Source organism: Streptomyces sp. NPDC049541, assembly GCF_044465725.1.
Classification (GTDB): Bacteria; Actinomycetota; Actinomycetes; order Streptomycetales; family Streptomycetaceae; genus Streptomyces.
In genome coordinates, this window is sequence record NZ_JBITLY010000006.1 from 113,663 (window position 1) to 169,904 (window position 56,242).

General features: G+C 70.1%; 47 protein-coding genes, 1 tRNA gene and 1 pseudogene (2 of these 49 cut by a window edge). 23 read left to right on the plus strand and 26 right to left on the minus strand.

Annotated elements, in window-relative coordinates:
- Window positions 1–1,068: the 5' portion of an N-6 DNA methylase gene (locus tag ACIBW9_RS23065; RefSeq protein WP_398957842.1), read on the minus strand. It extends 1,101 nt beyond the left edge of the window; the window shows 1,068 of its 2,169 coding nt (coding positions 1–1,068); it begins with the start codon at window positions 1,066–1,068; the stop codon falls past the left edge of the window.
- Window positions 1,069–1,281: 213 nt separating this feature from the next.
- On the opposite strand from ACIBW9_RS23065, the gene ACIBW9_RS23070 reads away from it, so the two are divergent.
- Together ACIBW9_RS23070 and ACIBW9_RS23075 are read left to right on the plus strand one after the other, a co-directional pair.
- Entirely contained in the window at window positions 1,282–1,959 is a 678-nt protein-coding gene (locus tag ACIBW9_RS23070) for a hypothetical protein (RefSeq protein ID WP_398957845.1), read from the plus strand.
- A gap of 178 nt (window positions 1,960–2,137) precedes the next feature.
- Window positions 2,138–2,860: a hypothetical protein gene (locus tag ACIBW9_RS23075; RefSeq protein WP_398957847.1), complete on the plus strand. Its 723-nt coding sequence runs from the start codon at window positions 2,138–2,140 to the stop codon at window positions 2,858–2,860.
- 22 nt (window positions 2,861–2,882) lie between these two features.
- Here the strand turns inward: ACIBW9_RS23075 and ACIBW9_RS23080 are convergent, their stop codons facing one another.
- A complete protein-coding gene (locus ACIBW9_RS23080) occupies window positions 2,883–3,563 on the minus strand; it encodes an HNH endonuclease family protein (protein ID WP_398958702.1) in 681 nt (226 codons plus the stop codon).
- A gap of 235 nt (window positions 3,564–3,798) precedes the next feature.
- Between ACIBW9_RS23080 and ACIBW9_RS23085 the strand changes: the two genes are divergently transcribed.
- Window positions 3,799–3,984 (plus strand): antitoxin, encoded by a 186-nt coding sequence (locus tag ACIBW9_RS23085; RefSeq protein WP_398957849.1) that lies wholly within the window; start codon window positions 3,799–3,801, stop codon window positions 3,982–3,984.
- 84 nt (window positions 3,985–4,068) lie between these two features.
- Here ACIBW9_RS23085 and mfd read toward each other — a convergent pair whose 3' ends face one another.
- The 3 genes from mfd to ACIBW9_RS23100 all read right to left on the minus strand — a co-directional run bounded on the left by mfd (window position 4,069) and on the right by ACIBW9_RS23100 (window position 11,353).
- Window positions 4,069–7,599, minus strand: coding sequence for a transcription-repair coupling factor (mfd, locus tag ACIBW9_RS23090; protein ID WP_398957851.1), 3,531 nt, complete (start codon window positions 7,597–7,599; stop codon window positions 4,069–4,071).
- Window positions 7,600–7,985: 386 nt separating this feature from the next.
- Window positions 7,986–10,568 carry an ABC transporter permease gene (locus ACIBW9_RS23095; RefSeq protein WP_398957853.1) on the minus strand — a complete coding sequence of 861 codons (2,583 nt, stop codon included), beginning with the start codon at window positions 10,566–10,568 and terminating at the stop codon, window positions 7,986–7,988.
- Window positions 10,565–11,353: an ABC transporter ATP-binding protein gene (locus ACIBW9_RS23100; protein ID WP_398957855.1), complete on the minus strand. Its 789-nt coding sequence runs from the start codon at window positions 11,351–11,353 to the stop codon at window positions 10,565–10,567. Before ACIBW9_RS23100 ends, ACIBW9_RS23095 begins: the two co-directional genes overlap by 4 nt.
- Before the next feature lie 424 nt (window positions 11,354–11,777).
- Here ACIBW9_RS23100 and ACIBW9_RS23105 point away from each other — a divergent pair, with 424 nt between their 5' ends.
- The 3 genes from ACIBW9_RS23105 to ACIBW9_RS23115 all read left to right on the plus strand — a co-directional run bounded on the left by ACIBW9_RS23105 (window position 11,778) and on the right by ACIBW9_RS23115 (window position 15,549).
- Window positions 11,778–13,277, plus strand: a complete 1,500-nt coding sequence (locus ACIBW9_RS23105) for an MFS transporter (protein ID WP_398957857.1) — start codon at window positions 11,778–11,780, stop codon at window positions 13,275–13,277.
- 218 nt (window positions 13,278–13,495) lie between these two features.
- Window positions 13,496–13,942: a DUF485 domain-containing protein gene (locus ACIBW9_RS23110; protein WP_398957859.1), complete on the plus strand. Its 447-nt coding sequence runs from the start codon at window positions 13,496–13,498 to the stop codon at window positions 13,940–13,942.
- The gene (locus tag ACIBW9_RS23115) at window positions 13,939–15,549 is read left to right on the plus strand and encodes a cation acetate symporter (protein ID WP_398957860.1); all 1,611 of its coding nucleotides are present in this window, start codon (window positions 13,939–13,941) and stop codon (window positions 15,547–15,549) included. Before ACIBW9_RS23110 ends, ACIBW9_RS23115 begins: the two co-directional genes overlap by 4 nt.
- A gap of 81 nt (window positions 15,550–15,630) precedes the next feature.
- On the opposite strand, the gene ACIBW9_RS23120 is transcribed toward ACIBW9_RS23115, so the two are convergent.
- The 3 genes from ACIBW9_RS23120 to ACIBW9_RS23130 form a co-directional block, all read right to left on the minus strand.
- The gene (locus ACIBW9_RS23120; RefSeq protein ID WP_398957862.1) at window positions 15,631–16,518 is read right to left on the minus strand and encodes a cellulose-binding protein; all 888 of its coding nucleotides are present in this window, start codon (window positions 16,516–16,518) and stop codon (window positions 15,631–15,633) included.
- Between the two features lie 204 nt (window positions 16,519–16,722).
- On the minus strand, window positions 16,723–19,863 hold the full coding sequence (locus tag ACIBW9_RS23125) for an SUKH-4 family immunity protein (protein ID WP_398958704.1): 3,141 nt from the start codon (window positions 19,861–19,863) through the stop codon (window positions 16,723–16,725).
- An 8-nt stretch (window positions 19,864–19,871) separates the two neighbouring features.
- On the minus strand, window positions 19,872–20,870 hold the full coding sequence (locus tag ACIBW9_RS23130) for an SMI1/KNR4 family protein (protein ID WP_398957864.1): 999 nt from the start codon (window positions 20,868–20,870) through the stop codon (window positions 19,872–19,874).
- 304 nt (window positions 20,871–21,174) lie between these two features.
- On the opposite strand from ACIBW9_RS23130, the gene ACIBW9_RS23135 reads away from it, so the two are divergent.
- Both ACIBW9_RS23135 and ACIBW9_RS23140 read left to right on the plus strand, forming a co-directional pair.
- Window positions 21,175–21,702, plus strand: coding sequence for a YwqJ-related putative deaminase (locus ACIBW9_RS23135; RefSeq protein ID WP_398957866.1), 528 nt, complete (start codon window positions 21,175–21,177; stop codon window positions 21,700–21,702).
- Window positions 21,703–21,774: 72 nt separating this feature from the next.
- A complete protein-coding gene (locus ACIBW9_RS23140) occupies window positions 21,775–22,269 on the plus strand; it encodes an SUKH-3 domain-containing protein (protein ID WP_344402180.1) in 495 nt (164 codons plus the stop codon).
- A 49-nt stretch (window positions 22,270–22,318) separates the two neighbouring features.
- On the opposite strand, the gene ACIBW9_RS23145 is transcribed toward ACIBW9_RS23140, so the two are convergent.
- Window positions 22,319–23,623, minus strand: a complete 1,305-nt coding sequence (locus tag ACIBW9_RS23145) for a sensor histidine kinase (protein ID WP_398957868.1) — start codon at window positions 23,621–23,623, stop codon at window positions 22,319–22,321.
- 167 nt (window positions 23,624–23,790) lie between these two features.
- On the opposite strand from ACIBW9_RS23145, the pseudogene ACIBW9_RS23150 reads away from it, so the two are divergent.
- The 8 genes and pseudogenes from ACIBW9_RS23150 (at window position 23,791) to ACIBW9_RS23185 (ending at window position 30,232) form a co-directional block, all read left to right on the plus strand.
- Window positions 23,791–24,664 (plus strand): annotated as a pseudogene (locus ACIBW9_RS23150) (hypothetical protein).
- A gap of 6 nt (window positions 24,665–24,670) precedes the next feature.
- Window positions 24,671–24,741: transfer RNA gene (locus tag ACIBW9_RS23155), tRNA-Gln, on the plus strand.
- A 122-nt stretch (window positions 24,742–24,863) separates the two neighbouring features.
- Complete coding sequence (glmU, locus tag ACIBW9_RS23160) at window positions 24,864–26,312, plus strand: bifunctional UDP-N-acetylglucosamine diphosphorylase/glucosamine-1-phosphate N-acetyltransferase GlmU (RefSeq protein WP_398957870.1); 1,449 nt, start codon at window positions 24,864–24,866, stop codon at window positions 26,310–26,312.
- A 75-nt stretch (window positions 26,313–26,387) separates the two neighbouring features.
- On the plus strand, window positions 26,388–27,368 hold the full coding sequence (locus tag ACIBW9_RS23165) for a ribose-phosphate diphosphokinase (protein WP_351473629.1): 981 nt from the start codon (window positions 26,388–26,390) through the stop codon (window positions 27,366–27,368).
- A gap of 214 nt (window positions 27,369–27,582) precedes the next feature.
- Window positions 27,583–28,179: a 50S ribosomal protein L25/general stress protein Ctc gene (locus ACIBW9_RS23170; protein WP_398957872.1), complete on the plus strand. Its 597-nt coding sequence runs from the start codon at window positions 27,583–27,585 to the stop codon at window positions 28,177–28,179.
- 67 nt (window positions 28,180–28,246) lie between these two features.
- Window positions 28,247–28,849 (plus strand): aminoacyl-tRNA hydrolase, encoded by a 603-nt coding sequence (gene pth / locus ACIBW9_RS23175; RefSeq protein ID WP_398957874.1) that lies wholly within the window; start codon window positions 28,247–28,249, stop codon window positions 28,847–28,849.
- Window positions 28,850–28,891: 42 nt separating this feature from the next.
- Complete coding sequence (locus ACIBW9_RS23180) at window positions 28,892–29,407, plus strand: hypothetical protein (RefSeq protein WP_398957876.1); 516 nt, start codon at window positions 28,892–28,894, stop codon at window positions 29,405–29,407.
- A 135-nt stretch (window positions 29,408–29,542) separates the two neighbouring features.
- The gene (locus tag ACIBW9_RS23185) at window positions 29,543–30,232 is read left to right on the plus strand and encodes an LPXTG cell wall anchor domain-containing protein (protein ID WP_398957878.1); all 690 of its coding nucleotides are present in this window, start codon (window positions 29,543–29,545) and stop codon (window positions 30,230–30,232) included.
- Window positions 30,233–30,298: 66 nt separating this feature from the next.
- On the opposite strand, the gene ppc is transcribed toward ACIBW9_RS23185, so the two are convergent.
- On the minus strand, window positions 30,299–33,028 hold the full coding sequence (gene ppc / locus ACIBW9_RS23190; RefSeq protein ID WP_398957880.1) for a phosphoenolpyruvate carboxylase: 2,730 nt from the start codon (window positions 33,026–33,028) through the stop codon (window positions 30,299–30,301).
- A 313-nt stretch (window positions 33,029–33,341) separates the two neighbouring features.
- Here ppc and ACIBW9_RS23195 point away from each other — a divergent pair, with 313 nt between their 5' ends.
- The gene (locus tag ACIBW9_RS23195) at window positions 33,342–34,349 is read left to right on the plus strand and encodes an acyl-CoA desaturase (protein WP_398957882.1); all 1,008 of its coding nucleotides are present in this window, start codon (window positions 33,342–33,344) and stop codon (window positions 34,347–34,349) included.
- Window positions 34,346–35,023, plus strand: a complete 678-nt coding sequence (locus ACIBW9_RS23200) for a TetR/AcrR family transcriptional regulator (RefSeq protein WP_030941872.1) — start codon at window positions 34,346–34,348, stop codon at window positions 35,021–35,023. Before ACIBW9_RS23195 ends, ACIBW9_RS23200 begins: the two co-directional genes overlap by 4 nt.
- Window positions 35,024–35,048: 25 nt before the next feature.
- On the opposite strand, the gene ACIBW9_RS23205 is transcribed toward ACIBW9_RS23200, so the two are convergent.
- The 3 genes from ACIBW9_RS23205 to ACIBW9_RS23215 form a co-directional block, all read right to left on the minus strand.
- Window positions 35,049–35,222, minus strand: a complete 174-nt coding sequence (locus ACIBW9_RS23205; RefSeq protein WP_398957884.1) for a CsbD family protein — start codon at window positions 35,220–35,222, stop codon at window positions 35,049–35,051.
- A gap of 63 nt (window positions 35,223–35,285) precedes the next feature.
- A complete protein-coding gene (locus ACIBW9_RS23210) occupies window positions 35,286–35,654 on the minus strand; it encodes a VOC family protein (RefSeq protein WP_398957886.1) in 369 nt (122 codons plus the stop codon).
- On the minus strand, window positions 35,651–36,466 hold the full coding sequence (locus ACIBW9_RS23215; RefSeq protein WP_398957888.1) for a trans-aconitate 2-methyltransferase: 816 nt from the start codon (window positions 36,464–36,466) through the stop codon (window positions 35,651–35,653). Before ACIBW9_RS23215 ends, ACIBW9_RS23210 begins: the two co-directional genes overlap by 4 nt.
- A 90-nt stretch (window positions 36,467–36,556) precedes the next feature.
- On the opposite strand from ACIBW9_RS23215, the gene tamR reads away from it, so the two are divergent.
- Window positions 36,557–37,054, plus strand: a complete 498-nt coding sequence (gene tamR / locus ACIBW9_RS23220; protein WP_398957890.1) for a MarR family transcriptional regulator TamR — start codon at window positions 36,557–36,559, stop codon at window positions 37,052–37,054.
- A 148-nt stretch (window positions 37,055–37,202) separates the two neighbouring features.
- On the opposite strand, the gene ACIBW9_RS23225 is transcribed toward tamR, so the two are convergent.
- Window positions 37,203–37,970 (minus strand): response regulator transcription factor, encoded by a 768-nt coding sequence (locus ACIBW9_RS23225; RefSeq protein ID WP_351473656.1) that lies wholly within the window; start codon window positions 37,968–37,970, stop codon window positions 37,203–37,205.
- A 301-nt stretch (window positions 37,971–38,271) separates the two neighbouring features.
- On the opposite strand from ACIBW9_RS23225, the gene ACIBW9_RS23230 reads away from it, so the two are divergent.
- Window positions 38,272–38,715 (plus strand): GNAT family N-acetyltransferase, encoded by a 444-nt coding sequence (locus ACIBW9_RS23230; RefSeq protein WP_398957892.1) that lies wholly within the window; start codon window positions 38,272–38,274, stop codon window positions 38,713–38,715.
- Here ACIBW9_RS23230 and galK read toward each other — a convergent pair.
- Genes galK through galT form a run of 3 tightly spaced genes read right to left on the minus strand, consistent with a single transcriptional unit; the run spans window position 38,708 to window position 41,900 of the window.
- Window positions 38,708–39,871 (minus strand): galactokinase, encoded by a 1,164-nt coding sequence (gene galK / locus ACIBW9_RS23235; protein ID WP_398957894.1) that lies wholly within the window; start codon window positions 39,869–39,871, stop codon window positions 38,708–38,710. The two genes, ACIBW9_RS23230 and galK, sit on opposite strands and share 8 nt — an antisense overlap.
- Window positions 39,871–40,842 carry a UDP-glucose 4-epimerase GalE gene (gene galE, locus ACIBW9_RS23240; protein WP_398957896.1) on the minus strand — a complete coding sequence of 324 codons (972 nt, stop codon included), beginning with the start codon at window positions 40,840–40,842 and terminating at the stop codon, window positions 39,871–39,873. The genes galK and galE overlap by 1 nt, the downstream gene beginning before the upstream one ends.
- On the minus strand, window positions 40,842–41,900 hold the full coding sequence (galT, locus tag ACIBW9_RS23245; protein WP_398957898.1) for a galactose-1-phosphate uridylyltransferase: 1,059 nt from the start codon (window positions 41,898–41,900) through the stop codon (window positions 40,842–40,844). Before galT ends, galE begins: the two co-directional genes overlap by 1 nt.
- A 179-nt stretch (window positions 41,901–42,079) precedes the next feature.
- Here galT and ACIBW9_RS23250 point away from each other — a divergent pair, with 179 nt between their 5' ends.
- Together ACIBW9_RS23250 and ACIBW9_RS23255 are read left to right on the plus strand one after the other, a co-directional pair.
- Window positions 42,080–43,771 (plus strand): sodium:solute symporter family protein, encoded by a 1,692-nt coding sequence (locus tag ACIBW9_RS23250; RefSeq protein ID WP_398957900.1) that lies wholly within the window; start codon window positions 42,080–42,082, stop codon window positions 43,769–43,771.
- 21 nt (window positions 43,772–43,792) lie between these two features.
- Window positions 43,793–44,104, plus strand: a complete 312-nt coding sequence (locus ACIBW9_RS23255) for a hypothetical protein (protein ID WP_398957902.1) — start codon at window positions 43,793–43,795, stop codon at window positions 44,102–44,104.
- A 90-nt stretch (window positions 44,105–44,194) separates the two neighbouring features.
- Here ACIBW9_RS23255 and ACIBW9_RS23260 read toward each other — a convergent pair whose 3' ends face one another.
- The 5 genes from ACIBW9_RS23260 to ACIBW9_RS23280 form a co-directional block, all read right to left on the minus strand.
- Window positions 44,195–44,887 (minus strand): LuxR C-terminal-related transcriptional regulator, encoded by a 693-nt coding sequence (locus ACIBW9_RS23260; RefSeq protein WP_398957904.1) that lies wholly within the window; start codon window positions 44,885–44,887, stop codon window positions 44,195–44,197.
- Between the two features lie 269 nt (window positions 44,888–45,156).
- Window positions 45,157–46,812, minus strand: a complete 1,656-nt coding sequence (locus ACIBW9_RS23265) for a PQQ-binding-like beta-propeller repeat protein (protein WP_398957906.1) — start codon at window positions 46,810–46,812, stop codon at window positions 45,157–45,159.
- 51 nt (window positions 46,813–46,863) lie between these two features.
- A complete protein-coding gene (locus ACIBW9_RS23270; RefSeq protein ID WP_398957908.1) occupies window positions 46,864–48,504 on the minus strand; it encodes a PQQ-binding-like beta-propeller repeat protein in 1,641 nt (546 codons plus the stop codon).
- A gap of 156 nt (window positions 48,505–48,660) precedes the next feature.
- Complete coding sequence (locus tag ACIBW9_RS23275) at window positions 48,661–50,463, minus strand: ABC-F family ATP-binding cassette domain-containing protein (RefSeq protein ID WP_398957910.1); 1,803 nt, start codon at window positions 50,461–50,463, stop codon at window positions 48,661–48,663.
- A gap of 110 nt (window positions 50,464–50,573) precedes the next feature.
- The gene (locus ACIBW9_RS23280; RefSeq protein WP_398957912.1) at window positions 50,574–51,623 is read right to left on the minus strand and encodes a peptidoglycan recognition family protein; all 1,050 of its coding nucleotides are present in this window, start codon (window positions 51,621–51,623) and stop codon (window positions 50,574–50,576) included.
- A 356-nt stretch (window positions 51,624–51,979) separates the two neighbouring features.
- Between ACIBW9_RS23280 and ACIBW9_RS23285 the strand changes: the two genes are divergently transcribed.
- The gene (locus ACIBW9_RS23285; RefSeq protein WP_398957914.1) at window positions 51,980–52,570 is read left to right on the plus strand and encodes a Uma2 family endonuclease; all 591 of its coding nucleotides are present in this window, start codon (window positions 51,980–51,982) and stop codon (window positions 52,568–52,570) included.
- Window positions 52,571–52,580: 10 nt separating this feature from the next.
- On the opposite strand, the gene ACIBW9_RS23290 is transcribed toward ACIBW9_RS23285, so the two are convergent.
- The 4 genes from ACIBW9_RS23290 to ACIBW9_RS23305 all read right to left on the minus strand — a co-directional run.
- On the minus strand, window positions 52,581–53,474 hold the full coding sequence (locus ACIBW9_RS23290; RefSeq protein WP_398957916.1) for a 4-(cytidine 5'-diphospho)-2-C-methyl-D-erythritol kinase: 894 nt from the start codon (window positions 53,472–53,474) through the stop codon (window positions 52,581–52,583).
- Window positions 53,471–54,343, minus strand: coding sequence for a 16S rRNA (adenine(1518)-N(6)/adenine(1519)-N(6))-dimethyltransferase RsmA (rsmA, locus tag ACIBW9_RS23295; RefSeq protein ID WP_398957919.1), 873 nt, complete (start codon window positions 54,341–54,343; stop codon window positions 53,471–53,473). The genes ACIBW9_RS23290 and rsmA overlap by 4 nt, the downstream gene beginning before the upstream one ends.
- A 167-nt stretch (window positions 54,344–54,510) precedes the next feature.
- Window positions 54,511–55,923: a ubiquitin-like domain-containing protein gene (locus ACIBW9_RS23300; RefSeq protein WP_398957921.1), complete on the minus strand. Its 1,413-nt coding sequence runs from the start codon at window positions 55,921–55,923 to the stop codon at window positions 54,511–54,513.
- 158 nt (window positions 55,924–56,081) lie between these two features.
- Window positions 56,082–56,242, minus strand: the end of a protein-coding gene (locus ACIBW9_RS23305; protein ID WP_398957923.1) for a TatD family hydrolase. The gene runs 742 nt beyond the window's last position; the window shows 161 of its 903 coding nt (coding positions 743–903); the start codon falls outside the window, past its right edge — the gene reads right to left on this strand; its stop codon occupies window positions 56,082–56,084.

Below are 56,242 nucleotides of genomic sequence, written 5' to 3' on the forward strand. Positions count from 1 at the left end.
CTGGGTCCAGGCCAGCTCGGATTCGTTGCGGGCCGGGAAGCCGTACTCCCAGCGGGGGTCGTAGGCGAGTTCGTCGTGGCCCCAGTTGCGTTCGTTGAACGGCGGGTGGCACAGGACGGCGTCGGCGCGCAGCCCGGGCCAGGCGTCGGCGCGCAGGGTGTCGCCCGCGGCGCCGCGCACGGTCGCCGGCGTGTGCAGGGCGAGGCGCAGGGCGGTGAGCGCGGCGAGGTCGGGGGCGCTGTCCTGGGCGTAGAGCTCCTGGTCGGGTCTGGGGGTGACGGCGCGCAGGAGGGCGCCGGTGCCACAGGCGGGGTCGAGGAGGGTGCGGGCGGTGCCGGCCAGGTCGGCCATGAGGCGGGCGAGTTCGGTGGGGGTGAGCGTGTACTGGCGGGGGTTGGCGTCGAGGTGGCGGCCGAGCAGGAACTCGAAGGTCTGGCGGGCGCCTGATGCGGCGGCGAGTTCGGCGACTCCGCGCAGGAGGGGGGCGGAGGTGAGGAGTTGGGGGCCGGAGGGGGCCTGCACGGCGGGTGGCGTGGGGGCGGAGGCCGGGGTGGGGGTGTTCACGGCGAGCGGGGAGTTCACAGGTAGCGGTGAATTCACAGGCAGTGGAGAGTTCACATCCGGCGCCGCACCTCCGGCCGATCCGCTGTGAACACCGCGCCCTCGGACCGGCGGACCGAAGCGCGGCACCAGGACGTCCTCCAGCGCCCCCGTCAACATCGCCGCCAGCCGCTCGTCCGACCCCGCGCTCGCTTCCAGCCAGACGGTGGGCCGGTCGTGGATGAGCAGCAGGGCGCAGCCGGCGTGGGTCAGTGCGGTGACGGGGCCCTCGGGGTGGCCGGCGAGCTGCTGCCAGACGCGTTCGCGGAGGGGCACCTCGGCGAGTTTGCCCTGCTTGCGCAGCCAGGCCTCGATTTCGGCGAGCGCGAAGGACGGGCTCGTCTCGGTGCCGCCGACGGGCTTGGGGAAGTCGGCGTGGCGGCGGCGCCAGTTGCTGACGGCGGCGCGGCCGACGCCGGCCAGCCGGGCGATCCCGGCGGCGGTCACCTCTGTCGCGTTGTCCTGCACCCGCCGGCTCCCCTCGTTTGTCGCAGTGTGACGCCGAGCATACCGATGCACGCAAGATCCATGCATTCACGGCCGTGTACACACTCGACTCCGTGAATCGTGTTGACTCGGTTCACAACCTCTGCTCTTATTGACCCAGCGAACACCGTGAACGGCAGCGGCCGGGCAACAGGCCTGTTCGCCACATCCGAACGTCCGAGGGGGGACATCGTCATGGGCATGAAGGGCAAGCTCGCGCTGGGCGCCGTGGTGGGGGTCGTGGTCATCGGCGCCGTATCGGCGAACGCCGGCGACAAGGGAAGCGGCTCCACCTCCGGCTCCGGCAAGAACTCCTCGGCCTCCGCGCAGCACGGCTCCGGCAGCGGGAAGGCGCAGGCCACCGAGAAGAAGAAGGCCGCGTTCGCGGGGGACGGCGACTTCCGGGTCGGTTCGGACGTCAAGCCCGGCACCTACCGCACCACCGGCAACACCGACGGCATGTGTTACTGGGAGCGCGCCAAGGACGCCAAGGGTGAGATGGACTCGATCCTGGCCAACGACAATGTGAGCGGCACCAGTTACGTCACCGTCAAGGCCACGGACAAGCTCTTCAAGTCGAGCGGCTGCAAGGACTGGCAGGCCGTCGACGCCAAGGCGAAGGGCACGCCCGCCGCCAGGATGGCCGGTGACGGCGGGATGTTCAGAGTCGGCTCCGACATCGCCCCCGGCACCTACAGGTCCACCGGCAACAAGGACGACTCCTGTTACTGGGAGCGGACCAAGGACGCCGACCACTCGCTCCACTCGATCGTCGCGAACAACAACGTGACCGGCACGGCCGTCGTCACGATCAGCCCGGGCGACGCCTACTTCAAGACCACCGGCTGCGGTGACTGGAAGAAGGCGGCCTGACCTGCCCCCACCTGGGGTTCGGTCGTTGCGCCCGCACGCTTACCATGACCGCTCGCCGCCCACCGAGCCGTTCCACCGGCTTCCACGGGCGGCCCCACTCCCCACGCCCCGGGCCGCCTCCGGCCCTCGCGCGGCATGCCGTGCGCTCCCCGTCAACACCACCCTTTGAAGGACTGTCATGCGTCTCTCGCCTCGTGTCGCCACCCTGCTCGCCGTCGCGGCACTCCCCTTGGCCCTCACCGCCTGCTCGTCCGGTTCCTCCTCCGACCAGGGCGCGGCTTCCTCCGACAAGGCGGCCGCGACCAAGGCGAAGGACCCCAACGCCTCTCTGCCCACCGGTACGCAGTTGAAGAAGGCGCTGGCGCCCGCGTCGGCCTTCCCCGCCGGGCTCACCATCGAGGCCGACGGCTCCTCGGACACCGGCGACACCCTCCTCTCCCCGTCCGCCAAGAAGAGCGGGAAGCCGGACTGCACCCGGCTGGAGGGCACGTCCTGGATCCAGGTGAGCGGCTACAAGGGGGGAGTGTCGTTCGCGCAGAACGACTACGCGAGCAAGGACAAGACGCAGGAGGTCGCCCAGGAGATCGACACCTTCCAGGGCACCACGGCCGCCGCGGTGATGAAGAGCCTGCAGTCCGTCGCCGCCGCGTGCGCCACGTTCACGGACACCGACACGCACGCCAAGGTGAAGGTCACCGGCAAGTCCACGGCCGGGCTCGGGGACGAGGCCTACACGATGACGCTGACGAGCGGCACCTGGGAGAACGGCACCACGCTGATCGCGGCCCGCTCCGGCAACTCGGTGGTCACCGTGCTGTCCACGGCAGGCAGCGACAACGGCGCCGCGTCCGCGAAGAAGGTGACGACGACGGTCCTCGCGGCACTGAAGAAGCAGGCGTAGCCGAGCCCCCGGCCCGTTCCCGTCAGTCGGCGTGGAAACGGGCCGGCGCCTCGGTCGGGTTGCCGCCGGTGGGGAGCTTCTGTCCCGGGCAGGTCCTGAGGACCTTCTCCATCGCGGCCTTCTCGGCGGTGGTCACCCACAGCCCGTACTTCTTCTTCACCGCGACCTGGGCGGCGACATAGGTGCACCGGTAGGCCTTGGGCGGCACCCAGGTCGCGGTGTCGCCGTCGCCCTTGGAGCGGTTGGCGCTCGCGCCGACGGCGAGGAGGTTGAGCGGGTCGTTGGCGAGGGCTATGCGCTTGCGCGCGTCCCAGTACTTGGCGCCCTTCTGCCAGGCGTCGGAGAGGGCGACCAGGTGGTCGATGTCGACGAGGCTGCGGCCGCGGCGGTAGGTCACCTTCTGGCCGGAGTACGGGTCCGACTCCAGGACGCCGTACGACACCTTGCACTTGCCGTCGCTGAACTTCACGTCGTCCAGGTCCCGTTTGAGGATGTCGTCACGGGTGTCGCAGTTGTTGGAGTCGGTGTCCGCCCAGGCGGCGCCGAACCGGTCGCGGGCATAACCCGTCTTCGGCGCGCGCCCCTTCACGGTCAGCGACTCGGCGGCCGTGAGGGCCGCACCCCCGCCCCCGGTCTCCTGCGGTCCACCGGATCCCGCCTTGGTCTCCGCCTTGCACCCGGCCACGGCGAACACCAGCACCATGGCAGCCGCCGCCCCGCCCCTCAGACGCCTCACGCTGTGCCCTCCCCTTGCTGCACGATCCGCCCCCGCACGGGCGGTCTTCTCTCGTACGCATGTCCCGTACGACTGTCCGCACACCGTAGCGAGAGGGCGCACGGGGGCACTCACGAGGTCCAGACCACAACCGGCCCAAGTGGGCATTTGTCACACATCGGCCGTATCGTCGTTGCTGAGCCATCTCTGGAAGGAGCTCTGGATGGGCATCTTCGACAGGTTCAAGAGCAACCGCCAGATGCAGGACAAGACCAAGGACATGTCCGACGCGGCGGAACGCAAGGTCAACGAGAGAACGGGCAACAAGTACGAGAACCAGGTCGACGACGCCCAGCAGCGCATCGAGGGGCAGCTCGGCATGGATCGCGACAGGCCCGAACAGCCTTAGGGCCCCCGAACAGCCTTAGGGCCACAGAGCAGCCGTCCGCGGAATCCGCCTCCCGCGGACGGCTTCGGCTGTCCAGCAGGGCGACTACGACCCCAGGACCGACGCCAGGAACTCGCCCACCCAGCCCAGCAACTCCCGCCCGACGAGCGGCTTTCCGCCCACCTTCGCCGTCTTCGGGCGCGGTACCAGCACCTGGTGGGCGGCCGGCTTGATGACGGTCCCCGGGTACAGGCGCTTGACCCTGAGCTCCTGGGACTCCCGGAGCTCCACCGGTGCGAAGCGGATGTTGTTGCCCTGCAGGACGATCTCGCCGACCGAGCAGGCGCGGGCGAGCATCCGCAGGCCCGCGACGAGCAGCAGGTTCTCGACCGGTTCGGGCAACTTGCCGTAGCGGTCGACGAGTTCCTCGCGTACGGACTTGATGTCCTCCTCCGTGCTGGCGGAGGCGATGGCACGGTAGGCCTGCAGACGCAGGCGCTCGCCGGGCGCGTAGTCGTGCGGGACGTGCGCGTCGACCGGGAGCTCGATCTTGACCTCCAGCGGCGGCTCCTCCTCCACCCCGCCCTCCAGGGAGGCCCGGTAGTCCGCGACGGCCTCGCCGACCATGCGGACGTACAGGTCGAAGCCGACACCGGCGATGTGCCCGGACTGTTCGCCGCCGAGGAGGTTGCCGGCGCCGCGGATCTCCAGGTCCTTCATGGCGACGTACATGCCCGCGCCCATCTCGGTGTGCTGGGCGATGGTGGCGAGGCGCTCGTGGGCGGTCTCCGTCAGAGGCTTCTCCGGCGGGTAGAGGAAGTAGGCGTAACCGCGCTCGCGGCCGCGGCCCACCCGGCCGCGCAGCTGGTGCAGTTGGGAGAGGCCGAAGTTGTCGCCGCGTTCCACGATCAGGGTGTTGGCGTTGGAGATGTCGATGCCGGACTCGACGATCGTCGTCGAGACGAGGACGTCGTACTTCTTCTCCCAGAAGTCGACGACGACCTGCTCCAGCGTCGACTCGGACATCTGGCCGTGGGCGGTCGCGATCCGCGCCTCGGGGACGATCTCACGCAGCCGGGAGGCGGCCCGGTCGATGGACTCGACCCGGTTGTGGATGTAGAAGACCTGGCCCTCGCGCAGGAGTTCGCGGCGGATGGCGGCGCCGATCTGCTTCTCCTCGTACGGCCCGACGAAGGTCAGGACGGGGTGGCGCTCCTCCGGGGGTGTGGTGATCGTCGACATCTCGCGGATGCCGGTCACGGCCATCTCCAGGGTCCTGGGGATGGGGGTCGCGGACATCGTCAGGACGTCGACGTTGGCGCGCAGCTTCTTCAGCTGTTCCTTGTGCTCGACGCCGAAGCGCTGCTCCTCGTCGACGATGACCAGGCCGAGGTCCTTGAACTTGGTCTCCGAGGAGAACAGGCGGTGGGTGCCGATGACGACGTCCACCGAGCCCTCCCGCAGGCCCTCCAGGACGGCCTTCGCCTCGGTGTCCGTCTGGAAGCGGCTGAGCGCCCGTACGTTGACGGGGAATTGGGAGTAGCGCTCGGAGAACGTCCCGAAGTGCTGCTGCACGAGAAGCGTCGTGGGGACGAGGACGGCGACCTGCTTGCCGTCCTGTACGGCCTTGAAGGCGGCCCGGACCGCGATCTCCGTCTTGCCGTAGCCGACGTCGCCGCAGATCAGGCGGTCCATGGGGACCGACTTCTCCATGTCCTCCTTGACCTCGGCGATGGTGGTGAGCTGGTCGGGAGTCTCCGCGTACGGGAAGGCGTCCTCCAGCTCGCGCTGCCAGGGGGTGTCGGGACCGAAGGTGTGGCCGGGGGCCGCCATGCGCGCGCTGTACAGCCTGATGAGGTCGGCCGCGATCTCCTTGACGGCCTTCTTCGCGCGCGCCTTGGTCTTGGTCCAGTCGGCGCCGCCCAGGCGGTGCAGGGTGGGCGCCTCGCCGCCTACGTACTTGGTGATCTGCTCCAGCTGGTCGGTGGGGATGTAGAGGCGGTCGCCGGGCTGGCCGCGCTTGGCGGGGGCGTACTCGACGACCAGGTACTCGCGGGTGGCGCCCTGCACCGTGCGCTGCACCATCTCGATGTAGCGGCCGACGCCGTGCTGCTCGTGGACGATGTAGTCGCCCGCCTCCAGGGTGAGCGGGTCGATGGTCTTGCGGCGGCGGGCCGGCATCCGGGCGCCGTCCTTGCCGGCCGCCTTCTGGCCGGACAGGTCGGTCTCGGTCAGGACGGCGAGCTTGAGCGCCGGGTCGACGAAGCCGTAGTCGATGGAGCCGCACGACACGTGCACGACGGACGGGGAGATCTCCCCGAGTTCGACGTCGAGGCGGGCCGCGATGCCCTCGCCGCCGAGCACCTCGACCGTGCGGGCCGCGGGTCCGTGGCCTTCGGTGACGAACACCGTGCGCCAGCCCTCGGCGAGCCAGCCCTTGGTGTCGGCGAGGGCCTTGGCGGTGTCGCCGCGGTAGGTCTCGGGGGCGTGCATGCCGAGCTTGAGGGTGTCCGCGTCCAGCTCCTCGTCGGCGGCGAAGGGGGAGACCGACCACCACATCATGTCCAGCTCGCGGGCCCGGTCGCGGACGTCCGCGATGGACCACAGGGAGGCCGCACCGACGTCGATGGGGGCCTCGCCGCCGCCCGCCGTCGCCGCCCAGGACGCCTGCAGGAACTCCTGGGAGGTGGCGACCAGATCGGCGGCACGCGTGCGGACCCGCTCCGGATCGCATACGACGGCCATGGCACCCTTGGGCAGGACGTCGATCAGCAGCTCCATGTCGTCGACCAGGACGGGGGCGAGGGACTCCATGCCCTCGACCGCGATGCCCTCCGCGATCTTGCCGAGCAGTTCGCCCAGCTCGGGGTGTTGCTCGGCGAGGATGCGGGCACGCGTGCGTACGTCCTCCGTGAGCAGGAGTTCACGGCAGGGCGGCGCCCACAGGCCGTGCCCGGCGACCTCGAGGGAGCGCTGGTCGGCGACCTTGAAGTAGCGGATCTCCTCGACGTCGTCGCCCCAGAACTCCACGCGCAGGGGGTGTTCCTCGGTGGGCGGGAAGACGTCCAGGATGCCGCCTCGTACGGCGAACTCGCCGCGCTTCTCGACGAGCTCCACGCGCGCGTACGCGGCGGCGGCCAGGGCTTCCACGACCTCGTTCAGGTCGGCGGTCTGGCCGGTCCTCAGTGCCACCGGTTCCAGGTCTCCCAGACCCTTGACCTGCGGCTGCAGCACGGACCGTACCGGCGCCACGACGACGGAGACCGGGCCGGTCTCGGGGTCGTCGGGGCGGGGGTGGGCCAGGCGGCGCAGGACGGCGAGACGGCGGCCGACGGTGTCGCTGCGAGGGCTGAGCCGCTCATGCGGGAGTGTCTCCCAGGAGGGGTAGTCCACGACGCCGTCCGGCGGGAGCAGCGAGCGCAGGGCTGCGGCCAGGTCCTCGGCCTCGCGTCCGGTCGCCGTCACCGCGAGCACGGGGCGGGCGGTCTCGCGGGCGAGGGCGGCGATCGCGAAGGGGCGGGCGGCGGGGGGGCCGACGAGGTCGATGTGCATGCGGTTGCCGTCTGTGGCCGCCTTGACGGCTTCTGCGAGGGCGGTGTCCTTGACGACGGCGTCGAGCAGACCGTGCAGGCTCATTCGGGGCGGCTTTCGTCCGGGGGGCGGGCAACGCGAAGGGCCCGGCGCGCGCGGCGGGCCGGGGGTTTTCCAGGGTACGTCGCCGCTGGCGCGAGCGCCGGAGCGTTCTCGCCCCCGCCGCCCCTACCCGTCCCGTCCCTGGGGGCTGCGCCCCCAGACCCCCGTTCGGCCTGAACGGCCTCGCCCTCGAACGCCGGACGGGCTGAAAAGGTCAAGCCCCGGCCGGCGAAAATCCAGCCCCTCCGGCGTTCGAGGAGCGGGGGTCCGGGGGCCGGCCCCCGGGCCGGGACGGGCAGGGCGGCGGGGGCGAACAAACCTGCCCGGTGCCGGGGAGTCCCAAGACTCCCCGGCACCGGGCGCTCCCCCGCAACCCCCGTGTGCGGTGGCTATTCGGTGGCGATCGCGTTCAGGACGTTCATCCGGCCGGCCCGGAACGCCGGGACCAGGGCGGCGAACAGGCCCACGAAGGCCGAGCCGAGGAAGACCGCGATCAGGGTGGACCACGGGATCTCGAGGACCTTCAGGCCCTCCAGGGCGAGCAGCTGCTGGGCGGTCGCGCCCCAGCTCATGCCCAGGCCGAGCCCCAGCAGGGCGCCGAACAGGGCGATCACCACGGACTCCATGCGGATCATCCGGCGCAGCTGCCGCCGCGACAGGCCGATCGCCCGCATCAGGCCGATCTCCCTGGTCCGCTCGACCACCGACAGCGCCAGGGTGTTCACGACACCCAGGATCGCGACGATGATCGCGAGGGCCAGCAGGCCGTAGATCATGTTCAGCAACTGGCCGATCTGGTCCTTCAGCGCCTGCTTGTAGTCGGTCTGGTCGCGCACCTTGTACTGCGGGTAGTCGTGCAGCGCGGACTTCAGCGACTTGTACGCGGCGTCCTGCTGCCCGTCCTTGGCGGTGGCGAAGACCAGCTGGTCCAGGGGCATCTTGTCGGCCGGCACGTACTTGGCGAGCGTGGCGATGGAGGTGTACTTCGCACCCTGGTCGATCACGTCGTCGCTGGTGGTGATCGCGCGCACGGTCAGCTGCGCGGTGGTGGAGCCGTCCTTGAACCTGATGCCGATCTTCGAGCCGAGGTGGATGCCGTGCTCCTTGGCGAACTTCTCGTGCACGGACATCGAGTCCGGCAGGTAGGCGTCCTTGAGGTTGCCCGCGACCGTCTTCTTGCGCAGGTCGGTCGCGTACGTCGGGTCCGCCGCCGTGATGTCGGTGTCCTTGAGGGTCTTGCCGTCGGGGGTCGTGTAGTCGGCCTTGGCCGTCCTGTACTCGGTGACCCGAGCGAGACCCGGGGTGTCCTTCACGGCCTTGACGGCCTGCGGTGTGACCAGCTGGCCGCTGTCGGACTGGATGATGAAGTCCGTGCCGACGGTCTTGTCGAGCTGGTCGGTCGCGGAGGCGACCATGGAGGAGCCGACCACCGAGAGGCACGCGACCAGGGCGAGGCCGATCATGAGGGCGGCTCCGGTGGCGCCCGTTCGGCGCGGGTTGCGCAGCGCGTTGCGTTCGGCCATCCGTCCGACCGGTCCGAAGGCCCGCAGCAGTACGGCGCCCAGGACGCGCACCACGCCACCCGCGAGGAGCGGGCCGATGACGACGAACCCGATCAGGGAGAGCACCACGCCCAGGCCGAGCCAGAGCGAACCGTCGCTCGCCTTGTCGACGCCCGCGGCCAGGTAGAGGCTGTAGCCGCCGGCACCGGTGAGGACCAGGCCGACCAGGGCCCGTATGCGGCCGGCCTTGGCGTCGGCGGGGGCGCCGGCGTCGCGCAGCGCGGCCATCGGGGAGACCTTGCCGGCCCGGCGGGCGGGCAGGTAGGCGGCGAGGACGGTGACGACGACGCCGAGCAGGAGACCGACGACCGGGGTCGTCCAGGCGACGGTCAGATCGGCGGTCGACAGGTGCATGCCCAACCGGCCCATGAGCTTCATCAGGCCGACCGCGAGGCCGACGCCCGCGCCGACACCGAGGACGGACCCGAAGACACCCAGCATCAGCGCCTCGGCGAGCACCGACCGGTTGACCTGCTTGCGGCTGGACCCGATGGCCCGCATCAGGCCGATCTCGCGGGTCCGCTGGGCGACCAGCATCGAGAAGGTGTTGATGATCAGGAAGATGCCGACGAGGAAGGCGATCCCGGCGAAGCCGAGCATCGCGTACTTCATGACGTTCATGAAGCCCTCGACGCTCTTCTGGTTGGCGTCGGCGGTCTCCTTGGCGGTCTGCACCTTGTAGGTGGTGCCCAGCGCCGAGAGGACGTTCTTCTTCAGCTGCGGGTCGCTCACCCCGGTCGCGGCCGTGACGTTGACGTTGGTGAAGACGCCGGTCTTCCCGACGAGCGTCTGCTGCGCGGTCTTCGTGTCGAGGTAGAAGATCGCCGCACCGGGGTTGGTGACCTGGAAGTCGGCGATGCCGGAGATCTTCGCGTCGTGCGTGCCGACCGCGCTGATCACCCCGATGTCGTCGCCGAGCTTCAGGTGGTGCTTGTTCGCGGTGTCGCGGTCCACCATCACCTGGTCGGGGCCCTTGGGCGCCGTACCGGAGGTGATCTTCATGGTGCGGGCGTCGTTGCCGTTCCAGCTGCCGACGATGGTCGGGGCGCCGCTGGACGGCGACAGGCTGTCCTTCTTGGCGTCGACGACGGTCACGGAGGTCGAGAAGACCGTGCCCTCCGCCGCCTTCACGCCCTGCGCGGCGCGCACCTTGGCCACCACGGAGGCCGGCATCACCGGCGGCCGGCCGTTGTCGGAGGTCGTCTCACCGGTGTCCGAGGCGACCTTGGCGCTCACCGTCACATCGGACGACGTCGCCTGGAACAGCTTGTCGAAGGTGGCGTTCATGGTGTCGGTGAAGACCAGCGTCCCGCAGACGAACGCCACCGACAGCAGCACGGCGATCGCGGAGAGGGCCATACGCCCCTTGTGCGCGAAGAAGTTGCGCATCGACGTCTTCAACACGGTCATGAGGTGCGCCCCCGGGCGTCGAAGTCCTTCATGCGGTCGAGGACGGCGTCCGCGGTCGGCTTGTACATCTCGTCGACGATCCGGCCGTCGGCGAGATACAGCACCCGGTCCGCGTACGAGGCCGCCACCGGGTCGTGCGTGACCATCACGATGGTCTGCCCGAGCTCGTCGACCGAGCGGCGCAGGAAGCCCAACACCTCTGCCCCCGCACGGGAGTCGAGGTTTCCGGTCGGCTCGTCACCGAAGATGATCTCGGGCCGCGCGGCCAGCGCCCGGGCCACGGCGACGCGCTGCTGCTGGCCGCCGGAGAGCTGGGTGGGCCGGTGCTTGAGCCGGTCGCTCAGCCCCACGGTGTCCACGACCCGCGCCAGCCACTGCTTGTCCGGCTTACGGCCCGCGATGTCCATGGGCAGCGTGATGTTCTCCATCGCGTTCAGCGTCGGCAGCAGGTTGAACGCCTGGAAGATGAACCCGATCCGGTCCCGGCGCAGCTTGGTGAGCTTCTTGTCCTTGAGCCCGGTGATCTCGGTCTCGTCGAGGTAGATCTGCCCCGAGGAGACGGTGTCGAGCCCGGCCAGGCAGTGCATCAGGGTGGACTTGCCCGAGCCCGAGGGGCCCATGATCGCGGTGAACTGCCCGCGGGCGATGTCGACGTCCACGTGGTCGAGGGCGACGACACGGGTCTCGCCGGCCCCGTACGCCTTCACGACCTGCCGCGCCCGCGCGGCTACGGCCGTACGCCCTCCAGTGCCCCCGTGCCTGGGAATGGTCACGGCCGAAGTCATGGTAAATCTCCTATGTCGGTTACGAAGATGACGCACGCGTGCTGCGCCGGACCGGTCCTGCCGGTTGTGCTGTGCTGGTTACGCGGATGAGTCTGGCCTCGCGGAGGGGTCCGGCGCGCTGGTGCCCGGCACCCTCTTGTGCTGGGGAAAACCCCACCCCCGCCGGTTCGGTCAACCACCCCTCACCGGCTCCCCAACGACGTAAGACCAGGTTAAGGACGCCCTGGGCCGCTCTCCTCCTCCGGCGGTACGAACCCTCCCCGGGCCGTAGTACGGAGGAACCCCTAGGGGCAGTCCACCGACGGGTGGAGGCGTTCTCGGGGTTCCGCTCCACCCTGCGGCCCAGTCAGCATCCACCCTCCCGTCGCGTCAGGGTCAATGGGAAGCTGTTCGGCGGCGGATAGATGCAAGGGGAAGGAATCCTGTGGACCAGGGGGAGGCCGGGACACGGACGGCTGCGGCGGAGCGCTCGCAGGACACCCGCAGACGCGGTGCCGTGGTCGCGGCGCTGATGCTCGCCATGGCGCTGGCCGCCCTCGACTCCACGATCGTCTCGACGGCCGTCCCGCAGATCGTCGGAGACCTGGGCGGCTTCTCGGTCTTCTCCTGGCTGTTCTCCGGTTATCTGCTCGCCGTGACGGTCACGCTCCCGGTGTACGGCAAGCTGTCGGACACCTTCGGCCGCAAACCGGTCCTGATAGCGGGCGCCGCGGTGTTCCTGGCCGGTTCCCTGCTGTGCGCGCTGGCCTGGAACATGGGCGCGCTGATCGCCTTCCGCATCCTCCAGGGCCTGGGCGGCGGGGCCCTCCAGGGCACGGTGCAGACGCTCGCCGCCGACCTCTACCCGCTCAAGGACCGCCCGAAGATCCAGTCCAAGCTGTCCACGGTGTGGGCGGTGTCCGCGGTGGCCGGCCCGGGCGTGGGAGGCGTGCTGGCCGCCTACGCCGACTGGCGCTGGATCTTCCTGGTCAACCTCCCCATCGGTGCCGTGGCGTTGTGGCTGGTCGTGCGTCATCTGCACGAGCCGCAGCGGGAGTCGGCCGAGCGTCCCCGTATCGACTGGGCGGGCGCGCTGGCGGTGTTCGCGTGCGGCGGCGTCCTGCTGACGGCCCTGGTGCAGGGCGGGGTGGCCTGGCCCTGGCTGTCGGGTCCGTCGACGGCCTTGTTCGGTACGGGACTTGCGCTGGCCGGGGTGGTGGTCCTGGTCGAACGCCGGGCGGCCGAGCCGATCATCCCGGGCTGGGTGTGGCGGCGCCGTACGATCGCGGCGGTCAATCTCGCCCTGGGTGCGCTGGGGCTGCTGATGGTGGCGCCGAGCGTGTTCCTGCCGACGTACGCGCAGTCGGTGCTGGGCCTGGCCCCGGTGGCGGCCGGCTTCGTCCTGTCCGTGTGGACGCTGAGCTGGCCGGTCTCGGCGGCGCTGAGCCAGCACGTGTACCGGCGGATCGGCTTCCGCAACACCGCGATGCTCGGCATCGGGGCGGCGGCGCTGATCCTGTTCGCGTTCCCGTTCCTGCCGTATCCGGGCGAGGCGTGGCAGCCGGCCCTGCTGATGCTGCTGCTCGGCGCGGCTCTCGGGCTGTTCCAGCTCCCGCTGATCGTGGGCGTGCAGTCGACGGTGGGGTGGGCGGAGCGCGGCACGACCACCGCGTCGGTGCTGTTCTGCCGTCAGACCGGCCAGACCATCGGGGCGTCGGTGTTCGGCGCGGTGGCCAACGGGGTGCTCGCCGGCCGGCTGGGCGGTGCGAGCGACCTGGACTCGGTGACCCGGGGCCTGGACGGGGGTGCGGTGCCGGAGGCCACGCGGCGAGCGGTCGCGGACGCGGTGCACGCGGTGTATCTGGGCGCCGGCTGCGCGGCCGCCGCGGCCTTCCTGGTGCTGCTGTTCCTGGCGCCCCGCCGCTTCCCGGTACTCAAGGACTGACGGTCCGGGGCAGGGGCATATGTCTCCCCCCGGGGGAGCAAAAGTCTGAGTTAACGCGGGTAACGTTGCAGGTCAGCGTAGTAAGCGCATACCGACCGGCCAGTTTGGTGAAAACGCCGCGCGGCCGGAGACCGGCGAGTAGCGTGCGTGGCTCCGCACGCCCCCCAACCTCCCTGCGGTCCCCCGCACAGGACCCGAGCCACGCAAGGAGCACCGGGATGTCCTACGACCGGTCCCCGTCGTACCCGTACCGCCATCCACCGCAGAACACATCCCTGCCGTACGAGGCCACCTACCCGTGGATGCCGTCCACCCCGCCGCCCGAACCGGCCAGACGGCGCCGCCCTCCGGAGGCTCCTCTCGGCCACCACAGCGATCTGCGGATCCTGCGCAGTGCCTACCGCTGGCAGCGGCGCACCGCCACCCTCACCGCACTGGGCTACTTCACGCTGTTCCTGATCCTCTCGGCGTTCGCCCCGTCGTTCATGACGACCACCGTCACCGACGGCCTGCCCACCGGGCTGCTGCTGGCCCTGCTCCAACTACCCGTCACCTGGCTGGCGATCGCGCTGTACGAGCACACGGCCCGCCGCTACGTCGACCCGATCGCGGACCGCATCCGCAAGCAGGCCGAGCTGGACGCCAAGCGGGAGGCCGCACGATGACCGGGTTCAGCGCAAACGCCCAGGCCATGTCCCTCGTCGCCTTCTCCACCGTCGCCGCGATCACCCTGCTGCTGTGCGTGATGACCGGCCCGGACGGCGACGACCTCGACGAGTTCTACACCGGCTACAGCTCCCTCTCCCCCATGCGCAACGGCCTCGCGATCGCCGGCGACTACATCTCCGCGGCGAGCGTGCTCGGCACGGGCGGCGTGATCGCCCTGTGCGGCTACGACGGGATCGCACTCGCCCTGAGCACCGCGCTGTCGCTGATGCTGCTGATGTTCCTGCTGGCCGAACCCCTGCGCAACGCGGGCAAGTTCACCATGGGCGACGCACTGGCCCGCCGTATGCCGGGCCGCCGAGTGCGTATCACCGCCTGCGTGGTCACCATCGCGGCGCTGCTGCCGCTGATGCTGGTCCAACTGGCGGGCACCGGACAGCTGCTGGCGTTCATCCTCGGTTTCTCCAGTGACTCGCTGAAGACGGGCTGCATCATCGGGCTCGGCGCCCTGATGATCAGCTACGCGGCGATCGGCGGCATGAAGGGCACCGCCCTCATCCAGATCGCGAAGATCGTGATGCTGCTCGGCTCGGGCGCCGTGGTCGCCCTGCTCGTACTGCGGCGCTTCGACTGGGATCCGGGAGCGCTGTTCGACGCCGCGGCCGCGCAGAGCGGGGTCGGCTCCGCCTTCCTGCACTCCGGCGTCGAGTTCGCGGGCAGCTCCAACCCCCGCCTGGACATGATCACTTCGCAGCTCACGGTCGTCCTCGGCGGCGCCTGTCTGCCGCACGTCACCATGCGCATGTACACCGCGCGCAGCGCCCGTCAGGTGCGGCGCTCGATGTCGTGGGCGGTGTCGTCGGTGGTGCTGTTCGTGCTCATCATGACGGTCGTCGGGTTCGGCGCGACGGCGCTGATCGGCCGGGCGGTGATCGCGCAGGCCGACCCGCAGGGCAACACGGCCTATCTGCTCGGCTCCCGGGCCGCCTTCGGTGCGAACGTGTCGACGTCGGAGACGTTCCTGTTCACCACGGTCACCACGGCGATCTTCCTGACCCTGCTCGCCTCGGTCGCCGGGATGATCCTCGCCTGCGCCAACTCCCTCGCCCACGACGTCTTCGCCACCCGGGTGCAGGAGCTGTCGGAGCGCCGCGAGATGCTGCTGGCCCGCGTCTCGGCCCTCGCGGTGGGCGTCCCGGCGATCCTGCTGGCCACCCTGGTCCAGCACCACAGCCTGCAGCCCCTGGTGACCCTGTCCTTCTGCCTGGGCGCCTCCGCGATCGCCCCCGCCCTGGTCTACGGCCTCTTCTGGCGCCGCTACACCCGTACGGGCCTGCTGTGCACCCTCATCGGCGGCACACTCGCGGTCCTGCTGATCATGCCGGGCACCAACCTGGTCTCCGGCTCCCCCGTCTCCGCCTTCCCCGACGCCGACTTCAACTGGTTCCCGTTCACCACCACCGGCCTGGTGACGATCCCCCTCGGCTTCGCCTTCGGCTGGCTCGGCACGGTCGCCTCCGGCCGCCGGGCTTCGGAGGAACAGCGACGCCAGTACGAGGCCGTCGAGGGATGGATCCTGGCGGGGGCGGTGCGCAGAAGCAGCTGACGGCCCGCGGCACGCGGGCGGCGCCGGCTGTGGTCGGCGGGACGGAGGCGCGGTCTGTGCCGGGCGCCTCCGTCCCGCCCGTCACTCCCCCGACGCCGAACCCGTCAACGCCGTAAGGCTGTTGCGTACGTTGTCCATCTGGACCTGCATCTCGTCCGACCGCTCGCTGTGCTGCTGCAGCACCTGCTCGGTCTCCCGGGCGATCTGCTCCTCCTGCCGGCGCGCCGCCGCAAGGATCTCCGCGGCGCGCCCGTTCGCCTCCTCCTGGCAGCGGTGGGCGTACTCCTCCGCCTCCATGAACTCCCGCCTCGCCTCGGTCAGCTCGGCCTCCGCCCGGGCCAGCAGCCCGGCGGCGTGCGCATCGATCGCCGCCGCACGCTCGGCCTCCTCCCGCTCCACCTCGTCCCACCGCTCGGCGAACTCCCTGGCCTGCTCGGCGAGTTTCACGGTCGCGCGCTGCCGTGCCTCCCTGAGCAGGGACAGCACCTCGCCCCGGCCCTCCTTCAGGGCCTGCCGGGCGCCGATGCGGATCTCGTCGGCCTCGGCACGCGCCACCAGCAGCCGCTGGCCGGCGTGTTCCTCGGCGTCGGCGAGCACGGCCTCGGCGTGCGCCTGCGCGGCGTCCAGTACGCCGCTCGCGTGCGCCTGGGCGGCCTCCACCAGGCGCTGCGCCTCCTGCCGGGCGCGCTCCCGTACGGCCGCGGCCTCCTCCTGCACATGCCGGAAGAGGTCCCGGGCCCCCTCCCCGAGCGCCTCGTAGGTCTGCGGGGACAGCTTCGACACGGTCTCCTGCAGCAGCGCGGCCTCCGCCTCCATGTCCTTGGCGAGGACGGTCAGCCGGGCCGCCCGTTCCCAGGCGGCGTCCCGGTCCAGGGAGAGCGCCTCGGCGAACGCCTCGACCTGTTCGGGGCAGTAGCCGCGCCCCCGTACGGCCCCGAAGCCATGGGGCGAGATCGGTGTGCTGCTCATCCTGGAACCCCTCTCCGCCGAACTCTCCGCCGTACGGGCGCGCAATGATGATTTCGCGCCATCTTGATATATCGGGCAGAAGTGTTCATAACGCGACACTCCGGAGGCGTATCGCGATCGGCCCAGGAACGCAAAAGGGCCGGACCGGTCGTCGTGACCGGCCCGGCCCCGTACCGAGCAGCCGGGGTCCTCAGCAGCCGTGGATCACAGCAGCCCGTCCCACATCTGCTCCAGCAGCACCGACCACCAGCTCTCCGGTGAACCCAGCGCTGCCGGGTCGAGGGAGGCCAGCTGGGCCTGGAAGTCGACGGTCCAACGGCCCGCCTGCTCCTGGTTCAGCCCGAACCGCAAGCGCCACATCCGGCCCAGCAGCGCCAGACACCGCTGGAACTCCGGCAGCCCCGTGTTCACGAACTGCGGCGACACCGGCGCACCACCGGGTCCGGCCTCCACCGGCACGGCCACGATGTTCGCGGTGCCGTACTGCACACACACCGCCCGGCCGAAGTCGCTGCCCATGACGAGATACGAGCCCGCGTCCGGGGCCGGCTGCACACCACGCTCCTGCGCGAGCTCGGCGAGCGTCGGCACCGGCCGCCCCGGCTGGGCCTGCGCCCAGAAGAACGGACCCATGTCCGTCGGCAACCCCGCCGCCACCAGCGAGTGCGCCACCACCGGCGGCACACCCTGCCGGGACACGGCAGCCTGCTCGAACCGGAACACCCCCGGCCCGAACGCACCCGCCAGCTCCTGCCCCACCGCCTCCGGCGGAATCGGCGGCGCCGACTGCACCGGCGGCAACGGCGCCCGCACCGGAGCGGGACGGGCCGGCCCGTCCGCCACCTGGTGCAACTCGCCCTGGTGCGCCAGCAGTTGCTGCATACCCTGCTGCCGGCTCGCGTGATCCGTCCCGTACGGCGCGATCGACGTGATCCGCGCCTGCGGCCACTGCTCCCGGATCATCCGCGCACAGTACGCACCCGGCAGCTCGCACGACTCCAGCTCCGTGTGCAGCTCCAGCACCTGGTCCGGCGGCACGTTCATACCGCGCAGCTCATGGAAGATCTGCCACTCCGGATGCGGCACGCCCGGCGCCGACCGCCGGATCAACTGCTGCTCGGACCCGTCCTGCGCCCGGTACCGAAGCACGGCCTGATAACCGGGCCCCACGGTGGGCTGCCCCTGCGGCTGCGGATAGCCGTACGCGGGGGGCGGTACGGGCGACTGCGGGGCACCGGGAGCCATACCGGGGCCCCTGGGGGCCGACGGCGGCGGGGGCGCACCGGGGGCGCCCACGGGAGGCCCGGCCAGCACGGTCTCCGCATGGTGTACGGCCCCTCGACCACCGGCAGGACCGGGAGCACCGGGACCGCCAGGACCTCCCGGAGCGCCAGGGGGCGGCGGGGTGCCGGGGGCCGCGGGTGCACTCGGAGCTCCCGGCGGCTGCGGGAAGCCGGGAGCACCCGGACCGCCGGGAGCCTGCGGGAAGCCAGGGGCACCGGGACCACCAGGGCCCACCGGAGGCTGCGGGGCACCCGAACCACCCCCAGCGCCAGAAGGCTGCGAACCACCGGGACCACCCGGAGCACCAGGCGGCGGCGGAAAGCCAGGACCACCCGGAGCACCAGGGCCCACCGGAGACTGCGGGACACCCGAACCACCCGGAACACCGGAAGGCTGCGAACCACCGGGACCACCCGGAGCACCAGGCGGCGGCGGAAAGCCAGGACCACCCGGACCACCAGGGCCCACCGGAGACTGCGGGGCGCCAGGGCCACCCCCAGCGCCAGAAGGCTGCGAACCACCGGGACCACCCGGAGCACCAGGCGGCGGCGGAAAGCCAGGACCACCCGGACCACCAGGGCCCACCGGAGACTGCGGGGCACCCGAACCACCCGGAGCACCAGAAGGCTGCAAACCGCCAGGAGCCCCGGGAGGCTGCGGGAAGCCAGGGCCACCCGGAGGCTGGGGCGCGCCAGGCCCGCCAGCGGTACTCGGCGCCTGCGGAAAGCCAGGCGCACCCGGAGCCGCAGGAGGCTGGGGCGGGGCACTCATGCCCGGAGCGCCCGGAGGGAAGGGGGCACCCGGAGGCCCCGGAGGCTGCGGCGCACCCGCACCCGCGCCCGGAGCACCAGGTGCGCCCGGCGGCTGCGGTGCCCCCGGTCCCATCCGGCCGGGGTCGGCGAGCATCGTGGCGGCCTGGTGGACGTTGGCCGGAGGTGTACCGCCGGGCGCGCCGGGTGGGTGGGGGACGCCCGGAGGAGTCGGTGCGCCCGGCGGATTCGGGGCACCCCCCGGAGCCTTGGGCGGCGCATCCTCAGGCCCCTCGGGACCGAGCGCCGACACCAGTTGCGTCGGAACGTAACCGCCCGCACCGGGCCCCGGCGGAGGCGGCGGCGCGCTGCCCGGCCGCGCACCCGGCGTTCCCGGAGCGCTCGGCGGAGGCGGCGTGGACGAACCCCGGCGCGGCGCAGGAGCCGCCTTGCTCGTCGCGGCGTCGGCGATGTCCCCGGCATTCGGCGCGAGCGGCCGCCCAGGCGCCTGCGGATAGCCGTAGGAAGGCGCCGGCGGAGCCCCGGCACCCGGCGTCTGCGGATAGCCGTACGACGGAGGAGCCGGCGGCGGAGGCGGCGCACCCTGCGGATACCCATAGCCCGGCGGCGGCGCAGGCGTGCCACCCGGAGCCCCCGGCTCATCCAGCGCCCGCTCCTCCGTCGTCCGCGGAAGCCCGCTGCCGCCCGCCATCAGCGCCGTCTCGGCGTCCGGCGGGGTCTCCTCGCCCGCATCGTTCAACGGCGGCGCGAACACGGTCGCGGGCAGCGGGACGGAAAGGTCCTCACCGCCGCCGTTGGTGTCCGTCCCCGCCCAGGGAGTCGGCCCCGCGGGCGCACCCGGCGCGTCACCCGCCCCGGCCTCCGGCCACCGGGCACCGTCACCCGACGAAGCAGCCGCACCACCCCGCCGATCCGCGATCCCCAGCTTGTCCGCCGCCTCCTGCAACCACTCCGGCGGACTCAACAAGAACGACGTCTGATTCAGATCCACCCGCGCCGAAGCCGCCGGCACCGGCTCCGCAGCCTCGTCCCGCCGGCCGTACTCCTCCTCGTACCGACGAATCACCTCACCCACCGGCAGCGAAGGCCACAGCGTCGCCTCACCGCTGTCCCGGGCGATCACCAGCCGCTGCAGACCCCCGTCCGAACGCGGCCCCTCCGCCCGGTCCTCGGCCCACACCACGAACCCGAGACCGAACTCCCGCACCCGCACCTCACGATGCTGATACGCCGGCACATCCCCGTTGATCCACTCCTCGGCGCGCTCCTGCGCCTGCGCGAAGGTCACCATCGCAACGCTCACTCCCCCACCGAAGAGACGGCAGAGACCGGAACCGAACGCGCGAACCCGCCGTCCACCATCAGATTCGCCACCGTCTCCAACTCCGGCGGATTACCCGCAAGCCGCGCCAAGAACGCGTCGAAGTCCTCACCGCACGGCAGCAGCAACCGCTCCACCCGATCGGCCGGCGCCCACGAAGGATCCACGTCCCGCGCGTCGTCATACGCACAGAACCACACCGAACCGGGCCGCTCGCCCTTCACCTTCACCGCCAGCAACCCGCCCTGCACAAACCCAACACCCAAGTAATCCTTGGTGAGATGGTCACGCAGACACTTGTTGACGTAGACCAGATCGTTGACCGCCGCCTCGTCCCGCACCGTGAAGAACGGCTGGTCGACCAACAACCCCAACTCGGCATCCAGCGCCGCGCCCACCGGCGCACACCCACCCGCGGCCTTCAGAAACGAACGGTACGCACCCGGCAGCCGATACCCGAGGTCCTCCTCGACCCCCTGCACCTGCGACTCCGTCACCGCCACACCCGACTTCGGCAACCCGAAATGCGCCGGCCGCGTCTCCTGCAACGGCCGCGTCCCCCGCTTGCCCTGATCCACCGCCGCCGTCGCGACCCCACCGTGATGCCGCAACAACGCCTTCACCTCGACCGGAACCAACTCCAGCCGCCGCGAACCCACCACGTGATGCCACGTCCAGCCATGCGGCGTCGCCACCGAAGGCACCGTGTCCCACAACTCATGACCCGAGGCCGCAAGCGCCGCATTCGCCGACACGTAGTCCGTCAGCCGCAACTCGTCGACACCGAAACCCTCCGGCGGCTCCGCGATCTCCGCGGCAGCACGCGCATACGGCGAGAAATCGGGGTAACCGCGCTCATCCACACGTACCCCTCTCGGGTGACGTGCCGCCCGGACCGGATCCGGGAAATGCACGACCTGCCCGGCATAAGCCGCGTTCGGCGGCGCGGCTTGCTGCCCGAGCCGACCTGTCGTCATGGCGGTTGCCCCCTGCGGCGTTCGTTACGGACCGCGATGACCGCCACCGGCCAACCCGCCCCGTATCTCCTGTACAGCCCTCTCCACACGTCCGCCGCGTGGATCGCGGTGCCGACAGCCTATGCGGTACGACCGCACCGGTCACCGGGCACCGGTCAGCCGCCCTCCGCTTCCGTGACCAGCCGTCACCCCGCCGTGACAGCCCGCCCAAACCCGGGCGTGTCGCACCGCCCCAGCTTCCGCACCAGCCACGGCATTTGGCACTCTGTGACCTCCGGGGGAGGCTCGGGAGGGGAAGACGATCATGAACGCGACGCAGACGGGACCACACACGGCACCGCACACCGGGCCGTCCGGCGACCCCCGCATCGGCTGGAGCGCCACCGAAACCCCCCACGCACCCACCCTCCTCCACCGCCGCGACGGCATACTCCCCACCATCGCCGCCGCCCTCTCCGTCCGCGGCGCCACCCTCACCGGCACCGCCGCCCGCGGCGACCAACCCCCACCCCTGCACCCCCTCGTCCAGGACTTCCTCGACACCCTCCCCAGCGCCCAACGCGACCGCTTCACCGGCCGCTGCGCCGAAACCATCCTCATCTCCCGCCACATAGCCGCCGCCGACGCCGCCCGCAGCAAACGCGCCACCCGCAAACCCATGACCCACGGCGAAGCCCGCAAAGCCCTCAAACAGGCCAAACTCACCGCCCGCCGCATCCGCGAGGACGGCGACCCCCTCCACGGCAGCTTCGCCACCCCCTGCCGCGCCTGCACCGCACTCAGCGCCCACTACGGCGTCCGCATCGTCGACCCCACAGCAACCGACGACTAGCCCCCACCACCACAAACAAAAACGGCCCCGCGCCGAACCGTGATCTCAGCGAACTCGACGATCGAAGGGCAGATGCACCCCGACCGCACCTCCACCACACGCTTCCCCGTACCCGTCGACGCCGCCCTCCGCGCCGCCGGCTGGCAACCCGGACGCTGGGACATAAAACAAGCCGAGATCTGGGCCGACGCCCTCCGCGACCACACCTCACCCGCAGGCCACCGCCACGCCGTCTTCCCCGCCGCCGTAGAAGCCTGGGCCGAATTCGGCGGCCTCCACATCACCCCCACCGGACCCGGCCGCCAGATCGCCCCCGCAACCCTCCACCTCGACCCCCTGCACGGCCTCCACATGGCCCGCACCCTCAACGACCTCGGCCGCGCCCTCGACACCGAAGTCAGCCCCCTCGGCACCGAGACAGAGACCCACTCCCTCCTCGCCGTCGACACCGAAGGCCGCATCTACGCCCTCGATCACACAGGCGACTGGTACCTCGGCCCCGACATCGACCAAGCCCTCGGCGCCCTCATCTCAGGCATCGAACCCGTACGACTCACCGCAGGCTGAACTCCCGGGGACACAACCGCAGGCTGAACGCCCGGAAACACAGGGGCCACTACGCCGCCGGAATCACCGCCGACACCCGAAAACCCCCTGCATCCGTCGGCCCCGACACAAACACCCCACCCAGCGCGGTCACCCGCTCCTTCATCCCCACCAGACCGTTCCCCCCGGACGGCAACCGCGCCGACGACGCCGAAGCCACCTCCGGCGGCGGCTCGTTCTCCACCTGCATCGCGATCTCCGACACCCGATGCGCAAGCCGCACATGCGTCTTCGCACCCGCCGCATGCTTGTGAACGTTCGTCAACGCCTCCTGCACCACGCGATACGCCGTCTGCTCCACCTCAGCGGCATACGACCGCACATCCCCCTCCACGGACAGATCCACCACCATCCCCGCAGCCGCCGACTGCCCGACGAGCTCCTCCAACTCCTCCAGGCACGGCCCCTCCCCCTCATCCACCGCCTTCGAAGCCGCCACGGCAGCGGCCACCCCCACCGCCGCAAGCGGCACGGCCTGCTCACTCCGCCGCGCCCCGCCCCCACTCCGCAGCACCCCGAGCATCTCCCGCAACTCGGTCAACGCCTGCCGCCCCATGTCACCGACGAGCGCAGCGTTCTTCACGGCCTTCTCGGGGTCCTTGCGGGCAACGGCCTGGAGGGCTGCAGCATGCACAACCATCAGGCTCACCCGGTGGGCGACCACATCGTGCATCTCCCGCGCAATCCGAGTCCGCTCCTCGTTCCGCGCCCACTCGGCCCGCTCCTCCGCCCGCTCGGCGAGCAACTGCAACTCCCGCTCAAGACTGTCCGCCCGCTCCCGGAGACTCTCCATGAGCCGTCGCCGAGCCCCCACATACAAACCCAGCAGCAACGGCGGCGCCGTCATCCCGATCGCGGTCGTGATCGCAGCAAACGGAACGAACCAGTCCCCCAGATCCCAAGACCCCCGCGACATGTCCTGCCGCACCCGCACGAACATCACGATCAACATGCCGACCAGCGACATCCCCGCAAGCGAGCCGATGATCCGCCGCGGCAACTCGGAAGCCGCGAGCGTGTACAGCCCGACGACCCCCATCAGATAACCCATCTGCGCCGGGGTGATCGCAATGGAAACCAGCACGACAGCAATCGGCCACTGCCGCCGCACGAGCAGGGCCGACCCCGCCAACACCCCGAAGACAACCCCCGCGGCCACCGGAATCCCCGCGTCCCGCGCGAACCGAACCCCCTCGAACGCACACTCCAGCGCCGACGCCACCGCCAGCCCGACATCCAGCGCCGCACTGCGCCACCTGGCCCACCACCAGGGCCCTCCCCGGGCCCTGGCGTCCTCTTCCCCCGTCGTGGTCATGCCTCCAGCCTAAGGGCGTCCACGCCCCGTTTTCCGGCGAGTTTCCGTGACGGGTCTACACCACACAGCGTGACCGGGCGTGCACGAAACCACCCACTTTCCCTCGAACTGCTGAATCGCTCACCGTTCGACCCCGGAAGCGATCATTCCGCCCGGACGGTATGCCCATGGCACATTCACAGGGCAAATACGCCGACTTCGAGGGACTACGGGAGCGGGCGGTAGAGCTGCGGCGCGCAGGACTCAGCCGCCGTCAGATCCGCGACCGACTGCACGTCGACAACAACGACATCCTCAACCGCCTCCTGGAGGGCGAGCCCCCTCCGGAATGGACGAAGCGCCCGAACGCGAAGGACGACCTGAGGCACAAGGCGAGGGAGCTACGGCTCCAGGGCTGGACGTACGACCAGATCCAGGTGGAGCTGGGCTGTTCGAAGAGCTCGATCTCATTGTGGGTGCGGGATCTGCCGACGCCGGAGCGACGCGATCCAGCAGAGCAAGCAAAGCTGGCGTCACGGAAGCGATGGGAGCACGAGCTGGCAGTGCGGGATGAGCAACGACAGCAGACCAAGGCGGCCGCCGAAAAGGAAATCGGCGAGCTTTTCCGAGCGCGAGTTGTTCATCGCCGGAGTCGCCCTCTACTGGGCCGAGGGGACCAAGGACAAGCCCCATGCTCGACGCGAGCGCGTCACGTTCGTCAACAGCGACCCCGACATGATTCGCCTATACCTGGCCTGGCTCGACCTGCTCAAAGTTGAGCGCGAGGACATCCGGTTCCACTTGATGATCCACGAGTCTGCCGACGTCGTCGCTGCCGAGAATTACTGGGCAAAGCTGGTCGGCTCAGACCGAAGCACCTTCGGCAAGACCACCTTGAAGCGGCACAACCCGAAGACCGTGCGCAAGAACACGGGTGACGACTACCGGGGATGCCTCGTGCTCGCCGTGCGGCAGAGCGCAGAGCTGTACCGTCGCATCGAAGGCTGGTGGTACGGCATAGTAGGGGCTGCCACCGCATCCGATCTACGAAATCGGACATAGCGGTAATCCCGGGTCGTCTAAGGGCAAGACGTCAGATTTTGGTTCTGATCATGGGGGTTCGAGTCCTCCCCCGGGAGCACATGCTCGGTTCGGGTCCTGACTGGTGCCAACACAGTCAGGACCCGCTCCCATGTCCCCCAAGAAACGCCCCGGTATCCTGCGGATGTCCCCACTCACTCCACAGCCGAAGGGCAACCCCGTGAGCGCCATTCGCCCGGCAGCCGTCGTCGTTCTCGCAGCGGGTGAGGGCACCCGTATGAAGTCGGCCACACCCAAGGTCCTGCACGAGATCTGTGGCCGCAGCCTCGTGGGGCATGTGCTGGCCGCCGCCCGTGAGTTGGACCCCGAGAACCTCGTCGTCGTGGTCGGGCACGCCCGCGAGAAGGTCACCGCGCACCTCGCCGAGACCGACCCCGCCGTACGCACCACGGTGCAGGCCGAGCAGAACGGCACGGGTCACGCCGTACGCATCGCCCTGGACGAGCTCGGCGGCAGCGTCGACGGCACGGTCGTCGTGGTGTGCGGCGACACCCCCTTGCTCACCGGTGAAACGCTCCGGCAGCTCACCGCGACCCACTCCGCCGACTCGAACGCCGTCACCGTGCTGACCGCCGAGGTCCCGGACGCCACCGGTTACGGCCGGATCATCCGCGACGAGGCGACCGGTGCCGTCACCGAGATCGTCGAGCACAAGGACGCCACCGAGACGCAGCGCTTGATCCGTGAGATCAACTCCGGAGTGTTCGCGTTCGACGGTCTGCTGCTGGCCGACGCTCTCAAGAAGGTCCGTACGGACAACAGTCAGGGTGAGGAGTACCTGACCGACGTCCTCGGCATCCTCCGCGAGGCCGGTCATCGCGTGGGTGCCTCGGTCGCCGCCGATCACCGTGAGATCGCCGGGATCAACAATCGTGTGCAGCTGAGCGAGGCCCGCCGGATCCTGAACGACCGGCTGCTGACCAGCGCCATGCTCGCCGGCGTCACCGTGATCGATCCGGCGACGACCTGGGTCGACGTCACCGTCACGTTCGAGCAGGACGCCGTCGTCCACCCGGGCACGCAGCTGCACGGCACCACGCACATCGGTGAGGGTGCTGAGGTCGGGCCCAACACGCGTCTCACCGACACTCAGGTCGACGCCGGGGCCCGGGTCGACAACACGGTGGCCGACAGTGCCTATGTCGGCCCGCAGGCGAAGGTGGGCCCGTTCGCCTATCTGCGTCCGGGGACGCGGCTGGGTGCGAAGGGCAAGATCGGTACGTACGTCGAGACGAAGAACGCCTCGATCGGCGAGGGGACGAAGATCCCCCACCTGTCCTACGTCGGTGACGCGACGATCGGTGACTACACGAACATCGGTGCTGCCAGCGTGTTCGTGAACTACGACGGTCAGGAGAAGCACCACTCGACGGTCGGGTCGCATTGCCGGACGGGTGCGGACAATATGTTTGTGGCTCCTGTCACTGTTGGGGACGGCTCGTACACCGCTGCGGGGTCCGTGATCACGAAGGATGTGCCGCCCGGTTCGCTGGCTGTGGCCCGTGGTCAGCAGCGGAATATCGAGGGTTGGGTGGTTCGCAAGCGTCCGGGGAGCGCGGCGGCGCAGGCGGCCGAGGCAGCGTCTCGGCAGGTCGAGAGCGAAGCCTGACCGGAAACGGGTGCGCCGGAGTCGGCGTACCGTGATAAGTGCACACCCAGTTGAGACACCTCTGAGGAGACAGCTGTGACCGGGATCAAGACGACCGGCGAGAAGAAGATGATGTTCTTCTCCGGCCGCGCCCACCCCGAGCTTGCCGAGGAGGTCGCCCAGCAGCTGGGGGTCGGCGTCGTCCCGACGAAGGCGTTCGACTTCGCGAACGGTGAGATCTACGTCCGTTATCAGGAGTCGGCGCGTGGCGCGGACTGTTTTGTGATCCAGAGCCACACGGCTCCGATCAACCAGTGGATCATGGAGCAGTTGATCATGATCGATGCGCTGAAGCGGGCTTCGGCGCGGTCCATCACGGTCATCGTGCCGTTCTACGGTTATGCGCGGCAGGACAAGAAGCACCGTGGTCGTGAGCCGATTTCGGCGCGGCTGGTGGCTGATCTGATGAAGACGGCGGGTGCGGACCGCATCCTGACCGTGGATCTGCACACGGATCAGATTCAGGGCTTCTTCGACGGGCCTGTGGATCACCTCTTCGCTCTTCCGCTGCTTGCGGACTACGTGGGCGAGAAGGTCGACCGGGCCAAGCTCACCGTGGTCTCGCCTGACGCCGGCCGGGTGCGGGTGGCGGACCGCTGGTGTGACCGTCTGGGTGCTCCGCTGGCGATCGTGCACAAGCGGCGTGACAAGGACGTGGCGAACCAGGTGACCGTCCACGAGGTCGTGGGTGAGGTCAAGGGCCGGGTGTGTGTGCTGGTCGACGACATGATCGACACGGGTGGCACGATCTGTGCGGCCGCGGACGCGCTGTTCGCGCACGGCGCCGAGGATGTCATCGTGACGGCGACGCATGGTGTGTTGTCCGGTCCCGCTGCGGACCGTCTGAAGAACTCGCGGGTGAGTGAGTTCGTGTTCACGAACACGCTGCCGACGCCGGCTGAGCTGGGCCGGGATCTGGACAAGATCACGGTGTTGTCGATCGCGCCGACGATTGCGAGTGCGGTGCGTGAGGTGTTCGAGGATGGTTCGGTGACGAGCCTGTTCGACGAGCAGTAAGGGTTCTGCGCGGGCGGGTCCCCGGTGGGCGCTGCCTCTGCGGAGATCGTTTTGGGTGTGGCCTCCTTGGCCGAGTAGACTGCTGCAGTTGCTCGGCGAGGGAGGCCGTACCCGTTTTTGGCGGGGTATGGCGGTCCGTTATCGACGCGCTCTTCGTAGCAGGCCGTTCGTGGCCGGGTGACCACGTCCGTTCCTGTTTCCACGAGGAGTGATCATGTCCGAGGTGAAGCTCACCGCCGAGACCCGTACCGAGTTCGGTAAGGGTGCTGCCCGTCGTATCCGTCGTGACAGCAAGGTTCCCGGTGTTCTGTACGGTCACGGTTCCGACCCGCTGCACCTGACCCTTCCGGGTCACGACCTGCTGCTTGCGCTGCGTACGCCGAACGTCCTGATCTCTCTGGACATCGACGGCAAGACGAACGAGCTGGCGATCCCGAAGTCGGTTCAGCGTGACCCGATCAAGGGTTTCCTTGAGCACGTCGACCTGCAGCTGGTCAAGCGTGGCGAGACGGTCACGGTCGAGATCCCGGTGCACACCGAGGGTGAGCTGGCCCCGGGCGGCAACCTGCTGGAGCACGTCCTGAACGCGCTGCCGGTCGAGACCGAGGCCACGCACATCCCCGAGGCCGTCACTGTCTCCGTCGAGGGCCTGGAGGCCGGTGCCTCCATCCTCGCCAAGGACATCACGCTGCCGAAGGGCACCAAGCTGGCCGTCGAGGAGGACGCTGTCGTCCTTCAGATCCTGGCCTCGCAGGCCGAGGAGGCCGCCGAGGGCGAGGGTGCCGAGGGCGAAGAGGTCGCCGAGGCCTGATCCTCGCCGTCGTTTCGTACAGCCGCTGCTTCCCTGGGGGGAGGCAGCGGCTGCCGTATAAGGAGACATGGACGTGACCACCCCTGCCAATGCCCCCTGGCTGATCGTCGGCCTCGGGAATCCGGGACCCGAGTATGCGATGAACCGGCACAACGTCGGGTTCATGGTGGCGGATCTGCTGGCCGAGCGGATCGGGGGGAGGTTCAAGCGGGCGGGGAAGGCTCAGGCGCAGGTCGTGGAGGGGCGGATCGGGCCTGTCGGTCCGGCGAATCGGCGGGTGGTCCTGGCGAAGCCGATGTCGTACATGAATCTCTCGGGCGGTCCGGTGAACGCGTTGCGGGATTTCTACAAGGTGCCGGTGGCGAACGTCGTGGCCGTGCATGACGAGTTGGACATCGATTACGGGTCTCTTCGTCTGAAGCTCGGTGGTGGGGACAACGGGCACAACGGGTTGAAGTCGATGACGAAGGCGTTCGGGGCGGATTATCACCGGGTGCGGTTCGGGATCGGGCGGCCTCCTGGTCGTATGCAGGTCGCCGATTTCGTGCTGAAGGATTTCTCGTCCGCCGAGCGCAAGGAGCTGGACTACTTCGTGGACCGGGCGGCGGATGCGGTGGAGTGTCTGGTGATCGAGGGGCTGGAGCGGGCGCAAAGCACGTACAACTCCTGACTTGTCCCCCACCGGAGTTGACCTGGTGTGGGGGCATGGCCAATGATCCCGGCCATGCCTGCCACTGCCACCACCGCTCGTCAGGTTTCGCGTCGGGCCTCGGTTGCCGCGTTGCGGTTCGCGCGGTTTGCTGCGATGGGTGCGGTTGCGGTGTCGATTCTGATCGCCGGGGTGTGGGCGTCGTGGCGGACGGCTCCGTATGTGATGCTCACGAAGGGGCGGGAGCGCGGCACGATCGAGGTGGCGCGGTGTGGGGACGCTTCGTGTTCGGGTCGCTATACGCCGATTTCGCAGGGTTCTTCGGGTCGGGACCGGGTGGTCATCGAGAAGACGGTTGCGGTGCGCAAGGGGCGTACGTACTCGGTGGTGGTGAAGCCGGGCAGCGATGAGGTGGTGCGGTCGGGGCCGTCGGGGATTCTGTATGCGTGGGTTCCGTTCGGCGGGGCGTTGTTGCTGGCTTCGGTGGTGGTGGCCGGGGGGTTGGGGCGGACGCGGGCCGGGTGGGTGATGGCGGGGTCGGGGGTCGTGCTGCTCACGGCTGCTTTCGTGACTATCTGACGGGTTTTCCCGTTCTCCATCTTGTGGAGAGCGTGAGTGTTGCCTGTTCGTGATTGACCTAGGGTCAGTCGTGGCTGGATGCTGAGCCGCCCCCTCCACATCTTCCCGTCCGTAACTCGAAGATGGACTTGCCCCATGCGTACCCTCACTCGCGCCGGCGCGCTGTCTGCCGTCGCCGCGGCTGCACTGTTCTCGGCGCCTGTCGCCGCTCACGCCACTGTTCCCGGTGACAACGGGACTGTGAAGATCCATGACGCCACCACCGGCGAGGAGCTGAAGCGGAACGAGCCGCACGTCTGCACGTTCTATCTGGACGCGTTCGGTTTTGACGCGGTCCAGCAGGTCGACTGGCACATCGAGGCCTGGGCTCCGACGGCCGGTGTGAAGGGCGAGACGGTGAAGACCGGTGCCATCACCCTGGACGCCGAGGGTCATGGCCGTACGGCGGACATGTCGCTGCCCGACGGGCACTACAAGCTGTTCTGGAACTTCGACGGTGAGAAGGGCGCCGCGAAGCACAAGGTGTTCTGGACGGACTGCGAGGACTCGCAGGGCGGCGGCGGTTCGACACCTTCGCCGTCGGCGTCTTCCTCGTCGGCTCCGTCTTCGTCTCCGTCGTCTTCGTCTCCTTCGTCTTCGTCTTCGTCGTCGCCGGGGTCCTCGCCTTCCGGGTCTTCCGGGTCCTCTTCCGGGTCCCCGCAGGGTGGTTCCGGCGGTGACCTGGCGGAGACGGGCAACGGTGCCCCGGTGGGCCTGCTCTCGGGTGTGGCGGCCGCGCTGGTGGCCGGTGGCGGTTATCTGGTGGTGCGTCGGCGCAGGGCCTGATGTACGGCATGAGGGTGCCCCCGGGCTTCGTACGAGCCCGGGGGCACCCTCATGTGCTGCGGGGTGTCAGCCGGTGTTGCGCAGGCCTGCTGCCACGCCGTTGACGGTGAGCAGGAGGGCGCGGGAGAGCAGCGGGTCGGGCTGTTCGCCGGCGGCCGCGGCGTCGCGCTGGCGCTTGAGGAGGGTGACCTGGAGGTAGGAGATCGGGTCCAGGTAGGCGTCACGGATGGCGAAGGTCTGCTTCAGCACGGGCTGTGCGTCGAGCAGTTCGTTCTCCCCCGTCACCCGCAGCACCTCGCGGACGGTGAGCTCGTGCTCGGCCTTGATGGTGTCGAAGACGTGCTTGAGTTCGTCGGGGACGAGGGTGTCGACGTAGTGGGCGGCGATGCGCAGGTCGGTCTTGGCGAGGGTCATCTCGACGTTGGAGATGAAGTTGCGGAAGAAGTGCCACTGTTCGTGCATCTCGTCGAGCACGGTGTCGAGGCCTGCTTCGCGCAGGGCCTTGAGGCCGGAGCCCACGCCGAACCAGCCGGGGACGATCTGCCGGGACTGGGTCCAGCCGAAGACCCAGGGGATGGCGCGCAGTCCGTCGAGGGAGACGCCGGAGCCGGGGCGGCGGGAGGGCCGTGAGCCCAGGTGCATGTCGGCGAGCTGGTCGACGGGCGTGGAGGCGAGGAAGTACGTCGGCAGGTCGGGGTCCTCGACGAGGCGGCGGTAGGCGGCGTGAGCGGCGTCGGAGACGACGTCCATGGCGGCGTCCCAGCGGGCGAGGGCCTCGACGGACTGGCGGGGGGCGGTGTGCAGGGCGGAGGCCTGCAGGGTGGCCGCGACGGTGAGTTCGAGGTTCTCCCTGGCCAGGGACGGGACGAGGTACTTGTCGGAGATGACCTCGCCCTGTTCGGTGACCTTGATCTCGCCTTCGAGGGTGCCCCAGGGCTGGGCGAGGATCGCGTCGTGGGAGGGGCCGCCGCCTCGGCCGACGGTGCCGCCGCGGCCGTGGAAGAGCCTGAGCCGTACGCCGTAGCGGTGGGCGACGTCGCGCAGCCGGCGCTGGGCGCGGTGGATCTCCCACTGGCTGGTGGTGATGCCGCCGAACTTGGAGGAGTCGGAGTAGCCGAGCATGACCTCCTGGACGTCGTCCCGGAGCGCGACCAGGCGCCGGTAGGACGGGTCGGAGAGCATGTCCTCGAGGATGGTGTCGGCGGCCTTGAGCTCGTCGGTGGTCTCCAGGAGGGGCACGATGCCGATCTTGGCCCAGCCGGCGTGCAGGTCGATGAGGCCGGCCTCGCGGGCGAGGACGGCGGCGGCGAAGACGTCGTCGGCGCCCTGGCACATGGAGATGATGTACGACTCGACGACCTCGGGTCCGAAGACCTCCAGGGCCCGCTTGACGGTCTGGAAGACGCCGAGGGTCTTCTCGCCGGGTGCGTCGACGGGTGCCGGGGTGGGGGCGAGGGGCCTTCTGGACCTGAGTTCCTTGGCGAGGAGCTTGGCCCGGTAGTCGCGGGGCATGTCGGCGTAGCGCCAGGACTCCTCGCCGAGGCGGTCGAAGAGCTGGCCGAGGGCGTGGTGGTGGGCGTCGGCGTGTTCGCGTACGTCCATGGTGGCGAGCTGGAGGCCGAACGCGGCGAGGGTGCGGATGGTGCGGTTCATGCGGCCGTCGGCGAAGAGGCCGCCGCGGTGCTCGCGCAGTGAGGTCTGGATGAGGGTGAGGTCCGTCAGGAGCTCGCTGGTGCCGAGGTAGTCGCGGCCCGGCTCGTGCGGGGTGCCCTTGGCGAGGCGCTGCTTGGTGTTCTCCAGCTTCTGCCGGATGCAGGTGGCCTTGAGGCGGTAGGGCTCCTCGGCGTTGAGGCGCTTGTAGCGGGGGCTGATCTCGGGGAGGCGTTCCAGGTCGGCCTGGAGGGAGTCGAGGAGTTCCTGGGTGGCGCCGGTGTAGCGGATGGAGTTCGACAGGAAGCCGCGGAGTTCGTCGATGAGCTCCAGGGCGTCGTTGATGCCGTGCTCGTGCTGGAGGATCAGGACGTCCCAGGTGACCTGGGGGGTGACGTTCGGGTTGCCGTCGCGGTCGCCGCCGATCCAGGTGCCGAAGGTGAGGGGGCGGGTGTCGTCGGGGAGCTTGACGCCGACGCGTTCCAGTTCGGCGGTGAGGTCCTCCAGGACGTCGCCGACGGCGCCGGCGTGGAGCTCGTCGAGGTAGTAGATGGCGTTGCGGGCCTCGTCGGCGGGCTCGGGGCGGACGACGCGGAGTTCGTCGGTCTGCCATACGAGGTCGATGTTCTCGGCCAGACGGGTGTCGTAGCGCCGGCGGTCGGACTCGATGACCGGGGTCTCCAGGAGTGCGGCGATGCGCCGGAGCTTGTTGAGGACCGACCGGCGCGCGGCCTCGGTGGGGTGCGCCGTGAACACGGGGCGCACGTTGAGGTGGCGGACCGTCTGGCGCAGGTGCTCGGGGTCGGCGTCCTTCAGCCGGTCGGCGGTGCGGGCCAGCAGGCCGCCCTCGGCGGCGCGCTTGGCGCGCAGTTCGCGGCCCCGGTGGACCTGTTCGGTGACGTTGGCGAGGTGGAAGTAGGTGGAGAAGGCGCGGACCAGCTTGGCCGCGGTCTCCAGTTCGGTGCCGCGCAGCAGCTCGGCGGCGGCCTCTCCGTCCTCGCGGGTGAGGCGGCGGACCTTCTCGACGAGTTCCAGCAGCTCGGGGCCTTCCTGCCTCACGAGGGTCTCGCCGAGGAGGTCTCCCAGCCGCCGGATGTCGGCGCGCAGTTCGCTGCTCGTCGTGGTCTGGTCGTCGGCACTGCTCACAGGTGCGGCTCCTTGCAGTGTTGAAGCTCGTCCGGGAGGGGAACCCGGTGCCCGGGGCCGCGCGGCGGGCGCCGCATACGGCCCTGACATCCGGGAAAGGAATCAGAGCGGACCGCGCTGTCCGACCGACTCCAGGATAGGTGTCCATGCGGACGCGCATGATTTCGGGCTCTTGCCGCCGGGCGACTCGCTGCCATACTTACGACGCCGTAGGTTACGCAACCGTAGGGACCGTCGTCATGGAACCCGGGCACGGTTTCGATGGCCTACCCCGGCATCACACCCTCAACCCTCGACCCCACAGGGGACGCCCATGACCACAAGCTCCGATGTGATCGAAGACGCCCCGAAGGCGACCGGCGACACGTCCGTCTCCGCCACGCTGGGCGGGGAGCAGAAGCGCTCGATCGAGCAGATCACGCTGCTGCTCTTCATCACCGTCCCGTTCCTCGCGCTGGTCGCCGCGGTGCCACTGGCGTGGGGATGGGGGGTGAGCTGGCTGGACCTCGGCATGCTGGTTTTCTTCTACTACCTGGGCTGCCACGGCATCACGATCGGTTTCCACCGGTACTTCACGCACGGCTCCTTCAAGGCCAGGCGTCCTCTGCGGATCGCGCTCGCGATCATGGGGTCGATGGCGGTGGAGGGGCCCCTGGTCCGCTGGGTGGCGGACCACCGCAAGCACCACAAGTTCTCGGACGCGGAGGGCGATCCGCACTCCCCGTGGCGGTTCGGGGAGTCGGTCCCGGCGCTGATGAAGGGCCTGTGGTGGGCGCACATCGCCTGGATGTTCGACGAGGAGCAGACGCCGCAGGACAAGTACGCGCCGGACCTGATCAAGGACCCGGCGATCCGTGCGATCTCCCGCCAGTTCGTGTTCTGGACGGCGCTGTCGCTGGCGCTGCCGCCGCTGATCGGTGGTCTGGCGACGATGTCCTGGTGGGGTGCGTTCACCGGGTTCTTCTGGGGCTCACTCGTTCGGGTGGCTCTGCTGCACCATGTGACGTGGTCGATCAACTCGATCTGCCATGCGGTCGGCAAGCGGCCCTTCAAGTCGCGTGACCGTTCGGGCAACGTCTGGTGGCTCGCGGTGCTGTCCTGCGGCGAGTCCTGGCACAACCTGCACCACGCCGAGCCGACCTCCGCGCGGCACGGTGTGGAGTGGTGGCAGCTGGACTCCTCGGCGCGGATCATCCGCTGGTTCGAGGCGTTCGGCTGGGCGTACGACGTGCGCTGGCCGTCACGCTCGCGTATCGATTCACGCCGTAACACCGGCCAGGAGGGCTCTCGGCCCCGGAAGGAGTCGGCGAAGGCGGCATGATTGACGCCGTGGCGACCGACTCCAGCAGCACCCCGACGAATGAGAAGCCGCGGCGAGCGCGGCGCACCCGGATGACGGGGGCCGAGCGCCGTCAGCAGCTGCTCGAGATCGGTCGCACCCTGTTTGCAGCCAAGGGCTTCGAGGGCACGTCGGTGGAGGAGATCGCGGCGAAGGCCGGGGTGTCCAAGCCGGTGGTGTACGAGCACTTCGGCGGCAAGGAGGGGCTGTACGCGGTGGTGGTGGACCGTGAGATGCGGCGCCTGCTGGACATGGTGACCAGTTCCCTGACGGCCGGGCATCCCCGCGAGCTGTGCGAGCAGGCGGCGTTCGCGCTCCTGGACTACATCGAGGAGTACACGGACGGTTTCCGCATCCTGGTCCGTGACTCGCCCATCCCGCAGTCGACGGGTTCCTTCGCCTCGTTGATCTCGGACATCGCCACCCAGGTGGAGGACATCCTGGGCCGCGAGTTCAAGTCGCGCGGATTCGATCCGAAGCTGGCTCCGCTGTATGCGCAGGCCCTGGTCGGGATGGTCGCCCTGACCGGCCAGTGGTGGCTGGACGTGCGCCGTCCGAAGAAGGCGGAGGTGGCGGCGCATCTGGTGAATCTGGCGTGGCACGGCCTGGACGGGCTGGAGGCCAAGCCGCACCTGATCGGGCGCCGGAAGAGCTGACTCCGGCGCCCGGGGTGTGGCCCGCTCAGTGCTTGAAGACGTCCTTGCCCTTCTCCTTCGCCTGGCGCGCGTCGCCCTTCATCTGGTCGGCCTTGCCTTCGGCGGTCATCCGCTCGTTGCCCACGGCGCGACCCGCCGCTTCCTTGGCCTTGCCCTTGAGCTGTTCCTTCTTGCCCCTGGTCTTCTCTTCCTTCGCCACGTTTCTCACCCCTGCCGGGTTCGGCGTCGATGTCACCTCAGCGGGTGACCGCCGCGGGCGCGCTCAAACAGGGGTCACCGGCTCAAGGAACTCCAGCCGGTTGCCGACGGGGTCCTCGGAGTAGAAGCGCCGGTGGCCGGGCAGGTTGTCGTCCCACTCCACCTGCGCGCCGTGGGCCTGCCACCGGGCGGCGTACCGTTCGATGCCGGTGACCCGCAGTCCGGGGTGGGCCTTCTTCGCGGGCCGGAAGTCCTGCTCCACCCCCAGGTGCAGCTGCACGGCCCCCGCCTGGAACCAGCACCCGCCCCGCGCCGCGAGCACCGGCGGCTTGGGGATCTCGGCCATGCCGAGGACGCCGGCGTAGTACGCCCGCAGCCGGTCCTCGGAGCCGGGCGGTGCGGCGAGCTGGACGTGGTCGACGGCGGTGATCACGACGCCTCCTTGCGGGCCACGGCGAAGATCCGCCGGAACGGGAAAGCCGTCCCGTGCGCCCCGGCCGGATAGGCCTCCCGCAGGGCCGTCCGGTACTCGTCCAGGAAGGCGTCCCGGGCCGCCGGGTCGCCGGCGAGGGCGGTGAGGACGGGTCGCAGGCCGGTGCCCTTCACCCAGTCGAGCACCGGGTCCTCGCCGGTCAGGAGATGGATGTACGTCGTCTCCCAGACGTCCGCCGTACAGCCGAGGGCGGTCAGCTGCTCCAGATAGGTCTCGGGCGCGAGGACGGCGTCCTCGTGGCGGAGGATCCCGGCGAGGCGGTCCTTCCAGCGGGCGGAGTGGGCCAGTTCACGCATGAGCCGGTGGCTGGGGGCGCCGAAGTTGCCGGGGACCTGGAAGGCGAACGTGCCGCCCGGCTTCAGGCCCGCGATCCACTCCCCGAAGCGCCGGGCATGGCCGGGGACCCACTGGAGGGTGGCGTTGCTGACGATCAGGTCGTACGGCTCCTCGGGCGCCCAGGTGCGGGCGTCGGCGGGAGCGAAGTCGAGGCGGCCGCCGCCGGGCGTGGGTCCCGCGTGGTCGACGTGGGCCTTGTCGAGCATCTCGGGCGAGTTGTCGTAGCCCGTGATGTGGGCGGCGGGCCAGCGATCGGCCAGGAAGACGGTGACGTTGCCGGGGCCGCAGCCCAGGTCGGCGATGCGGGGCCGCTGCGTGGGCAGGGCCGGGATGCGGGCGAGGAGGTCGGCGAAGGGGCGGGCGCGGTGGCCGGCGTGGCGGAGGTACTGGGTGGGGTCCCAGGTGGGGGTGCTCATGTCTCCCTACCTTCCCTCTGCGCTTATCTTGATGTCAAGAGACTTGATGTCAAGAGACTTCACATCGACACAACCACTACACTGATCGTCATGGAGGACGAGGTCGATCGACTGGTCGCAGCGTGGCGCCGGGAGCGTCCGGACCTCGACGTGGAACCGCTCGAGGTGCTCAGCCGGGTGAGCAGACTGGCCCGGCATCTGGACCGGGCGCGCCGGCTGGCCTTCGCCGAGCACAGCCTGGAGCCCTGGGAGTTCGACGTGCTGACGGCGCTCCGGCGCGCGGGCACGCCGTATCAGCTCTCCCCGGGGCAGCTGCTGACGCAGACCCTGGTCACCTCGGGCACGATGACGAACCGGATCGACCGCCTGGCGAAGAAGGGCCTGGTGGAGCGGCTGCCCGACCCCAGCGACCGCCGCGGTGTGCTGGTGCGGCTGACGGACGAGGGCCGGGACCGCGCGGACCAGGCCCTGGCCGGACTGCTCGACCAGGAGCGCGCGATTCTGGTCGAGCTGTCGCGCGCCCAGCGGGGTGAACTCGCCGGTCTGCTGCGGCAGCTGACGGCACCGTTCGACAACATCCCTGGCTAGACGCTCCGCTGGGGGCGCCGTTTGGGTGGTGCCGCTATGGGTTGTCGTTCGGCTGCGGGATCGTTGTGGCTCGTCGCGCCCGCGCGGCGGAGCCGCATGTCACATACAGCCCCGCGCCCCTTTGGGGCGCTCCCCTCAGCGGCGTTGATCAGGCGCTGCTGCTCTCCTCCACCCGGCCGGCCGGCCCTAGGTCGACGGGGCCGACCCCTGCGCGGCGTGCCAGTGCGACCGCGGCCAGGGTGGAGTGGACGCCCAGCTTCCCGAGGACGTTCTGCATGTGCGTGCGCACGGTGTGGGGCGAGAGGAACAGGCGCTCGGCGACCGCCTTGCGGCCGAGGCCTGCGACCATGCACCGCAGTACTTCCCGTTCCCTCGGCGTGAGGGACTCCACCAGCCGTTCACTCTCGGTGCGGTGCTTGCGCGCGGCCGTCAGTTCCCTGAGGACGCCCGTGAGCAGGGCGGGCGGCAGATGGGTCTCGTCGCGCAGGACGCCCCGGATGACATTGAGCAGCCGGGACAGCGAGCAGTCCTTGGCGACCCAGCCGGAGGCCCCGGCCTGCAGGGCGAGTGCGGCGCGCCGCGGATCGTCCTTCTCGGCGAGGACGACGATCCGTACGCCCGGCTGCCCGGAACGCACGCCGGCGACCAGCGAGATCCCGTCGACCAGCCCCTCCTCGTTGCCCTCCTGGACGGGCACGGCGGGCCGTACGCCCGGCACGTTGCCCCCCAGGTCGGAGTCGACGAGCAGCACGTCGAAGCGGCGGCCCTCGGCCGCCGCACGCTCCAGGCTGCGCAGCGCGGCGGGACCGCTGCCGGCCGCGGAGACGTCGACGTCGGGCTCGGCCGCAAGGGCGGCGGCGAGCGACTCGGCGAAGATGCGATGGTCGTCGACGACCAGGACTCGGATGCGAACCACGAAACCCCCTTCCCCAAGCTCTCCAAGAGCAGGGGATACCCCATTGTCGGGAGACGGCACGGGCGCAGGTACGGCGCCCGAAGCATCCCAGGTCGTCTGTGACCACCTGGGACCGGAACGGCACACCGCACGGCCGCCGCCGTGCGGAGACTGCTACCCCCACTTCGGGCCTCGTACCCGACTGTCTCGCCCCCTGATCGGCACCGGCCCCCACCGGTGCTGCTCATCAGAGTACGGCCGGGGGGCAGCAGCGGAAGGTAAATTGCAGAACTGGCTGGCCGGCGCGTTTATCGTGAGCCGCATGTTTCGTCTTGAGACAGAAGTCGACAGGACCCGGCGCGATCTTCTCCGTTCCCGGCTGCGCGACACCAACACGAAGGCCTCCCCCGTACTGCGCGCCCTGCGCGGCACCCCGGCCGAACGTGAACGTCCGCTGCACGTCTGGGTGTTGGACGAGCGGGACGAACTGGCCGCGGGCCTGGTGGGCCACACCTGGACGACCTGGCTGCACGTCGCCTATCTGTGGGTGGACGAGCGGTGGCGGGGCGCGGGCCTCGGCTCACGGCTGCTGGCGGAGGCGGAACGCGTCGCGCACGAGGAGCGGGGCTGCACGTCGGCCCGGCTGGAGACCTGGGACTTCCAGGCGCCGGACTTCTACCGGAAGCAGGGCTACGACGTGGTGTGCGTGATCCCCGACTATCCGCCGGGGATCACGGAATACACGCTGACGAAACGGCTCAGCTGAGCCTGCGTGCTCCTGCCGCAGGCACCGCCTCGAACACCCTGGGAGCCGTGTGACCGCCGGAGGCGAACGCCTCCTCGACCGCCTTGGTGACGGTGTCCACGTCGGACGCCTCCGCCAGGACGATGGCCGAGCCGCCGAAGCCGCCGCCCGTCATCCGGGCGCCGAGGGCGCCGGAGGCGAGGGCCGTGTCCACGACCAGGTCCAGCTCCGGGCAGGAGATCCGGAAGTCGTCGCGCAGGGATGCGTGACCGGCGCTCAGGACCGGGCCGATCGCCCGGGTCTCGCCCGCCTCCAGCAGGGCGACGACCTTCTCCACCCGCTCGTCCTCCGTCACGATGTGGCGGACCAGGCGGACGGCCTCCTCGTCGTCACCCAACCGCTCAAGGGCGGCGTCGAGTTCCGCGTACGGGACGTCCCGCAGCGCGTCGACGCCCAGCAGGGCCGCGCCCCGCTCGCAGCCCGCGCGGCGCTTGCCGTACTCGCCGTCGCTGTGGGCGTGCTTGACGCGGGTGTCCACGACCAGCAGCCGCATGCCCTCCGCGGCCAGGTCGAAGGGGATCTGCTTCTGGGAGAGGTCCCGGGTGTCGAGGAACAGCGCGTGGCCCTCCTCGCAGCAGGCGGAGGCCGTCTGGTCCATGATGCCGGTGGGGGCGCCGACGTAGACGTTCTCGGCGCGCTGGCACAGGCGGGCCAACTGCCAGCGCTGCAGGCCCAGTTCGAAGAGGTCGTTCAGGGCCAGGGCCACGACGACCTCCAGCGCCGCCGAGGACGACAGGCCCGCGCCGGACGGCACCGTCGACGACAGGTGGATGTCCGCGCCGGTCACCGGGTGGCCGGCCTCGCGCAGGGCCCAGACGACGCCCGCCGGGTAGGCGGTCCAGTTGCGGTCCGACTCCGGGGCCAGCTCGTCCAGCCGGAGTTCCACGACCCCGGCCGCGTCGCCCTCGATGTCCGCCGAGTGCAGGCGCAGGATCCCGTCCGTGCGGCGGGAGACCGCCGCCACCGCCGTGTGCGGCAGCGCGAAGGGCATCACGAAGCCGTCGTTGTAGTCGGTGTGCTCACCGATGAGGTTGACGCGGCCCGGCGCCGACCAGACACCTTCGGGCGCGGATCCGTAGAGCTCCACGAAACCGTCCCGCACCTGCTGTGCCGCCACTACTGCTGCTCCCTTGCGATGTACTGCGCGAACTCCCACGCGTCCGCGACGATCCCCGCGAGGTCCGCGCGGGTCGGGTTCCAGCCCAGCTTCTCGCGGGCCGTGGCGGCCGAGGCCACCAGGACCGCCGGGTCGCCGCCGCGGCGCGGGGCCACGACCTCGGGGATCGGGTGGCCGGTGACCTGCCGGACCGTCTCGATGACCTGGCGGACCGAGAAGCCCTCGCCGTTGCCCAGGTTGCAGATGAGGTGCTCGCCGGGGGCGGCGGCCTTCAGTGCGAGCAGGTGGGCGTCGGCGAGGTCCGCGACATGGATGTAGTCGCGGACGCAGGTGCCGTCCGGGGTCGGGTAGTCGTCGCCGAAGACGGAGATCGCGTCCCGCCTGCCCTGCGCGACCTGCAGCACCAGCGGGATCAGGTGCGACTCGGGGTCGTGGCGCTCGCCCTGCCTGCCGTAGGCGCCCGCCACGTTGAAGTAGCGCAGCGAGACCGCGCCCAGGCCGTGGGCCGCCGCCTCACCGGTGATCATGTGGTCGACGGCCAGCTTCGTGGCGCCGTACGGGTTGGTCGGCGAGGTGGGCGCCGACTCGACGATCGGGACCTCCTTCGGCTCGCCGTACGTGGCGGCCGTAGAAGAGAAGACCAGCTTGCGGACGCCGGCCTCGCGCATCGCGCCGAGCAGCGCCATGGTGCCGGCGACGTTGTTGTCCCAGTACTTCTCGGGCTTCACGACCGACTCGCCGACCTGCGAGAACGCGGCGAAGTGCAGGACCGCGTCATAGGAGGAGTCCAGCCATTTGGCGGCGTCGCGGATGTCGCCCTCGATGAAGGCGGCGCCCGCCGGGACCCCCTCGCGGAAGCCGGTCGTCAGGTTGTCGAGGACCGTGACCTCGTGGCCCGCCTCCAGCAGATGCTGGGCGACCACGCTGCCCACATAGCCCGCGCCCCCGGTGACCAGGTACTTACCGCTCATCAACTCGCTACCTCTCGCAGTCGCTCGGCCGCGCGCTCCGGCGGCACGTCGTTGATGAACACGTTCATGCCGGACTCGGAACCCGCGAGGAACTTCAGCTTGCCGGAGGTTCGGCGGATGGTGAAAAGCTCGAGGTGGAGCGCGAAGTCGTCACGGTTGACGCCCTCGAAGTCCTCCAGCGCGCCGAACGGGGCCTGGTGCCAGGCCGCGATGTAGGGCGTGGGCGGTTCACCTTCGCCGAAGATCCGGTCGAAGCGCCTCAAGAGTTCCAGATAGACCTTGGGGAACTCTGTGCGCGCCTCCTCGTCCAGGCCGAGCAGGTCGGGCACGCGGCGCTTGGGGTACAGGTGCACCTCGTACGGCCAGTGCGCCGCGTACGGCACGAACGCCAGCCAGTGTTCACCCTCCAGGACGACCCGCTCACCGGCGCGTTCGCTCTGCAGGACGGTGTCGAAGAGGTTCTCCCCGCCCGTCGCCTCCTTGTGCTGGGCGACCTGGCGCAGCATCAGTGCGGTGCGAGGCGTCGTGAACGGGTACGCGTAGATCTGGCCGTGCGGATGTCCGAGCGTCACGCCGATCTCCGCGCCCCGGTTCTCGAAGCAGAACACCTGCTCCACGGAGGGGAGATGCGACAGCTCGGACGTACGGTCCGTCCATGCCTCCAGGACCAGCGCGGCCTGCTCCTCGGTGAGGTCGGCGAAGGACGCGTTGTGGTCGGAGGTGAAGCAGACGACCTCGCAGCGGCCCGAGTCACCGGCCAGGGAGGGGAAGCGGTTCTCGAAGACGACCACGTCGTACGACGAGTCCGGGATCTCGCTCAGTCTGCCGTCGCGGGAGGGGCACAGCGGACACTCGTCGGCCGGCGGGTGGTAGGTGCGGCCCTGGCGGTGCGAGGCGACGGCGATCGCGTCGCCGAGCAGCGGGTCACGGCGGATCTCGGAGGTCGTGACGGTCCGCTCCAGCGGCCGGTGGTCCACCGCGTCGCGCACGTTGTCGTCGCGCAGGTCGTAGTAGATCAACTCGCGACCGTCGGCCAGGCGGGTCGAGGTCTTCTTCACTGCGGACTCCCTATTCGAGCCACATCAATCATCAAACAGAACCAAACACATTGGAACATCGCCCCCTCACATCCGTCAACATCACAATCCAACAAAGAGCATCAACAAAACCGTTTGGAAACTGAACACGGAGGCATAGGTTCCGCTCTGTATCAGTTCACGCGACGAAGCGAGTTCTTATGCAAACCCCCACATACCAGGCCGTGGACCTGGCCGCCGAGCTACGACTCCCCACGAACGGGCTCGACTACACGATCCTCGCCCTCTACTTCGCCGTCGTCCTCGGCATCGGATTCGCCGCCCGCAGATCGGTGAAGACCAGCCTCGACTTCTTCCTCTCCGGGCGCTCCCTGCCCGCCTGGATCACCGGTCTCGCGTTCATCTCGGCCAACCTGGCCGCCACCGAGATCCTCGGCATGGCCGCGAACAGCGCGCAGTACGGCGCCTACACCGTGCACTGGTACTGGATCGGCGCCATCCCCGCCATGGTCTTCCTCGGCCTGGTGATGATGCCCTTCTACTACGGGAGCAAGGTCCGCTCGGTCCCCGAGATGCTGCTGCTCCGCTTCGACAAGTGGGCACACCTGCTGAGTTCGATCCTGTTCGCGTTCGCCGCCGTCCTGATCGCCGGTGTGAACCTCTACGCCCTCGCCATCGTCGTCGAGGCACTCCTCGGCTGGCCGCAGTGGGTGGCGATCGTGGTCGCGGGCGCCTTTGTGCTGGCGTACATCACGCTCGGCGGTCTCTCCTCCGCGATCTACAACGAGGTGCTGCAGTTCTTCGTGATCCTCGCTGCCCTCATCCCGATCGTCGTGCTCGGCCTGAAGAAGGTCGGCGGCTGGGGCGGGCTGACCGACAAGCTCACCGCCAGCCACGGCGCGAACTTCACCACCGCCTGGGGCGGCACCGGCATCGGCAGCTCCAACCCGCTCGGCGCCAACTGGCTGACCATCGTGCTCGGCCTCGGCTTCGTGCTGTCCTTCGGCTACTGGACGACGAACTTCGCCGAGGTGCAGCGCGCACTGTCCGCGAAGAACCTCTCCGCCGGGCAGCGCACCCCGCTGATCGCCGCGTACCCGAAGATCTTCATCGTGTTCCTGGTGATGATCCCGGGCCTGGTCGCCGCCGCGGTCGTCCCCGGCTTCGGCACGGCCAAGTCCGGCTACCAGTACAACGACGCCATCCCCTACCTGATGCAGGAACTGCTGCCCAACGGCGTCCTCGGCATCGCGGTGACCGGACTGCTCGCCGCATTCATGGCGGGCATGGCGGCCAATGTGTCGTCCTTCAACACGGTGTTCACCAACGACATCTGGGCCCGCTACGTCGTCAAGGGCCGCGAGGACGATTACTACGTCCGCTTCGGCCGCCTGATCACGGTGATCGGCGTCTGCGCCTCGGTCGGCACGGCCTTCCTGGCCTCCTCGTTCTCGAACATCATGAGCTACCTCCAGACGCTGTTCTCCTTCTTCAACGTGCCGATGTTCGTCGTCTTCATCGTCGGCATGTTCTGGAGGCGTGCGTCCGCCAAGTCCGGCTTCTGGGGCCTGCTCGCCGGCACCGTGGCCGCGATGGTGAACTACTTCGTGATCTACAAGAGGGGCATCATCGACATCCCCTCCGACCAGGGCGCCAACTTCGTCTCCGCGATCGTCGGCTTCGTCGCCGGTGCGGTGGTGATGGTGGCCGTGTCCCTGTTCACCAGGCCGAAGCCGGCCGAGGAACTCCAGGGCCTGGTCTACGGCACCACCTCACCCGGCATGTCCGAGCCGCCCGCCGCCGGGGACGACGCCTGGTACCGCCGGCCTGCCCTGCTGGGCTGGGGTGCGGTCGTCCTTGCTGCCGCCTGCTACATCCCGTTCTCGTTCTGATCGAGGGAGGATCGATTCACCATGACTGATCAGCACGGGTACTCGGAGCATGACGTGCAGCGCGAAGTCACCGAGCTCCAGGAGAAGTCGGCGACGGCGGCTCGCATCTTCGATCTGCGGCGCATCATCGGCGGGTTGTTCGTGGTCTACGGCGTGATCGTCACGATCGCCGGGATCACCGATGGCCAGGCCGCGATCGACAAGGCGCAGGGGGTCAACATCAACCTGTGGACCGGGATCGCGATGTTGGTTCTGGGGGTGTTCTTCCTGGTGTGGCTGAAGTTGCGGCCGGCGGCGCCGCCTGTTCCTCCGAAGGAGGGCGAGGCGGAATAGCGCCGTTGGGCCTGCTGTTGTGTGCCGGCTGCGGGTGTGTGGCGGCTGATCGCGCAGTTCCTCGCGCCCCCTTAAGGCGCCGCAGGCGCTCTAAGGGGGCGGGTCTGAAGGCGAGTTCACCGGCCCCGCCCGGTCCAGCAAGCCCGTCCGTGCCGCCAGGGCCGCTGCCTCCAGGCGGGAGCCCACGCCCAGTTTCATCAGGACGCGTTGGACGTGGGTGCGGGCGGTGCTGGGGGCTATGCCCATGCCGGCCGCGATCAGGCGGGTGTCCTCGCCGTCGGCGACCCGGACCAGGACCTCGACCTCCCTCGGGGTGAGCATCTGGAGCAGGCGCTGGCCCTCGTCGTCCGGTTGGGCGGCGGGGTTCAGCAACTCGCTGAAGGCGCCTTGCAGCAACTGCGGGGCCACCGCCGCCTCGCCCGCCCTCGCCTTCATGATGGCGCGCTCGACGCCCTCTATGCGCTCGTCATGGCGTACGTAGCCCGAGGCGCCGGCGGCGAAGGCGGCGGCTATGCCGCGCGGGCTCGGCACCGGGCCCAGGACCAGGACCGCCACCTGCGGACGCTCCCGTTTGATCTTCACCACCGGGTCGAAGATGCCCGGCTCGGCCGGAGTCGCCGTACCCAGCAGGCACACCTCCGGCGCACGGGTGATCACCAGCTCCGCCGCGCCCGCGGCAGGCGCCGCCGCGGCGAGCACCCGGTGCCCGCGCAGCTTCAACGCCGAGGCCAGCGCCTCGGCGAGCAGTCGGTGGTCGTCGACCACCATGAGCCGCACTCCCATCGAGCAACCCCCCAGTCCCCCCGATGGATCCCCATGGATGCCGCACTATGGATGCCCACCGGCCCGCGCGGACAGGAGCCCCCTCCCGGCTCCCCCGCTCTTCATGCCCCCGGAAGCTACACGCTTGTTCGACATTGCGCTCCCCCTACCGGTGAGAACTGCCCCTGATCGACGGAATTTCTGGCTTTCCGCGTATTCGAGGGTGATGGGCGGTACGCGCACGGCCCCGCCCCTGAGCAGGGACGGGGCCGCAGCTGCGGAGCAGTGGTTCAGCCGCCGGCGCCGAGCGCGAGCGCCAGGACCTTCTCTCCCGAGACCGAACTCGACAGCTTGTCGGCGAACCGGCCGGCCAGGTACAGGCGGCCCTGCGAATAGAGGATCTCGGAGTAGTCGGGAGACAGCGTGCCCTCCAGGTCCCGCACCGACCCCGCCGCCGGGTTCTCCAGCAGCTTGGTCTCCTTGAAGGAGCCGCCGTCGATGCTGACCACCTGGCCGCCCTTGTTGTACGGCGGGTGCTTGTACGCGATCACATTGCCGCCGTCCATGCGCAGCGGGGTGATCGTGTAGCCGTCGCCGGCGTCGGCGCGCTGGCCGTTCTGCTTGCCGGTGGTGAGGTCGAACGCGACGATCTCGTTGGTCCGGCTGTAGCCCTTGGTGCCGTCGTGCTCCTCGGTCGGCAGGTACAGCCTGCCGTTGCCGACCGCGACTCCGGTGCAGTGCTCCAGCTCGGAGATCGCGTCGCATTTGGCCGCGTACTCCTTGCCGGGCGCCGAGATCCGGGTGATCAGCCTGCCGGTCTTGTTGTCGACGGAGAAGAAGTCCGAGATCTCACTGCCGTCGCCCGCGCTGTGACCGACGTCGGCGGCCACGACCAGCGGGTTCGTCGACACGACGGCGGCGTACTCGATGCCCGTGGCCAGCTTGTACTCCGAAAGCGTCTTCCCGGACTGCGGGTCGATGGTCTGGATGTGCAGCTGCGGCTCGGTGAACGAGCCGCACTTGAGCACGGCGACGAGCTTCTCGCCGCCGCCGTACCCGGCGTCGATGCAGGTGTCCTTGGGCTTCGGGGCCCACAGCCGCCTGCCGCTGGAAAGGTCGAAGGCGACGCCTCCGTAGTCGCCGCCCGCGGCGACCGTGTTCGCACTGACCGTGACGTTCTCGAAGGTCATCGCCCGGCCGCCGGAGCCGAACGACTTCGTCCACAGCTTCTTTCCGGCGTCCAGGTCGATCGCCGCGACCTGGCTGCACCCCTCGGACCTGCCCTTCGGCGGCATCCTGGGCTGGAAGACGACGGCCGTCCGGTCGTCGTCGGTGGTGTGCGTGCTGACCGTGCAGACCGGGCCGGGCAGCTTGATCGTCCACAGCTTGCCGCCGTTGTCGCGGTCGTAGCCGTCGATCTCGGCGACGCCGCTCTTCACATACGCCTTGTCGGTGAGCCACGAACCGGCGACGACGGTGGTGTCGTCGACCTGGGGCACCGGCACCTTGAACAGCAGCTGCGAGGCGGTGTGGGCGGGCACCTTCTCCGCGCCGTCGGCCGTGTCGCCGCCGGTGCCTCCGGTGCCGCCGCCGCTGGAGCTCGCCTCATCGCTGTTCCTGCCGTCGTCCTTGCCGGACGACGCGTACCAGACGCCCCCGGCGACGAGCAGCGCGACGGCGACGACCGCCGCCACGATGATCAGCGCCTGCGAGCCGCCCTTGCGCCCGCCGCCGGGCTGCCCGTGCTGCCCGGGCTGCGGGTACGGCGGGGCGGGCGGCTGCGGGTAGCCGTAACCGGCCTGCGGGCCGTAGGGGTTCGGCGGCTGCCCGTAGGGCGGTGCGGGCTGGGCGTAGGGGTTGGGCTGCTGCGGTGCCTGCGGTGCCTGGGGATAGCCGTATCCCGGCTGCTGCGGGGGCTGGTGGGGCGGCGGCGGGGGCTGCGTCATGGCGTGGCTACCTCGTGAGCGGACGGCGGGGACGACGGGGTCTGGGAGAGGTCACTTGCCGTAGGCGAGCATCAACTTGCCCTTCGCGTTGTCGTCACCGCTGATCCGGGTGGGCGAGAGGTAGAAGCGTCCGTCGACCCAGTCGAAGGACTTGGTGAAGAGGGCGCTCTCCAGGGCCGCCGTGCTCTGCGGGTTCTGCAGCAGCTTCACCGGCGTGTGGCCGGAGCCGCCCGTCGCGATCGACACGACCTGGCCGCCCGCGTCGTACGAGGGCTGCACATAGGCGATGAGTCTGCCGCCCTCCACCTTCACCGGCAGCATCGACTCGTCCGCCGGGGACTTGACGCGCCACTTCTCCTTGCCGTTCGCGAGGTCGATCGCGACGATCTCGTTCGGCCCGGTGGTGGCGTCGGTCGGCAGGTAGAGGGTGTTGGCGTCCGCGGTCACGCCCTTGCAGCCCTGCAGGTCACGTTCGAGGAGCGCCCACCCGCACTGGGGGGCGAAGTCCTCGTCGAAGCCCACCTGCGAGCGGAACCTGCCGTTCGAGCCGAAGGTCGAGATGTTCCAGGCCTTCTTGTCCTGATTGGTGCTGTAGACGACGAGCGGGTCGACGGAGTAGGTCCGCGCGACCGACCAGCCCTTGCCGAACTTCTGCGTCCACCTGACCCTGCCGGAAGCCGGGTCCAGCTCCTGGATCTCGTCGTGCTCGTCCGGTTCGCTGGCGTTGCAGGTCGCGACGGAGATCAGCCTGCTGCCGCCGGCGAAGGCGGTCGGGAAGCAGGCGCTGCCGTACTTCTTCTTGTCGAACAGCTTCTTCCCGCTGTCGATGTCGTACGCCACCCCGGACTGCGAGCGGCCCACCAGCACCGTCCGGCCGCTGAGCGACAGGGAGATGTTCAGGGTGCTGTCGAACAGCGCGCCCTCGGGGAGCGTGCCGCTCCAGCCCTTGGCGCCGGTGTCCAGGTCGAGTTGCTGGAGCTGGTTGCACTTGGCGCGCTGGCCGGTGCCGCTCTCGTAGGCCACCACGACCTTGCCGTCGGCCGACTTCTGCGGGGTGACCGCGCAGATCTTCTGCGGGAAGGTGACGGTGTCCCAGGCCGGACTGCCGTCGGTCACGTCGTAGGCGAAGACCTGCTTGTACGCCGCCTTCACGGCCGCCTTGTCGGTGATCCACATGCCGGGGGCCTCGGCGCCCGCACCGGGCGCATCCGGGGGCGACTTGTACCAGAGCACCTTCGCCTCGCCCGCCTTGCGGCTCGCATTGAAGCCCTGGGGGTCGGAACCGCCGCCGTCACCGGTGCCGCCGGAGCCGGACGCGGTGGGCTTCGGGTCGTCGCTCTGCCCGGCGACCGGCTTCTTGTCGCCGCCGCCCCCGCTGGTCACGGCGTAGACGGTGCCGCCGATGACGGCCAGCGCGGCCACGGCCGCCGCGATCACCAGGCCGGGCCTGCCCTTGAAGGGGTTGCCGGAGCCGGGCGGCGGGGTGCCGGGCGCGCCGGGGTACCGGGGCTGCGGCGGAAAGCCGTAACCGGGCTGCGCACCGTACGGTCCGGGCTGCTGCGGCTGCCCATAGGGGCCGGGCTGCTGGGGGTACTGGCCCGGCTGCTGGGGTGGGATCGGGGGCGGTGGTCCGAAACCGCCCTGTGGTGCTCCGAAACCGCCGTACGGCGGCTGGTTGGGCGGCTGCGTCATCAGCGCGTTCCCCCGTTCAGTCACTGACTTTTAGCCAAGTCCTCTTTCTACCACCTGAAACTGACAGCACACCGGGCCGGTTCAGCCCCTGTTCCCAAGGGAGAACCGGCCCGTGACACCGCCGTTATGCGCCTTCACTCAGCCTTCATCGGAACGTCACGCGTCTTCGGCGAGTTCCAGCCAGCGCAGCTCCAGGTCCTCGCGCTCGCCCGCCAAGTCCCGCAGCTGGGCGTCGAGTTCGGCCACCTTTGCGAAGTCGGTGGCGTTCTCGGCGATCTGGGCGTGCAGCCTGGTCTCCTTCTCGGAGACCTTGTCCAACTGCCGCTCGATCTTCTGGAGTTCCTTCTTCGCGGCCCGCTGGTCGGCGGCGCTCTTCTCGGGGGCGGGCCTGGCCGCGACGGGCGAGGCGGCCGCGACCGCCTCCTCCATCTTCTGGCGCCGCTCCAGGTACTCGTCGATGCCGCGCGGCAGCATCCGCAGGGTGGCGTCGCCGAGCAGCGCGAACACGCGGTCGGTGGTGCGCTCGACGAAGAACCGGTCGTGGGAGATGACGATCATCGAGCCGGGCCAGCCGTCGAGGAGGTCCTCCAGCTGGGTCAGGGTCTCGATGTCCAGGTCGTTGGTGGGCTCGTCGAGGAAGAGGACGTTGGGCTCGTCCATGAGCAGCCGCAGCAGCTGCAGACGGCGGCGCTCACCGCCGGACAGGTCACCGACGGGCGTCCACTGCTTCTCCTTGTTGAAGCCGAACGTCTCGCACAACTGTCCGGCGGTCATCTCCCGCCCCTTGCCGAGGTCGACGCGCTCGCGCACCTGCTGCACGGCCTCCAGGACCCGCAGGTTCGGGTTGAGTTCGGCGACCTCCTGGGAGAGGTAGGCGAGCTTGACGGTCTTGCCGACGGCGACCCGGCCGCCGGCGGGCTGCGCCTCGCCCTCGGTGCGCGCGGCCTGGGCCATGGCCCGCAACAGGGAGGTCTTGCCGGCGCCGTTGACGCCGACCAGGCCGATGCGGTCGCCGGGGCCGAGCTGCCAGGTGACGTGCTTGAGCAGCACCTTGGGTCCGGCCTGCACGGTGACGTCTTCCAGGTCGAAGACGGTCTTCCCGAGCCGCGAGGAGGCGAACTTCATCAGCTCGCTGCTGTCCCGCGGCGGCGGTACGTCCTTGATGAGCTCGTTGGCGGCCTCCACGCGGAAGCGGGGCTTGGAGGTGCGGGCGGGCGCACCGCGCCGCAGCCAGGCCAGCTCCTTGCGGACGAGGTTCTGCCGCTTGACCTCCTCGGTTGCGGCGATGCGCTCGCGTTCGGCGCGCGCGAAGACGTAGTCGGAGTAGCCGCCCTCGTACTCGTGGACGACGCCCCGCTGCACGTCCCACATGCGGGTGCAGACCTGGTCGAGGAACCAGCGGTCGTGCGTCACGCACACGAGGGCGGAGCGGCGCTCACGCAGATGGCGGGCGAGCCAGGCGATGCCCTCGACGTCGAGGTGGTTCGTCGGCTCGTCGAGGACGATCAGGTCCTGTTCCTCGATGAGCAGCTTGGCGAGCGCGATCCGGCGCCGCTCACCACCGGAGAGGGGCGCGATGACGGTGTCCAGCCCCTGCGGGAAGCCGGGCAGGTCGAGCCCGCCGAACAGGCCCGTCAGCACGTCCCGGATCTTGGCGTTGCCCGCCCACTCGTGGTCCGCCATGTCCCGGATGACCTCGTGCCGGACGGTGGCGTTCGGGTCGAGGGAGTCGTGCTGGGTGAGCACGCCGAGGCGGAGGCCGCCGGAGTGGGTGACCCGGCCGGTGTCGGCCTCCTCCAGCTTGGCCAGCATGCGGATCAGGGTGGTCTTGCCGTCGCCGTTGCGCCCGACCACCCCGATCCGGTCGCCTTCGGAGACGCCGAGGGAGACGCCGTCGAGAAGGGCACGAGTGCCGTACACCTTGCTGACGTTCTCGACATTGACCAGATTGACGGCCATTACGCTCCTGCCCAGGGGGCTGTGCTCGACATGCGGCTCGGCCGCGGGGGTCAGCCTCCCAGCCTAATGTGCGCCGGCCGGTGACCGATCCCGCGACAGAGGACCGCAGGTCAGCGGGCTGCGTCCGCGCGGATCTCGCCGAGCAGGTCGTACATCACCTGGCCGGGGCACTCGGTGGCGAAGTAGTCGCGGTGGCCGCCGATGGTGTTCGTGTCCTTCTTCGTGCCGTTGACGGGGTTCACGTAGGTGACCCTCGCCTGGGGGTCGAGGCCCTTGAACCGGCAGATCACCTTGATCAGCCGGATCAGGGAGTCCTTGGCCGCGTCCGTGGGGCCGTTCTCCGTGAGCGTGCCGATGAGGGCGATGCCGAGGGCGCCGGAGTTGTAGCCCACGGAGTGGAAGCCGGTGACGAGGTCGCCGTCCAGGTTGAAGGCGGGGATGCCGTCGTCGCCGGAGTAACGCCCCTCGTAGACGGTGCCGGACTCGTCGATGAGGAAGTGGTAGCCGATGTCGCCCCAGTCGTTGGTGATCGCGTGGAGCTCATAGATCGCGCGTACCGTCGCGGCCGGGTCGGGATCGTTGTTCGGGGTGGCGGTGTGGTGGACCGTGATGATCTGCAACGGGAAGTACTGCTCGGGCGAGTTGACCTTGCCGTCCTTGTACCGCTTGGACTCGTCGGCGCCCCACGCCGGGCGGGAGAGGTAGCGCACACCGCGTACGCGCGTCGGCTCGCTGGGCACGTGGAAGGTGCGGCCGGGGCCGTCGGTGACGTCGATCGCCAGCGAGGCCACGGCGGACACTCCGCCCGACGCCTTCACCTCGTAGGCGGTGGCGTTCTGGGCCGCCACCAGCGCGCTGCCCCCGTCCTCGACGGCCGAGCAGCCCGCGGTCACGGTCTGCCAGTCACCGTCCGCGAGGCGGATCGCGGCGCCGTCCTTCGCGCCGGACCAGCGCAGACCGACGTAGGAGGCGGCGAAGGCGGTGGTGGCCTCGCCGGTGCCGGTGGCGGCCTCGGTCCGGGTGGCGGGGAACTTCTCAGGCGTCGTACCGGAGGAGCCGGAACCGCTGCCGTCTCCGTCACCGGAGCCGGAGTCGGTGGCCGCGAAGACCGCCGGGGTCACGGCGGCCGCGCCGGCCACGGCCGCGGCGGCACCGATCACGCCGCGACGGGACAGAGAGCGCTTCCTACGATGAGCAGGGGAGGGTGTGGGGGATTCGGACACGTGCGTGACCCTTCGGCTGTGCAGGGGGCATAGACGCGCCACACGGGGCGCTTGAAAGCTCAACCGACCCTATTGGCCCCACCGGCCCCATCAGTACTGCGATTGCAGTACATCCCTGTGGAAATCCGGCACTTCCGCGTGAAGATCACGCGAAGATCGCGCATGGCGTCATGCTCCGGCGCCGCCCCTCTGGTTCCGCGTGATCGGCGTGGTCACTCTTTGTGATGACGTGATCGGGAACGGGCCGCTACGGTGGGAAGGCAGGCCGCAGGATCCCGCCCATGGGAGGAACTATGACTGCCGAGCGTGCTGAGCAGACCGGATGGCGGATGCCCCCGCTGGACGGATACACCGTCGACGACTTGCTCACCTTGCCGGATCTCCCGCCGCACACAGAGCTGATCGACGGGAGCTTGGTCCTTGTGAGCCCGCAGCGTTATTTCCACTTCGCCGCGATTGACCTGCTGGTGACTGGCCTGCGCCGAACCATGCCGTCCGATCTGAAGGTCGCACGTGAAATGACGGTGGTGCTGGACCGACGCAACGGCCCCGAGCCCGACGTCTCCGTCATCAAGGCTGCCGCGAAGAAGGGACTGACCCAGACGTACTTCGAGGGGAAAGACGTCGTGCTCGCCGTAGAGGTCATCTCGCCGGAGTCCGAGGCTCGCGACCGGCTCACCAAGACGCACAAGTACGCCGCGGCGGGTATCCAGCACTACTGGCTTGTCGAGATGAGCGGGCCCGACGACCATCCCGTCGTCGAGGTCTTCGAACTCTCGGCGGCCACGGGCGCGTACCGCTCGGCCGGAACCTATCGGGACCGCATCAAGGTCGACAAGCCGTACCCCATCGACATCGATCTGACGGAGATCGACGAACTCTGAGCCCCTCCGCTCAGACCACCGTCGCCCCCGCCACCGGCCCCGCTGCAGCCCGCGCCGCCCGGCACGTCCCCGACGCCCGCAGAGCCTGGGTCACCTTCTCCGCCGACTCGGCATCACGCGCGAGGAACGCCGTCGTGGGCCCGGAGCCGGAGACCAGCGCGGCGAGCGCGCCGGCACCCCGCCCCGCATCCAGCGTGTCCGCCAGCTCCGGGAACAGCGACAACGCCGCAGGCTGAAGGTCATTGGAGACGGCGACGGCCAGTGCCTGCACGTCCCCCTTGGCCAGCGCCTCCAGCAGCTCCCCCGAAGCCACCGGCTCCGGGATCTCCCACCCCTCCGCCAGCCGGTCGAACTCGCGGAAGACGGCCGGGGTGGAAAGACCGCGGTCGGCCATCGCGAACACCCAGTGGAAGGTGCCGCCGACCTCCAGCGTGCGCAGCTGCTCGCCGCGCCCGGTGCCCAGCGCCGCCCCGCCCACCAGGCTGAACGGCACATCGCTGCCCAACTCGGCGCAGATGGCGAGGAGTTCGGCCCGCGACGCGCCCGCCTGCCACAGCGTGTTGCAGGCCAGCAGCGCACCCGCGCCGTCCGCGCTGCCGCCCGCCATGCCACCGGCGACCGGGATGTCCTTGGCGATGTGGATGTGCACGGCCGGTTCGATGCCCCGCCGCCGGGCCAGTTCGAGGGCCGCGCGCGCCGCAAGGTTCGTACGGTCCAGGGGCACCTGGTCGGCGTCCGGCCCCTCGCAGGTGATGCGCAGCTCGTCTGCGGGCGTCACGGTGACCTCGTCGTAGAGGCCGACCGCCAGGAAGACATTGGCCAGGTCGTGGAAGCCGTCGGGGCGGGCCGCACCCACCGCGAGCTGGACGTTGACCTTGGCGGGGACGCGTACGGTGACGCTCACTTCTGACCCGGCTCCTTGCTTTCTGCGATACGGGCGAACTCCTCGACCGTCAGGGCCTCCCCGCGCGCCTGCGGCGACACCCCGGCGGCGACGAGGGCGGCCTCCGCCGCCGCGGGCGATCCGGCCCAGCCGGCGAGCGCGGCCCGCAGCGTCTTGCGCCGCTGGGCGAAGGCCGCGTCGACCACGGCGAACACCTCGCGCCGTGAGGCGGTGGTCTTCAGCGGCTCGGTGCGGCGGACCAGCGAGACGAGGCCGCTGTCGACGTTCGGCGCCGGCCAGAAGACGTTGCGGCCGATGGCGCCGGCCCGCTTGACCTCGGCGTACCAGTTGGCCTTCACGGACGGGACGCCGTACACCTTCGAGCCGGGCGCGGCGGCGAGGCGGTCGGCGACCTCCGACTGGACCATGACCAGGGTGCGTTCGATGCTCGGGAAGGTCTCGAGCATGTGCAGGAGGACGGGGACGGCGACGTTGTAGGGGAGGTTCGCGACGAGCGCCGTGGGGGCGGGGCCCGGCAGCTCGGTCACGTGCATCGCGTCGGAGTGGACGAGCGCGAAACGGTCGGCGCGGTCGGGCATGCGGGCCGCGATGGTGGCGGGCAGCGCCGCGGCCAGTACGTCGTCGATCTCGACGGCGGTGACGCGGTCGGCGACCTCCAGCAGCGCCAGGGTGAGCGAGCCGAGCCCCGGGCCGACCTCGACGACCACGTCGTCCGGGCGGACGTCGGCGGTGCGGACGATACGGCGCACCGTGTTGGCGTCGATCACGAAGTTCTGGCCGCGCTGCTTGGTGGGGCGGACGCCGAGGGCTGCCGCCAGTTCGCGGATGTCGGCGGGGCCCAGGAGGGCGTCGGGGGTGGGGCTGCTCACTCGACAAGGGTACGGGGGTGCGGGTGCGGGGGTTGCCAGGGCACCCGGCGCTGCGCTGGGCGGGGGGCGGGTGCGCAGCCCGGCGCTACGGGGTGCCGCCTGCGCCCACCCGTGCCGCCCTTAGCGGCACGACTGCCCGCAGGCCACGCGGGCTGCGACAACTGGTTTCAGCCGTGCAGCCGTGCCCCGCAGTGCGGCCAAGGGCTCGCCCCCCGCCGTACATACAGCTTCTTCGCACGGGCCGTCTGTTCTGCCGGGGACGCGTCCTCGGGGCGGCCGGTGCCGCCGAGGCTCTGCCAGGTGCGGGACTCCAGCTGGTAGAGGCCGCCGTAGGTGCCAGAGGGGTCCACGGCGTGCGGGCGGCCGCCCGACTCGCAGGCCGCGAGGCCCTTCCAGTTCAGGTCGTCGGCCCCGCGCACGGACGTCGGGAGCGGCTTCGTGCCCACCTTCACGACCTGCGCCCGCGGCTCGCGCACCACCTCGGTACCGGCCAGGCGCGGCTTCTGCCGGACCCCGTTGACGATGCGCAGGGAGTACGTGATCCGCCGCAGCCCCGGCTGGCCCACCCGGTCGACGACCTCCGTCCCCTTGAACAGCCCGGGGTCCTCCTCCCGCTGCACCTTGAACGGGATCTCCTCCTCGCGTACCTCCTTGGAGCCGGTGACCCGCAGCACGGTGACCGTCTGCCCGTCGCGCGGGAAGCTGTCCGCCGGCACGGAGGTGGTGTCCTCGCCGTGCAGCAAGATCCCGGCCTCCTCGACGACCTCCTGCACGGTCGCCGCGTTCGTGCGGACCGTCCGTGCGTGGCCGTCGGCCATGACCGTCACCGAACGCTCGGTGCGCACGTCGAGCGAGAGCCCCGCGCGTCCGATGTGCCGGGAGCGCGCGGCGGACAGATACGCGCCCTGCGCCCGCACCCCCATCTCCTCGAGCGCCTCCTGCACGGTGTCCGCCGTCGTCCACACCTCGCGCTGGTGCCCGTCGATGGTGAGCCGCACGGGGCGCCCGTACTGCACCACGATCTCGTCACCGCTGCGGATCGCCGTGCCGGGGGCGGGCGCGACCACGTCGTGCGCCCCCACCTCGACGCTCTCCTGTGCGAGCAGTTCGGTCACGTCGTCGGCGAAGGTGTGCAGGGTGCGCGGCTTGCCGTCGACGTTCAGCTCGATGGCCTTGTCCTTGGCGACGAAGGCGGTGGTGCCGCCGGCCAGGAAGGCGACGACCAGCGCCTGCGGCAGCAGCCGGCGCATCGAGCCGTCCGGGAGCTCGATGGGCCGCGCCCGGCGCCGGCGTGCGGCCCGGCGCCTGCGTCCCGTTCCGGCGCGCGCGGCGGGCGCGGCGGGCGCGGGCACTTCCTCGCCCGCCGCGCTCCCCACCTGCCGCGGAAGCGGCGGCTCGGGTACCTGGGCCGCCTCGTAGGCGGGCCGGTACGTGTCCTCGTACGCCCCGGGCACCCCGTAGGCCAGGGTCTGCGCGCTGTGCACGTCGTAGGCGTACGCCGGCGGATACGCCGGGTCGTACGCCTCATACGTCCCGTACTGCCAGTACTGCGGGTTCTGGGAGTACTGCGAGTTGCTCACGCCGACACGCTCCAGGGGCCGTAGGGGTCCAGAGGGGTCCGGATCGGGCACCAGAACCTAGCGGAGCCCGTATCACTCTCCAAAGCGGCGTCATTACGAAGAGTTACAGTCGCGGCGAACGCGAGTCCGCCGGGGCCTGATCGTAGGGTTATGGACGACTACGCTCGGTAGCCGAAGGCGCGGGCCGTGTTCGCCGCCAGGGCCGTCGCCAGCGCGTCCTCCTCGATGCCGCGCACGGCGGCCATGGCGCGCACCGTGACCGGAATGAGATACGGCGCATTGGGCCGTCCGCGGTACGGCGCCGGTGTGAGGAAGGGCG

What these genes read in the sequence shown, in the direction of transcription:
- ACIBW9_RS23070 (WP_398957845.1), top strand. Translation starts at nt 1,282, where the DNA reads ATGGGCATGAAGGGCAAGCTCGCGCTGGGCGCCGTGGTGGGGGTCGTG.
- ACIBW9_RS23075 (WP_398957847.1), top strand. Translation starts at nt 2,138, where the DNA reads ATGCGTCTCTCGCCTCGTGTCGCCACCCTGCTCGCCGTCGCGGCACTC.
- ACIBW9_RS23080 (WP_398958702.1), bottom strand. Translation starts at nt 3,563, where the DNA reads ATGGTGCTGGTGTTCGCCGTGGCCGGGTGCAAGGCGGAGACCAAGGCG.
- ACIBW9_RS23085 (WP_398957849.1), top strand. Translation starts at nt 3,799, where the DNA reads ATGGGCATCTTCGACAGGTTCAAGAGCAACCGCCAGATGCAGGACAAG.
- mfd (WP_398957851.1), bottom strand. Translation starts at nt 7,599, where the DNA reads ATGAGCCTGCACGGTCTGCTCGACGCCGTCGTCAAGGACACCGCCCTC.
- ACIBW9_RS23095 (WP_398957853.1), bottom strand. Translation starts at nt 10,568, where the DNA reads ATGACCGTGTTGAAGACGTCGATGCGCAACTTCTTCGCGCACAAGGGG.
- ACIBW9_RS23100 (WP_398957855.1), bottom strand. Translation starts at nt 11,353, where the DNA reads ATGACTTCGGCCGTGACCATTCCCAGGCACGGGGGCACTGGAGGGCGT.
- ACIBW9_RS23110 (WP_398957859.1), top strand. Translation starts at nt 13,496, where the DNA reads ATGTCCTACGACCGGTCCCCGTCGTACCCGTACCGCCATCCACCGCAG.
- ACIBW9_RS23115 (WP_398957860.1), top strand. Translation starts at nt 13,939, where the DNA reads ATGACCGGGTTCAGCGCAAACGCCCAGGCCATGTCCCTCGTCGCCTTC.
- ACIBW9_RS23120 (WP_398957862.1), bottom strand. Translation starts at nt 16,518, where the DNA reads ATGAGCAGCACACCGATCTCGCCCCATGGCTTCGGGGCCGTACGGGGG.
- ACIBW9_RS23125 (WP_398958704.1), bottom strand. Translation starts at nt 19,863, where the DNA reads ATGGTGACCTTCGCGCAGGCGCAGGAGCGCGCCGAGGAGTGGATCAAC.
- ACIBW9_RS23130 (WP_398957864.1), bottom strand. Translation starts at nt 20,870, where the DNA reads ATGACGACAGGTCGGCTCGGGCAGCAAGCCGCGCCGCCGAACGCGGCT.
- ACIBW9_RS23135 (WP_398957866.1), top strand. Translation starts at nt 21,175, where the DNA reads ATGAACGCGACGCAGACGGGACCACACACGGCACCGCACACCGGGCCG.
- ACIBW9_RS23140 (WP_344402180.1), top strand. Translation starts at nt 21,775, where the DNA reads ATGCACCCCGACCGCACCTCCACCACACGCTTCCCCGTACCCGTCGAC.
- ACIBW9_RS23145 (WP_398957868.1), bottom strand. Translation starts at nt 23,623, where the DNA reads ATGACCACGACGGGGGAAGAGGACGCCAGGGCCCGGGGAGGGCCCTGG.
- ACIBW9_RS23170 (WP_398957872.1), top strand. Translation starts at nt 27,583, where the DNA reads ATGTCCGAGGTGAAGCTCACCGCCGAGACCCGTACCGAGTTCGGTAAG.
- pth (WP_398957874.1), top strand. Translation starts at nt 28,247, where the DNA reads ATGGACGTGACCACCCCTGCCAATGCCCCCTGGCTGATCGTCGGCCTC.
- ACIBW9_RS23180 (WP_398957876.1), top strand. Translation starts at nt 28,892, where the DNA reads ATGATCCCGGCCATGCCTGCCACTGCCACCACCGCTCGTCAGGTTTCG.
- ACIBW9_RS23185 (WP_398957878.1), top strand. Translation starts at nt 29,543, where the DNA reads ATGCGTACCCTCACTCGCGCCGGCGCGCTGTCTGCCGTCGCCGCGGCT.
- ACIBW9_RS23195 (WP_398957882.1), top strand. Translation starts at nt 33,342, where the DNA reads ATGACCACAAGCTCCGATGTGATCGAAGACGCCCCGAAGGCGACCGGC.
- ACIBW9_RS23200 (WP_030941872.1), top strand. Translation starts at nt 34,346, where the DNA reads ATGATTGACGCCGTGGCGACCGACTCCAGCAGCACCCCGACGAATGAG.
- ACIBW9_RS23215 (WP_398957888.1), bottom strand. Translation starts at nt 36,466, where the DNA reads ATGAGCACCCCCACCTGGGACCCCACCCAGTACCTCCGCCACGCCGGC.
- tamR (WP_398957890.1), top strand. Translation starts at nt 36,557, where the DNA reads ATGGAGGACGAGGTCGATCGACTGGTCGCAGCGTGGCGCCGGGAGCGT.
- ACIBW9_RS23230 (WP_398957892.1), top strand. Translation starts at nt 38,272, where the DNA reads ATGTTTCGTCTTGAGACAGAAGTCGACAGGACCCGGCGCGATCTTCTC.
- galE (WP_398957896.1), bottom strand. Translation starts at nt 40,842, where the DNA reads ATGAGCGGTAAGTACCTGGTCACCGGGGGCGCGGGCTATGTGGGCAGC.
- ACIBW9_RS23250 (WP_398957900.1), top strand. Translation starts at nt 42,080, where the DNA reads ATGCAAACCCCCACATACCAGGCCGTGGACCTGGCCGCCGAGCTACGA.
- ACIBW9_RS23255 (WP_398957902.1), top strand. Translation starts at nt 43,793, where the DNA reads ATGACTGATCAGCACGGGTACTCGGAGCATGACGTGCAGCGCGAAGTC.
- ACIBW9_RS23260 (WP_398957904.1), bottom strand. Translation starts at nt 44,887, where the DNA reads ATGGGAGTGCGGCTCATGGTGGTCGACGACCACCGACTGCTCGCCGAG.
- ACIBW9_RS23265 (WP_398957906.1), bottom strand. Translation starts at nt 46,812, where the DNA reads ATGACGCAGCCCCCGCCGCCGCCCCACCAGCCCCCGCAGCAGCCGGGA.
- ACIBW9_RS23270 (WP_398957908.1), bottom strand. Translation starts at nt 48,504, where the DNA reads ATGACGCAGCCGCCCAACCAGCCGCCGTACGGCGGTTTCGGAGCACCA.
- ACIBW9_RS23275 (WP_398957910.1), bottom strand. Translation starts at nt 50,463, where the DNA reads ATGGCCGTCAATCTGGTCAATGTCGAGAACGTCAGCAAGGTGTACGGC.
- ACIBW9_RS23285 (WP_398957914.1), top strand. Translation starts at nt 51,980, where the DNA reads ATGACTGCCGAGCGTGCTGAGCAGACCGGATGGCGGATGCCCCCGCTG.